Annotated in this window: 52 protein-coding genes, 9 tRNA genes and 1 other RNA gene (1 of these 62 cut by a window edge); 10 read left to right on the forward strand and 52 right to left on the reverse strand. The window is 42.4% G+C overall.

Annotated features, from left to right (window positions below; translation table 11 throughout):
- Together AC1TO9_RS16175 and hsdR are read right to left on the reverse strand one after the other, a co-directional pair.
- Positions 1 to 1,022, reverse strand: the 5' portion of a protein-coding gene (locus tag AC1TO9_RS16175) for a class I SAM-dependent DNA methyltransferase (RefSeq protein WP_482059853.1). 403 nt of this gene lie to the left of the window's left edge; the window shows 1,022 of its 1,425 coding nt (coding positions 1–1,022); the start codon lies at positions 1,020 to 1,022; its stop codon lies off the left edge, out of view.
- On the reverse strand, positions 1,019 to 4,279 hold the full coding sequence (gene hsdR, locus AC1TO9_RS16180; protein WP_482059854.1) for a type I restriction-modification system endonuclease: 3,261 nt from the start codon (positions 4,277 to 4,279) through the stop codon (positions 1,019 to 1,021). The genes AC1TO9_RS16175 and hsdR overlap by 4 nt, the downstream gene beginning before the upstream one ends.
- Positions 4,280 to 4,914: 635 nt before the next feature.
- Between hsdR and AC1TO9_RS16185 the strand changes: the two genes are divergently transcribed.
- The 4 genes from AC1TO9_RS16185 (at position 4,915) to AC1TO9_RS16200 (ending at position 7,624) form a co-directional block, all read left to right on the forward strand.
- Entirely contained in the window at positions 4,915 to 5,895 is a 981-nt protein-coding gene (locus tag AC1TO9_RS16185) for a hypothetical protein (protein ID WP_482059855.1), read from the forward strand.
- A complete protein-coding gene (locus AC1TO9_RS16190) occupies positions 5,888 to 6,013 on the forward strand; it encodes a hypothetical protein (protein WP_482059856.1) in 126 nt (41 codons plus the stop codon). The genes AC1TO9_RS16185 and AC1TO9_RS16190 overlap by 8 nt, the downstream gene beginning before the upstream one ends.
- A gap of 483 nt (positions 6,014 to 6,496) precedes the next feature.
- Complete coding sequence (locus AC1TO9_RS16195; RefSeq protein WP_482059857.1) at positions 6,497 to 7,135, forward strand: hypothetical protein; 639 nt, start codon at positions 6,497 to 6,499, stop codon at positions 7,133 to 7,135.
- Positions 7,136 to 7,228: 93 nt separating this feature from the next.
- Positions 7,229 to 7,624 (forward strand): hypothetical protein, encoded by a 396-nt coding sequence (locus AC1TO9_RS16200; protein ID WP_482059858.1) that lies wholly within the window; start codon positions 7,229 to 7,231, stop codon positions 7,622 to 7,624.
- Between the two features lie 158 nt (positions 7,625 to 7,782).
- Here AC1TO9_RS16200 and ssrA read toward each other — a convergent pair.
- The 10 genes from ssrA to AC1TO9_RS16250 all read right to left on the reverse strand — a co-directional run bounded on the left by ssrA (position 7,783) and on the right by AC1TO9_RS16250 (position 19,926).
- Positions 7,783 to 8,147, reverse strand: a transfer-messenger RNA (tmRNA) gene (gene ssrA / locus AC1TO9_RS16205).
- A gap of 243 nt (positions 8,148 to 8,390) precedes the next feature.
- Entirely contained in the window at positions 8,391 to 8,873 is a 483-nt protein-coding gene (gene smpB, locus AC1TO9_RS16210; RefSeq protein ID WP_482056311.1) for an SsrA-binding protein SmpB, read from the reverse strand.
- 183 nt (positions 8,874 to 9,056) lie between these two features.
- On the reverse strand, positions 9,057 to 11,984 hold the full coding sequence (gene rnr, locus AC1TO9_RS16215; protein WP_482059859.1) for a ribonuclease R: 2,928 nt from the start codon (positions 11,982 to 11,984) through the stop codon (positions 9,057 to 9,059).
- Positions 11,985 to 12,218: 234 nt separating this feature from the next.
- Positions 12,219 to 12,452 (reverse strand): preprotein translocase subunit SecG, encoded by a 234-nt coding sequence (gene secG / locus AC1TO9_RS16220; protein WP_438348191.1) that lies wholly within the window; start codon positions 12,450 to 12,452, stop codon positions 12,219 to 12,221.
- 191 nt (positions 12,453 to 12,643) lie between these two features.
- A complete protein-coding gene (gene eno / locus AC1TO9_RS16225; protein WP_482056309.1) occupies positions 12,644 to 13,930 on the reverse strand; it encodes a phosphopyruvate hydratase in 1,287 nt (428 codons plus the stop codon).
- 161 nt (positions 13,931 to 14,091) lie between these two features.
- Positions 14,092 to 15,636: a 2,3-bisphosphoglycerate-independent phosphoglycerate mutase gene (gpmI, locus tag AC1TO9_RS16230; protein ID WP_482056308.1), complete on the reverse strand. Its 1,545-nt coding sequence runs from the start codon at positions 15,634 to 15,636 to the stop codon at positions 14,092 to 14,094.
- Position 15,637: 1 nt separating this feature from the next.
- Positions 15,638 to 16,390, reverse strand: coding sequence for a triose-phosphate isomerase (gene tpiA, locus AC1TO9_RS16235; RefSeq protein ID WP_482056307.1), 753 nt, complete (start codon positions 16,388 to 16,390; stop codon positions 15,638 to 15,640).
- A 56-nt stretch (positions 16,391 to 16,446) separates the two neighbouring features.
- The gene (locus AC1TO9_RS16240; protein ID WP_482056306.1) at positions 16,447 to 17,628 is read right to left on the reverse strand and encodes a phosphoglycerate kinase; all 1,182 of its coding nucleotides are present in this window, start codon (positions 17,626 to 17,628) and stop codon (positions 16,447 to 16,449) included.
- A gap of 133 nt (positions 17,629 to 17,761) precedes the next feature.
- Entirely contained in the window at positions 17,762 to 18,772 is a 1,011-nt protein-coding gene (gap, locus tag AC1TO9_RS16245; protein WP_482056305.1) for a type I glyceraldehyde-3-phosphate dehydrogenase, read from the reverse strand.
- 107 nt (positions 18,773 to 18,879) lie between these two features.
- A complete protein-coding gene (locus AC1TO9_RS16250; protein WP_482056304.1) occupies positions 18,880 to 19,926 on the reverse strand; it encodes a sugar-binding transcriptional regulator in 1,047 nt (348 codons plus the stop codon).
- 226 nt (positions 19,927 to 20,152) lie between these two features.
- On the opposite strand from AC1TO9_RS16250, the gene AC1TO9_RS16255 reads away from it, so the two are divergent.
- Positions 20,153 to 20,227 (forward strand) — tRNA-Arg (locus tag AC1TO9_RS16255).
- A 184-nt stretch (positions 20,228 to 20,411) separates the two neighbouring features.
- Positions 20,412 to 21,002 (forward strand): ATP-dependent Clp endopeptidase proteolytic subunit ClpP, encoded by a 591-nt coding sequence (gene clpP / locus AC1TO9_RS16260; RefSeq protein ID WP_482056303.1) that lies wholly within the window; start codon positions 20,412 to 20,414, stop codon positions 21,000 to 21,002.
- 62 nt (positions 21,003 to 21,064) lie between these two features.
- On the opposite strand, the gene AC1TO9_RS16265 is transcribed toward clpP, so the two are convergent.
- The 13 genes from AC1TO9_RS16265 to AC1TO9_RS16325 form a co-directional block, all read right to left on the reverse strand.
- A complete protein-coding gene (locus AC1TO9_RS16265; RefSeq protein WP_482059860.1) occupies positions 21,065 to 22,147 on the reverse strand; it encodes a PdaC/SigV domain-containing protein in 1,083 nt (360 codons plus the stop codon).
- A 144-nt stretch (positions 22,148 to 22,291) separates the two neighbouring features.
- Positions 22,292 to 22,699 (reverse strand): GIY-YIG nuclease family protein, encoded by a 408-nt coding sequence (locus AC1TO9_RS16270; RefSeq protein ID WP_482059861.1) that lies wholly within the window; start codon positions 22,697 to 22,699, stop codon positions 22,292 to 22,294.
- A 23-nt stretch (positions 22,700 to 22,722) separates the two neighbouring features.
- A complete protein-coding gene (locus tag AC1TO9_RS16275) occupies positions 22,723 to 23,499 on the reverse strand; it encodes a DUF2087 domain-containing protein (protein ID WP_482056300.1) in 777 nt (258 codons plus the stop codon).
- A 491-nt stretch (positions 23,500 to 23,990) separates the two neighbouring features.
- Positions 23,991 to 24,992 carry a polyamine ABC transporter substrate-binding protein gene (locus AC1TO9_RS16280; protein WP_482059882.1) on the reverse strand — a complete coding sequence of 334 codons (1,002 nt, stop codon included), beginning with the start codon at positions 24,990 to 24,992 and terminating at the stop codon, positions 23,991 to 23,993.
- A 184-nt stretch (positions 24,993 to 25,176) separates the two neighbouring features.
- Positions 25,177 to 25,983 (reverse strand): ABC transporter permease, encoded by an 807-nt coding sequence (locus AC1TO9_RS16285; RefSeq protein WP_482056299.1) that lies wholly within the window; start codon positions 25,981 to 25,983, stop codon positions 25,177 to 25,179.
- Complete coding sequence (locus AC1TO9_RS16290) at positions 25,980 to 26,831, reverse strand: ABC transporter permease (protein WP_482059862.1); 852 nt, start codon at positions 26,829 to 26,831, stop codon at positions 25,980 to 25,982. The genes AC1TO9_RS16285 and AC1TO9_RS16290 overlap by 4 nt, the downstream gene beginning before the upstream one ends.
- 2 nt (positions 26,832 to 26,833) lie before the next feature.
- The gene (locus AC1TO9_RS16295) at positions 26,834 to 27,808 is read right to left on the reverse strand and encodes an ABC transporter ATP-binding protein (protein ID WP_482059863.1); all 975 of its coding nucleotides are present in this window, start codon (positions 27,806 to 27,808) and stop codon (positions 26,834 to 26,836) included.
- 366 nt (positions 27,809 to 28,174) lie between these two features.
- A complete protein-coding gene (locus AC1TO9_RS16300) occupies positions 28,175 to 28,930 on the reverse strand; it encodes an SIMPL domain-containing protein (protein ID WP_482056296.1) in 756 nt (251 codons plus the stop codon).
- Positions 28,931 to 29,251: 321 nt separating this feature from the next.
- The gene (locus tag AC1TO9_RS16305; protein WP_482056295.1) at positions 29,252 to 29,521 is read right to left on the reverse strand and encodes an HPr family phosphocarrier protein; all 270 of its coding nucleotides are present in this window, start codon (positions 29,519 to 29,521) and stop codon (positions 29,252 to 29,254) included.
- 96 nt (positions 29,522 to 29,617) lie between these two features.
- Positions 29,618 to 30,547 carry a DNA-binding protein WhiA gene (gene whiA / locus AC1TO9_RS16310; RefSeq protein ID WP_482059864.1) on the reverse strand — a complete coding sequence of 310 codons (930 nt, stop codon included), beginning with the start codon at positions 30,545 to 30,547 and terminating at the stop codon, positions 29,618 to 29,620.
- Positions 30,548 to 30,552: 5 nt separating this feature from the next.
- A complete protein-coding gene (locus AC1TO9_RS16315; RefSeq protein WP_482056293.1) occupies positions 30,553 to 31,539 on the reverse strand; it encodes a gluconeogenesis factor YvcK family protein in 987 nt (328 codons plus the stop codon).
- A 14-nt stretch (positions 31,540 to 31,553) separates the two neighbouring features.
- Positions 31,554 to 32,459, reverse strand: a complete 906-nt coding sequence (gene rapZ / locus AC1TO9_RS16320; RefSeq protein ID WP_482059865.1) for an RNase adapter RapZ — start codon at positions 32,457 to 32,459, stop codon at positions 31,554 to 31,556.
- 64 nt (positions 32,460 to 32,523) lie between these two features.
- Complete coding sequence (locus tag AC1TO9_RS16325; protein ID WP_482056291.1) at positions 32,524 to 33,474, reverse strand: ROK family glucokinase; 951 nt, start codon at positions 33,472 to 33,474, stop codon at positions 32,524 to 32,526.
- Positions 33,475 to 33,702: 228 nt separating this feature from the next.
- Between AC1TO9_RS16325 and AC1TO9_RS16330 the strand changes: the two genes are divergently transcribed.
- Genes AC1TO9_RS16330 through AC1TO9_RS16345 form a run of 4 tightly spaced genes read left to right on the forward strand, consistent with a single transcriptional unit; the run spans position 33,703 to position 37,095 of the window.
- Complete coding sequence (locus AC1TO9_RS16330; RefSeq protein ID WP_482056290.1) at positions 33,703 to 34,620, forward strand: ABC transporter ATP-binding protein; 918 nt, start codon at positions 33,703 to 33,705, stop codon at positions 34,618 to 34,620.
- Positions 34,621 to 34,622: 2 nt separating this feature from the next.
- A complete protein-coding gene (locus AC1TO9_RS16335) occupies positions 34,623 to 35,360 on the forward strand; it encodes an ABC transporter permease (RefSeq protein WP_482056289.1) in 738 nt (245 codons plus the stop codon).
- An 8-nt stretch (positions 35,361 to 35,368) separates the two neighbouring features.
- Positions 35,369 to 36,496 carry a sensor histidine kinase gene (locus AC1TO9_RS16340; RefSeq protein ID WP_482056288.1) on the forward strand — a complete coding sequence of 376 codons (1,128 nt, stop codon included), beginning with the start codon at positions 35,369 to 35,371 and terminating at the stop codon, positions 36,494 to 36,496.
- Complete coding sequence (locus AC1TO9_RS16345) at positions 36,493 to 37,095, forward strand: response regulator transcription factor (RefSeq protein WP_482056287.1); 603 nt, start codon at positions 36,493 to 36,495, stop codon at positions 37,093 to 37,095. Before AC1TO9_RS16340 ends, AC1TO9_RS16345 begins: the two co-directional genes overlap by 4 nt.
- A gap of 320 nt (positions 37,096 to 37,415) precedes the next feature.
- Here the strand turns inward: AC1TO9_RS16345 and trxB are convergent, their stop codons facing one another.
- The 27 genes from trxB to AC1TO9_RS16480 form a co-directional block, all read right to left on the reverse strand.
- Positions 37,416 to 38,369 (reverse strand): thioredoxin-disulfide reductase, encoded by a 954-nt coding sequence (gene trxB, locus AC1TO9_RS16350; protein ID WP_482056286.1) that lies wholly within the window; start codon positions 38,367 to 38,369, stop codon positions 37,416 to 37,418.
- Positions 38,370 to 38,455: 86 nt separating this feature from the next.
- On the reverse strand, positions 38,456 to 40,171 hold the full coding sequence (locus tag AC1TO9_RS16355; RefSeq protein ID WP_482056285.1) for a tetratricopeptide repeat protein: 1,716 nt from the start codon (positions 40,169 to 40,171) through the stop codon (positions 38,456 to 38,458).
- 87 nt (positions 40,172 to 40,258) lie between these two features.
- Entirely contained in the window at positions 40,259 to 41,206 is a 948-nt protein-coding gene (locus tag AC1TO9_RS16360; RefSeq protein WP_482056284.1) for a ribose-phosphate diphosphokinase, read from the reverse strand.
- Between the two features lie 244 nt (positions 41,207 to 41,450).
- A complete protein-coding gene (gene hisJ, locus AC1TO9_RS16365; RefSeq protein WP_482056283.1) occupies positions 41,451 to 42,275 on the reverse strand; it encodes a histidinol-phosphatase HisJ in 825 nt (274 codons plus the stop codon).
- Positions 42,276 to 42,290: 15 nt separating this feature from the next.
- On the reverse strand, positions 42,291 to 42,977 hold the full coding sequence (gene hisIE, locus AC1TO9_RS16370) for a bifunctional phosphoribosyl-AMP cyclohydrolase/phosphoribosyl-ATP diphosphatase HisIE (RefSeq protein ID WP_482059866.1): 687 nt from the start codon (positions 42,975 to 42,977) through the stop codon (positions 42,291 to 42,293).
- On the reverse strand, positions 42,974 to 43,732 hold the full coding sequence (gene hisF / locus AC1TO9_RS16375) for an imidazole glycerol phosphate synthase subunit HisF (protein ID WP_482056281.1): 759 nt from the start codon (positions 43,730 to 43,732) through the stop codon (positions 42,974 to 42,976). Before hisF ends, hisIE begins: the two co-directional genes overlap by 4 nt.
- A gap of 60 nt (positions 43,733 to 43,792) precedes the next feature.
- Positions 43,793 to 44,533, reverse strand: a complete 741-nt coding sequence (gene hisA / locus AC1TO9_RS16380; RefSeq protein WP_482059867.1) for a 1-(5-phosphoribosyl)-5-[(5-phosphoribosylamino)methylideneamino]imidazole-4-carboxamide isomerase — start codon at positions 44,531 to 44,533, stop codon at positions 43,793 to 43,795.
- A gap of 62 nt (positions 44,534 to 44,595) precedes the next feature.
- Positions 44,596 to 45,231 (reverse strand): imidazole glycerol phosphate synthase subunit HisH, encoded by a 636-nt coding sequence (gene hisH / locus AC1TO9_RS16385; RefSeq protein ID WP_482059868.1) that lies wholly within the window; start codon positions 45,229 to 45,231, stop codon positions 44,596 to 44,598.
- 3 nt (positions 45,232 to 45,234) lie between these two features.
- Positions 45,235 to 45,852: an imidazoleglycerol-phosphate dehydratase HisB gene (hisB, locus tag AC1TO9_RS16390; RefSeq protein ID WP_482059869.1), complete on the reverse strand. Its 618-nt coding sequence runs from the start codon at positions 45,850 to 45,852 to the stop codon at positions 45,235 to 45,237.
- Positions 45,833 to 47,146: a histidinol dehydrogenase gene (gene hisD, locus AC1TO9_RS16395; protein WP_482056277.1), complete on the reverse strand. Its 1,314-nt coding sequence runs from the start codon at positions 47,144 to 47,146 to the stop codon at positions 45,833 to 45,835. The genes hisB and hisD overlap by 20 nt, the downstream gene beginning before the upstream one ends.
- Positions 47,147 to 47,240: 94 nt before the next feature.
- The gene (gene hisG / locus AC1TO9_RS16400) at positions 47,241 to 47,885 is read right to left on the reverse strand and encodes an ATP phosphoribosyltransferase (protein ID WP_482056276.1); all 645 of its coding nucleotides are present in this window, start codon (positions 47,883 to 47,885) and stop codon (positions 47,241 to 47,243) included.
- 4 nt (positions 47,886 to 47,889) lie between these two features.
- Complete coding sequence (locus AC1TO9_RS16405; protein WP_482059870.1) at positions 47,890 to 49,047, reverse strand: ATP phosphoribosyltransferase regulatory subunit; 1,158 nt, start codon at positions 49,045 to 49,047, stop codon at positions 47,890 to 47,892.
- Positions 49,048 to 49,189: 142 nt separating this feature from the next.
- Positions 49,190 to 50,389: an acyltransferase gene (locus AC1TO9_RS16410; protein ID WP_482056274.1), complete on the reverse strand. Its 1,200-nt coding sequence runs from the start codon at positions 50,387 to 50,389 to the stop codon at positions 49,190 to 49,192.
- Between the two features lie 278 nt (positions 50,390 to 50,667).
- On the reverse strand, positions 50,668 to 51,153 hold the full coding sequence (locus AC1TO9_RS16415; RefSeq protein WP_482056273.1) for an acyltransferase: 486 nt from the start codon (positions 51,151 to 51,153) through the stop codon (positions 50,668 to 50,670).
- Between the two features lie 6 nt (positions 51,154 to 51,159).
- Positions 51,160 to 51,801 carry a pyrophosphatase PpaX gene (gene ppaX, locus AC1TO9_RS16420; RefSeq protein WP_482056272.1) on the reverse strand — a complete coding sequence of 214 codons (642 nt, stop codon included), beginning with the start codon at positions 51,799 to 51,801 and terminating at the stop codon, positions 51,160 to 51,162.
- A gap of 7 nt (positions 51,802 to 51,808) precedes the next feature.
- The gene (gene lgt / locus AC1TO9_RS16425) at positions 51,809 to 52,840 is read right to left on the reverse strand and encodes a prolipoprotein diacylglyceryl transferase (RefSeq protein WP_482059871.1); all 1,032 of its coding nucleotides are present in this window, start codon (positions 52,838 to 52,840) and stop codon (positions 51,809 to 51,811) included.
- 10 nt (positions 52,841 to 52,850) lie between these two features.
- Positions 52,851 to 53,789: an HPr(Ser) kinase/phosphatase gene (hprK, locus tag AC1TO9_RS16430; RefSeq protein WP_482056270.1), complete on the reverse strand. Its 939-nt coding sequence runs from the start codon at positions 53,787 to 53,789 to the stop codon at positions 52,851 to 52,853.
- Positions 53,790 to 53,971: 182 nt separating this feature from the next.
- Complete coding sequence (locus AC1TO9_RS16435; RefSeq protein WP_482056269.1) at positions 53,972 to 55,096, reverse strand: ABC transporter ATP-binding protein; 1,125 nt, start codon at positions 55,094 to 55,096, stop codon at positions 53,972 to 53,974.
- A gap of 102 nt (positions 55,097 to 55,198) precedes the next feature.
- Positions 55,199 to 56,302, reverse strand: a complete 1,104-nt coding sequence (locus AC1TO9_RS16440) for a helix-turn-helix domain-containing protein (RefSeq protein ID WP_482059872.1) — start codon at positions 56,300 to 56,302, stop codon at positions 55,199 to 55,201.
- 123 nt (positions 56,303 to 56,425) lie between these two features.
- Positions 56,426 to 56,498: transfer RNA gene (locus AC1TO9_RS16445), tRNA-Lys, on the reverse strand.
- 10 nt (positions 56,499 to 56,508) lie between these two features.
- Positions 56,509 to 56,590: transfer RNA gene (locus tag AC1TO9_RS16450), tRNA-Tyr, on the reverse strand.
- Positions 56,591 to 56,602: 12 nt separating this feature from the next.
- Positions 56,603 to 56,675, reverse strand: a tRNA-Phe gene (locus AC1TO9_RS16455).
- A gap of 25 nt (positions 56,676 to 56,700) precedes the next feature.
- Positions 56,701 to 56,778 (reverse strand) — tRNA-Asp (locus AC1TO9_RS16460).
- Positions 56,779 to 56,795: 17 nt separating this feature from the next.
- A tRNA-Thr gene (locus AC1TO9_RS16465) sits at positions 56,796 to 56,871 on the reverse strand.
- A gap of 42 nt (positions 56,872 to 56,913) precedes the next feature.
- Positions 56,914 to 56,989, reverse strand: a tRNA-Val gene (locus AC1TO9_RS16470).
- Between the two features lie 10 nt (positions 56,990 to 56,999).
- Positions 57,000 to 57,076: transfer RNA gene (locus AC1TO9_RS16475), tRNA-Met, on the reverse strand.
- 35 nt (positions 57,077 to 57,111) lie between these two features.
- Positions 57,112 to 57,203: transfer RNA gene (locus AC1TO9_RS16480), tRNA-Ser, on the reverse strand.
- Positions 57,204 to 57,338: the final 135 nt, after the last annotated feature.

A 57,338-nucleotide genomic window follows, 5' to 3' on the forward strand; every position in this document is an offset into this window, starting at 1 on the left:
TGTGCATAGAAAATACCAGTGGGCAGACGTAATATGGTATGCAGATTGCATTTATCCATTAAGTCATTGCGGATAGAAGCACCGTCGCCATCAGCAAACAAGACATTATCTGGTAGAACCACAGCTGCGCGAGATTTTCCATTTGATTTTAAGCTTCGATATATATGCTGTACAAAGTTTAACTGCTTATTTGATGTAGGGTAGGTGAAGTCGTCACGGGTAACACGCTCCCCACCTTTCTTCGTTCCGAATGGAGGATTGGTTAACACCACATCAAAATTTTTCATTGTCTTTCCTTGATTGGAAAGGGTATCGGCAAGCATGATTTGCCCTTTGATGTCATGAAGCATCGCATTCATTAGCGCTAGACGGTGGGTTTCATGCACCAGTTCACTACCTGTGAAGGCCTTATTCCTCTGAAATTCCTGCTGTTCGGCAGAAATTTCAAATAAATCGTCGGTATGGTCTTTCACATAACGGTCAGCAGCTATCATAAAACCGAATGTACCGCAGGCAGGGTCATTGCAAAGCTCACCAGCTTGAGGAGCTATCAGCTTTGTCATGACATCAATTAGCACACGGGGTGTGAAATATTGCCCTGCACCCGATTTCTTCTCATTAGCGTTCTTCTGAAGCAATCCTTCATACAGGTTCCCGAGTCCTTCTTCCTTTGCAGAATACCAGTCTAGAGCATCAATAGAAGTAATGATTTTTTCAAGGTTTTTCGGCTCCTCAATATTCGAGGATGCTCCTGCATAAATCTCGCGCACTCTGCCTGTGCAGTTTTCCCCTAGATGGTTAAGTAGCTCTTTATAATAGCGTTTTAGCTCCACACCTTTGGGCTTCATCAGCTTGTCCCAACGATAATCCTCTGGAATTTGTTCTTCTGATCCTGTTTCTTTGGCCATCTTCAGAAAGAGAATATAGGTTAACTCGGTCACATACTGATGATATGTGATACCGTCATCACGAAGCACATTACATAAGTTCCAAAGCTTGGATACGATCTCCTGATTGTTCATGCTGTTTTTCCTCCGTCATCATACAGATACTCGTTTAGTTCGGTTATGATGCTTTCTAATTGATTTTTGAATATCTTGTTGATGCGCGTATAACCACCAAAATTCTTAAATGCACCGCTATCAAAAGCTTCCTTATCCAGAATGGTTTCGTGAAGCAAATAGGTTTCAATGCGATTTAACCAGTCAAGTTCCATTTTACTAAAGGAATGATTCTGTTTCAGCTTCTGCACCGCATTTATGATGCGCTGTTCATGGCTGATGAGTGCAGAGCCTATCGCTTCTTTACGGATAAAGCTAATAATATCGGCGGCAATATCCTCGTCTTTGAGTTGTTTCCATGCCGTATTAAGTTGCATCTCAGTATAACCTTCACGGTCTAGCTCTAGCTTGAGACTCTTGAGACTTTCTCTTGTTAATTCCTTCGGTCGGGTACATACCACGTTGAGTGCAGCAATGATATTCATATTGTTTATGATAAAAGATTTAAATTCATCTAAGTAGTCCTCAGGCTTCATCCCTTTTCCATAATCTCGGGTATGACTTACTAATTCATCTTCTTTATCAGAGATAATTATAGCACGCCCAGGGTTCATCCCGCCTTCATTAAGCATTTCGAACAGTTTACGGTTTCTAAGAAGCAGTTCTTTGGCTTCCCCTACAGGCATCGACCTAACTTTTTCAATAAACTGCGTTGGATTCTGCCCACCCGTCAAGTCCTCAAAATGTGTAATTGATTTTTCACTCATATTACGTTTCTTCCGCTGGAGCTTAGCTATAATCAGATCGATCTGATTCTGTGTTTGAGCTTCGGTAGGAAGCGTATCCAGTCCATTTAATAGGTCATCAAATGTCGCCGTTGGATTAGCAACGACTGGCTTCATCGTATTCACATCCTGTAAAGTCTCATAAACACCTACAGGGTCATATATCTCAAAATGAGTTTTGCCGATCTCGGGGCAAAGACGGGTAGCCCGCCCCATCATTTGTTCAAACAAAATACGGGATTTAACTCGTCGCATAAAAACCAGTGTTGTGATTTCGGGCACATCAATACCTGTGGTTAGCAGGTCAACAGTGACTGCAATATTAGGATACTTTTCGTTTTTAAATCTCTTAATGGCTTCAAGAACCTTTTTCTTGTTCCCTCCGCCGACACTTCCTGTGATTTTCATGATAGCTTCATTATCTACACCGAAAGATTCGTAAATCTCCTTCAAAATTTTCACGATTAAGTCTGCATGGCTATCATCCACTGCATAGATCAACGCTTTGCCTTCACCCTCAGGGTTGAGGTCTTTAGCGATTTCTTCTAACACAGTGCGATTAAAGTTCTCGGTGATCACTTTTCGATTGAATTTTTCAACGTCGAATTTCAACTCATCTTCCAATTCACTACTATTGGTGATCTCACCAGTGATAGGGTCATAGACGGCTACTGTCTCACCCTTATTGTAGTTAATACCCCCTTTACTCAGCTTGGTAACAATACTGTGGGGAGCGTCATGGTCGACTAAGAACCCTTCAATGACTGCTTTTCGATACGTATAGTTGAACACGGGTTTCCCAAAGATCTCTGAAGTATGTAATGCGGGTGTAGCTGTGATAGCGATCTTTGCCGAATTAAAATATTCGATGACTGTACGATACTTGCTTATATAATCATCCTGATTACGGTAAAGAAGCTCGTCGTCCCCCATTGCTTTATCAAGGATATATCCTCGATGCGCTTCGTCAACTACAATGAGGTCATAATCGGTCACCGAAGGCATGGTTCCAGATTCATTATATAAAATCCGCTTAACAAGACTCTGTACCGTTGCTACATGAATTTTTGTTTCTTTATCAATCTCTTTATCATCAAGATTTTTGACGTCATAAATTTCATCTAAAGTCATTAGGTCTTCGATTCTGACTTCTTTAAACACATCCTGCGCTTGCTCACCCAGTGCTGATCGATCAACAAGGAACAAGACCCGTAGAAACCGCTTAGTTTTCAGAAAGCGATAAATCATGCCTAGTATGGTTCTTGTTTTACCTGTGCCTGTTGCCATTGAAAGAAGGACTGTTTGCTTGCCTTCAATAATTGCATTTTCGGCAGCTTCAATCGCTTCTATTTGATATTCACGAAGATTTAGTCCATCCTTATCCCGTAGAAGATCATAAGGCGTTTCCCCTAAAGTCTGGTTAGCAGATGCAATATCCTTTTCCAATAGTTCCATCATACCATCGGGACTCATCCATCCCTGCAAGGCTTTAGGTATATTAGAGCTTTGGCGAGCATCCAAAAACCAGATACCTGACTTTGTTTCAAGTTGCTTAAAATATTTCCTTCCATTTGTCGCGAACAGGAATGGAACTTTGTATTCGTTCCAAGACCCTACCTGGTACGATGCATGTGTTTCTTTAATTTCTTTTGCATAATCTTTACACTGATAATCGATCACCGATGGGATGTCTGTAAAGGCTCTCTTTGCTTCGACAATGCCAACAAGTTGCAATCCTACAAATAGTGCATAATCCGCATATCCTCTATTACTCACTGTAGAATCAGTTGGCCATTCAGAAATGGCTATATTTTTACCCTTTTGAGGTCTCGTCCCTTTGGAATAACGCAAATTGATCGTATCTACTTCCCAACCTACTTTGCGAAGCTGCTCATCTATGAGATAACGTGTCTCTTTTTCTGATAGATTGATGTGCTCAGCCGCAGTACTTGCTTTCTTTGCTCTTTCTTCCACAGTTATGGTTTTTCCAATCGCCGCTTTTTCTGCCTGTTCAGTTAGCTTCTTAATAAGCTCTTCTTTTTCTTTTATAATGGCTTCATAATCCACTTGCTTACTATTATCTTCTGGTAATACAAACCCTGTAGGCTGATATTCCCAATCACCATACGTCTGCATAAACCAAACTGCTAGATTATATGCCATTTCAAGTAGGATTTTGCAATCTTCAAAGGAATCGTAATTTATATGAACCGCCTTATTGCGTGTCATTCTTAACGAGTAAAGGATGTCGCCAATATCTTTTGGAAGTAACCCATTTTTCTTCAGCAACTTTATTCGGTTTGCATGCGTATTATCGTAAGATGGTGGAGCGATACTATCTAGCTTTAGCATCAAATTAACTATTGTTTCACCCAATAGTCCCAGCTTAAATAGACAGGAATTCGTGTCAGAATAGAGGTACTCTTCAGCTGTGCTTCCAATTTGCGTTAGGACAGGGAAGGATTTTTCTAAAGATATAAAATTTGATTTCATTTCTTTACCTCCTGTTTATGTACATTCTCTTAAATACTACTGCTAGTATCTGTTGCATAACTATATAATTAGTTCTATGCTATTCGACAATTCCCCTGCTATTTAAGCATCATGATGAGCCAACAGACTTGGTTTAATCAAGCTTCAACACATAATTCCTCAGCGGTGTTTTCATTCATAACTACCTCCAACAACCTTAACCGTTGATAACTCATCATATTTAAACTTTAAGTCTTCTCATTAAGTATACACCAGAGTCAGCTTAGCAAGTTCATAAAAGGTATTGTTGTATCGCACTTTCAATCTGCGGGGATAGTAGATTTCCCCAATTCCACCAAAATGAAAAAGAACCCTATAGGAGAGCCCGTTAAGACGCTGCCTTAACTATCGCACTCGACGTGTGCCGTCCCTGGGCTATTCAGCCAAAGGGGATGGATAAGTTTCAATTGATGATCTATGTCAAGGTCAAAACACCGTTTCACGACCTTGACTCGCTACCTCATGAGTTATCCCTCCGCTGATTTGGTATTCTGATCATACGGTTCGATTCCTTTCGGGGTTAAATTCATTTCCGCATTCATCACCCGTTGTTTTCATATTTTCGTAAGGCTACAATCGGTTATGAGGTGAGAGAAATGCTGAAAGAGGAACTGCTACAGCTAGCTAAGAAACATGGAATTACGCTTAGCAGTGGCATGTTTGAGAGGTATGTCGAATACGGACTTATTGTATGTAGCAAGGTCAGTCAAGGATATTCAAAAGGGGTATCCACCCATTATCACAAGAGGACATGGGATGCAATTCTACTTATTAATGAGCTTAAATCAAGTAAAATGTTTAAGCGTCAAAAAGATTATATCTTCATTCTGTTTTGGAAAGGTTATCCCATAGATTGGTACAAGCTTAGAACAAGGCTCCTAGATTTCCACTCAGGCATTATGGACTCATTCAAAGTAATCGCCGACTTCACCGACAATCCTGATTACAAAGATTATATTGACGAGATTGCAGCCGATGAAGTAAACACAATCAAACCAATCGGGCGACCCTCTAAGCACTCGATTGAAGCTCAGAAGAAAGAAGCGCGTGAAAGCGCTACGCGAATTACTCTAATGAGTACCATGATCTCTGGCATATTCTATAAAGGAGCCATCTCCCTTGATGTATTTCATGACTTTAACCAACAAGCCAAAATCGATCCCGAGTATCTTGATGAATCCATTCTTGATCATGCAAACAACTGGCTCCTAATGAAGACTTGGAGAAATGCGGTCAAGCAATCTGATGAGCAGGATTATCTTGAAACCTATGAACTAATAGCAATCCTTAAAGAATATTGGTCAGACTTAATACCAGCAAACGGAAGCATATATGATATTCCACTTATAGGAGGCTTCGCTTATTCACTGGAGGAAGCATTTAATATTAATATCTTCTCTGATCGACCATGGTTCTATAGATTTATAGTTCTCATCCTATTAAGTGGTGGATTCCGCGAGATTCTTATGAAGTTCTTGTCCAATCCTGATAGAAGAAATACTTGGAAAAAATTCGTCGCAGATATACCTCATTTCTTAGAGAACATCCAGAGAGAGGAGGTGAAACTCGATGGATAACATTGGAATTTTACTAGGCGGCGGGAAAGCATTCTCAGCACCTGCCTGGTTTATTCTACTGGTCATCGGCTTTACTGTAATCGGAGTAGACCATTTTATTAAGAAAATAAAAAACTAATAATTCAAAGCATGATAAGGGCACCTCTCTCAGGCTAGAGAAGGTGCCCTTTTATGTCTACTTATGTTTCTAACATTCTGTACATCTAAACAACTCGCTACCTTGACTAGCTTACTGTTTCCAAAATATTAGCACTGGACCCGAATCCTTGATTGGTTCGGGATTTTTGCGTTTCTAAAGGCTCAACAGGTGAACAATCAGAGATTAAACGCACTACAAATTGAAAGGAGGTGAATTCCATACACTAGTTTTTCAGCATATGTACATCTAAATTTGAACAAAGGAGTAACCCAAATGCACGTAGCTATTTACCTTGGAGTATCATCCGAAGAGCAAACTGAATTCTAATCAAGAAGGCAATAATGTGATTCACATGTGTTATTATTATAAACACATTTGACATTCATTTATTAAACATGGTATATTTTAATTGTGAAACACATCTGAACACATGAGTAACACAAAAAAAGGAGAGTGCTGTAATTGATCAAAGTATGGTTGCTTCGTCCAATGCCTCATGGTACAAATCAAATGAAGTACTTCTTGGACAACGATAGAATAGCAATTGGCTACCCTGTAGGAGGCTCATTAGCTAATCTATCTAACGATGAACTCCGAGAACGACTTAGAAATGCACCTAATAATAAAAACTGGGAGTCGGGTATTGGCAATGTCGATAGGTTAGTGCGATTTATGAAATCTGGTGACCTCGTTGTTGTTCCAGATGAAAATGCTCGGGATGTCTACCTTGCGGAAATCGTCAACGACTATATTTACGAACCACATCTAGACTTAGATCAAGAGGGTACTGGGTTCCCGCATCAGCGTGAGGTAAGGTGGTTCTTCGATAAGCAACCTATCGTACGAAATGAATTGCCTGAATCATTACTAAAATCCCTTCGTTTCCCAGGAGCTACTGCCGAAATCACGAAGCATCTGCCTCTGATTGCTGAGATTACAGGTAATGTAGATTTGATCGAACCTGAACAGCAGCCTGACCCTAACATTGAACACTTAATTGATAAAGCTATTCAAGTGTTGGATGATGCCCTTAATAGTCCCGATGTAACCATCTCACTTCAAGCTGCCAATATAATATTGCGGTACTCGAAACTAAAATAGATATTCTTACAGGTATACCCAAGCGGTGTATCTGTTTTTTTATGCCTAAAAACCACTATACGAGGAGTTGTCCATCAATGAAAGTAGCCATCGATGTCCGTGTATCATCTGATCGTTCTGCTTAAACGAATCCAACTCATTGAGGCAGATATGTTAACGGGCAAAGCAAAGCCTTACCATCAAGACATGCTTGCTGAATTGAAGAATGAACTAAAGGAGAAATCAGAGGAGTACTCGAAGTTAACCGCTAACTGGTCAGAATATAATATGCCAGAAGAGTTCATCACCGCAACGAAGTATGATATCCAAGCATTTCACGGTCTGCTAGATCAGGAGGTTCCAAGCCCTCAATTACTTCATACCATCGCCAGTAAGTATATCTCCAAGCTCTACATCAACAGGGATACTGGAAAGGTCTATTTAACGCTCCAACTGACCCACGAAGACAAGCTTATGCATGAAAAAACTATGGTATCTGAGTGGCAATAAGGTATGATTCATTGCGGTACCACACCCTGAGTTGACTAAACTTCTTCTGATACACTTAGTCAAAGCTCAGAAAACCAGTAATATTAGGGCTTCAGTAACCACCATGTATACAGAACAAACAAAAGAGACACCCCTCAAGGTGTCTCTTCTGGTAATACATATGGAGGCGAGGGGAGTCGAACCCCTGTCCGAAAATATCGACACATAAGATTCTACGGGTGTAGTTACAGATTTGATGTCACCCTAGTGTCGTCCTGTAACCGACTACTCTTCGGGTCAGCCTGATTATCTTCTTCAGCTCACCCCAGGCGGAGATGAGACAGCGTATTCCACTACTGGTTAGCCCCTAATCTAGTCACATGGACGATGCTAGGTAGGAGCACGCTCACAGTTTCTTAGGCTGCGAAAGCGTAGTTGTTTTGAGTTTTGCCATTTAATAGGCTTTAGCGTTGATAAAGCGGACGCGTCCCCACTACCCGCTACCCATGCTCAAACTATCCCCGTCGAATCCATAAACGCCCCCTTAATATAAAGGGCTTCTAGGATAGAATCTTGAGTTAGTCAAGACATGATGTTCTATTCAGTATCCTTTTCCTCCATGAAAAAGGACCACTAGAAGGTAATCATTACACAAGATCTAATGATCTCGTATAACTTAGTATATCACATTTCTACTGCACTATGATACTTAGTTCAAGGAAATCAAGGTTATGATTTCCAATATCGATCATTCGGGCATCTTAACCTAGCTATTCCCATTCCTTTATTACCTAGCAACCTTCTGCTTCTCACGCAGTGCACGTTGAATGTCACGTTGTGCATCACGCTTAGCCGCTGTACCGCGCTTGTCATACTCCTTCTTCCCTCTACCAAGACCTAGTAGGAGCTTCGCATATCCATTGCGGATATAAATCTTCAGCGGGACGATCGTATAACCTGCTTGCTTCGAAACCCCAAGTAACTTCTTAATTTGCACCTTGTGCATAAGTAGCTTACGTGTTCGCGTTGGATCAACCGGATTACTTCGATTCCCTTGTTCAAAAGCACTAATATGCATATTATGAATCTGAATCTCACCATTACGAATCGTTGCAAAAGCATCCCCGATGTTCGATCTGCCAAGACGTAGTGACTTAATCTCTGTGCCCGTCAATACCATACCCGCTTCATACGTTTCTTCTATGAAATAATCATGGGAAGCTTTCTTGTTCTGGGCCAAGACTTTCCCGTCACTATTATTCTTACCCATGTCCTCACTCCTTAGATCATTATAAAAAATGGATTCCAGTATTCATTCCTAGTCCGACGACGAGGAATGTACCAGAAATCCATTGTATCAACTGCATCATTCAAAATCAAGATGAAGCGAGTAGAAACGGCGATGCCGTCCCCTTTCAAGGAGTTTATCCTTCGCTGAAACTAAAGGCTTCCCTTACTTCTCCTCACGCGAAGTTTCATTCGCCTTGCTCTTGCCCTCACGGGCTTCACGGCCTTCTCGCTCTGGACGTTTAGCGGTACCATTACCCGGTGTTGCATCTCCGCTAATAAAAATACCACCTCTACCTGAGGATTTACGACCAATCCCATCTGAATTAGAGCTATCGGAACGTACAGATTCGCTAGTTGCAGCCGCACCGTATCCTCCCTTGCCTGAACCGAAAGCAAACCCAGGTCCTCGTGTTGACTGCAATGCATCATAACGTCCTGCTGGAGCCCCTGGTCCACGATCCCGCTTACGTCCGGCACCCTTATCCTTATTGCCACCACTTCTGCCCTCACGCTTCGGTGCTACGCTGCTAGGACTAGTCGATTTGCCATTCTCATTCGGCTTCGAAACAACTCCTGCGTTTCTGTCGCCGGTCACTGTGTTTCCCTTACTCTTGAATCCGCCATTCTTCCCTTTGCCTCTCGGGCCCTTGCCATCAGGTCTTTTAACTTCGCCCTCTGTAGCTGTAGGCTTAGGTGCATTATTCTCAACCGTACTATTTTCAATAATATTCATTGATTTCTTCTTACCTCCGCCACTTGCACCAGGCGCCTTAACGCCTCCGCTGTTTGCTCCAAATACTTTACTTCCTCTAGCTGATTTACCCTTACTTCCATCAGCCTTACCGCTACGACTTCCTGCCTTACCTCCGCGTCCTGCACCTTTATCCTTATTGAACCCACCACCTGCACCTGAAGGACGACCACCTCGTCCACCACGATTACCTTCGCTACGAGGTTTCATATCAATCAGTTCGAAATCAATCGTATGATCATCCATATTAACGCGAGCTACACGAATTTTCAAATCGTCACCGATACGGAATATCTTCGAAGTACGCTCTCCGATTAACGACATCGCTTGTTCGTTGAAATGATAGTAATCATCCGTTAATGCACTCAGGCGAATAAGACCTTCAACCGTATTCTCAAGTTCGATGAACATACCAAAACTTGTTACGCTACTGATCATACCATCGAATTCTTCGCCAACCTTATCCAGCATATACTCTGCTTTCTTAAGATCATCTGTGTCTCTCTCCGCTTCTACGGCAACACGCTCCCGCTCAGAAGACTGTTGTGCAACATCAGGCATACGGGAAGCTAAGTATTCTTGTCGTTTCTCTGACAATACGCCCTTGCTCGCAATGACCTCACGAATGACACGATGTATCGCAAGATCCGGATACCGACGAATAGGCGATGTAAAGTGGGAATAGTAATCTGCCGCTAATCCGAAATGACCCGACGTCTCAGCATCGTATTTAGCCTGCTTCATAGAACGAAGCATCATCGTACTAATAACCGTCTGCTCCTTCGTTCCTTGAATATCTTCAAGGAGCCCTTGTAGTGCTCGCGGATGGATGGAGTTTCCTCGACCTTTGACATGATACCCAAAGTTCTCAGCAAACGCCAGAAAGTTCTGTAGTTTCTCCTGATCCGGATTTTCATGAATACGGTATATGAACGGAACCTTCAACCAGTGAAAATGCTCAGCTACCGTCTCATTTGCGGCAAGCATGAACTCCTCGATCATTTGTTCCGCTATGGAACGCTCTCTTTTGACAATATCTATAGCCTTGCCATTCTCATCTACGATAACTTTAGACTCCACGAAATCGAAATCCACTGCGCCCCTGCGCATCCTATTCCCCCGCAATCTTAGAGCAAGATCCTTCATGAGTCGGAAATTACCAACCAAATCACTGTAGCGCTCCATTAACTCAGGATCTTCATCCTCGATAATTTTGCGTACATCTGTATAAGTCATGCGTTCTGTAGTTCTAATCACACTCGTAAAGACATCATGATTGACCACTTTCATTTGTTCATCAAATTCCATTTCACAGGATAAAGTAAGCCTGTCCACCTGCGGATTAAGACTACATATCCCGTTAGAAAGACGGCGAGGTAACATCGGAATAACCCGATCTACCAAATACACACTACAGCCACGAGCATATGCTTCTTTATCCAGCTCGGAACCTTCGCGCACATAGTAACCGACATCGGCAATATGCACACCTAGAAGATAATTACCATTCGGTAAAAGTTCCACATTCACCGCATCATCTAGATCCTTTGCATCTTCTCCATCAATCGTCACAATCGTCTTATGGCGTAGATCACGTCGGCCCTGCTCCATGATCTCTTCCTCTGTAATGGCATCAGGAGCAAGCTCCGCTTCTGCCATTACTTCATCAGAGAATGCCTCTGGCAATTGATGCTTACGAATAATAGAAATAATATCTACGCCCGGATCATCCTTATGTCCTAGAACCTCTGCCACTTCGCCTTCAGCAGCTGACCGTCCTTCAGGATAATTCACAATGCGTACAACGACCTTCTCACCGTGAACAGCACCATTAAAGGCATCCTTCGGTATAAAAATATCTCGATTAATTCGTTTGTCATCCGGAAGTACGAAACCATACGATTCATTGTTCTGGAATACGCCCACTACTTGCGTGACCGACCGTTTCACAATACGTACAACTTCTCCTTCAAGCTTACCTCCGGCTGTACTCTTCGATGTCACCCGGATCAGTACGATATCACCATTCATAGCGCCTTTGAGGTCATTGGCGTTAATATATACATCTACGTGTTCCCGATCATCAGGAATAAGAAATGCAAATCCTTTCGCATGTGCCTGTAAACGACCGCGTATAAGATCCATCCGCTCAGGTACGCCATAACGATTCGTACGAGTCAGAATAACTTTACCATCTTGTTCAAGAGCTGTTAATACCTTTACAAACTCCTTGAAGTCTTGCGCTTTATCAATACTGAAATGTTCTTCTAGTTCTTGATAAGTCATTGGTTTATAGGCGGTCTCCCGCATGAAATTAAGGATCTCTTCTTCTGTTATCATGATTATCACCTCAGATGACTTGCATATTGTGACTGCAAGCTCTTATGTATCCTTTGCTTCATATTGTTTATTTACTATTTTTTACCTCACTAATACTCTTACCCTAGTATACACGATTTCAATCCCAAACATCCCTTAAATCTCTTGGAATTTCATGATCATCAACAAATTCACAAAAAAAACCCTCTCTCCACATAGAGTTATGTAAGAGCGAGGATTTCCTGTAAATTCATATTATTTAATAGCGACAGCTACAGCAATAGCCAAAATAAAGAATCCAATAGCCATTCCAACGGTTAGACGCTCAAGAACCAAGTCCATACCGCGAGCTTTCGTTTTACCAAAAAGATGTTCTGCTCCGCCGGAGATGGCGCCGGAAAGACCTGCACTTTTCCCCTTTTGCAAAAGAACCACCGCAATCAAACCAATGGAGAAAACAGCTAGCAACACTTGTAAAAAGATTTCCATTCATTCCACCTCCTAAACGTGTTAAAACATTCTCGTGTATTCCAAGTTAATTTCACATATCATTATACATAAAACAGCATTCTTATTGTAGCACATCCAACCTATATTTGACAAGATGGTTGTGGTCGGTCTATATGAAATGAAAAAGCCAGTTCGGTGTACACCCGAACTGGCTTTATCTCTAAATATTATTATTTCTTCAAGTTGTAGAAAGACTTCATTCCGTCGTATCGAGCCAATTCACCCAATTGATCTTCGATACGAAGCAATTGATTGTATTTAGCAACACGGTCTGTACGGGAAGGAGCACCTGTTTTGATCTGACCAGCATTTGTTGCAACAGCGATGTCAGCAATTGTGCTATCTTCAGATTCACCTGAACGGTGAGAGATAACAGCTGTATAACCAGCGCGTTTAGCCATTTCAACCGCATCAAATGTTTCAGTCAATGTACCAATTTGGTTAACCTTGATCAAGATAGAGTTACCAATACCTTCTTCAATTCCTCTGCCAAGACGCTCAGTGTTCGTTACGAACAAGTCATCTCCAACAAGTTGGACTTTATCGCCCAATTTTTCAGTAAGCAATTTCCAACCATCCCAGTCATCTTCGGACATACCGTCTTCGATTGTAATGATAGGGTATTTATCAACCCATGAAGCAAGAAGGTCAACATACTCTGCGGAAGTGTAAGATTTACCTTCACCAGTAAGTGTGTATTTACCGTCTTTATAGAACTCAGTAGAAGCAACATCCATTCCAAGGAATACGTCAACGCCTGGTTTGTAACCAGCTTTTTCGATAGCTTCGATGATTGTAGTGATTGCTTCTTCATTCGAACCAAGGTTTGGCGCGAAACCACCTTCGTCACCTACAGCTGTGTTCAGACCCTTGGAACTCAATACAGATTTCAAGTTATGGAAGATTTCTGCACCAATACGAAGAGCTTCTTTGAAGCTTGGAGCTCCTACAGGAAGAACCATGAACTCTTGAACATCGATGTTGTTGTCAGCATGCTCACCGCCGTTGATGATGTTCATCATTGGAACTGGAAGAGTTTTCGCATTGAATCCACCAAGGTACACATACAATGGTACGTCTAGCGCTTCAGCAGCAGCACGAGCTACAGCCATGGATACCGCTAGAATAGCGTTCGCGCCCAATTTAGCTTTGTTCGGTGTTCCGTCAAGAGCGATCATCAATTTATCGATTCCCAATTGGTCCAACGCGTCCATACCGATCACTTCTGGAGAAATGATTTCGTTCACGTTCTTCACTGCTTGCAATACCCCTTTACCAAGGTAACGGGATTTGTCTCCATCACGAAGTTCAACTGCTTCATAAGCACCTGTAGATGCACCAGAAGGTACGATCGCACGGCCAAGAGCACCTGATTCCAAATAAACTTCAACCTCAACTGTTGGGTTACCACGAGAGTCTAGGACTTCGCGAGCATATACGTCTGAAATAATAGTCATGTTTTTGTTCTCCTTTTGTTTTATATATTATTTGGCAAGTAGAAACGGCTATGCCGTCTTTTTCAAAGACGGTACCCGTTTCAGCGGAAATATAAGAAATAGAGTATCAAGTGAAACTTATACTTTCTTATATTTTGAAATAGTAATCGTCTTACTTAAACTTACTTACGGCTGGCAATCATAGATTGGCCAGTCATCTCAGCAGGCTGTGACAATTGCATCAAATCTAGAATGGTCGGCGCTACATCCGCCAGAATCCCACCATCACGCAAAACGATATCAGAAGCCGTTACAATAAATGGAACGGGATTCGTTGTATGTGCAGTGAATGGACGTCCTTGCTCATCAAATACCATATCAGCGTTTCCGTGGTCAGCCATAATAATCGCTACCCCGCCTTTGGCAATGACAGCATCTACCACTCTACCCATACATTCATCCGTTACTTCCACCGCTTTGATTGTTGGCTCAAGCATCCCTGAGTGCCCTACCATATCCGGGTTAGCGAAATTAAGAATAATCGTATCGTGATTCTCTGCTTCGATCTCTTTCACACAAGCATCTGCTACTTCATAGGCACTCATCTCTGGCTGCAAATCATAAGTAGCTACTTTGGGTGAATTAATGAGAATACGCGTCTCACCTGGTAGTTCAACATCACGTCCGCCACTGAAGAAGAAGGTGACATGCGGATATTTCTCTGTTTCGGCAATACGCAGTTGTTTCTTGTTGTTCTGAACCAATACTTCACCGAGCGTGTTATCTAGGTTCTTTGGTTCATACGCAACATAACCTTCAACTGTCTCGCTAAATATAGTCATGCATACAAAGTGCAAGTTCTCCGGGAACTTCGGCCCACGATCGAAACCGCGGAAGTCCTTATTGGTGAATACTTGCGATAATTGAATGGCACGATCTGGACGGAAGTTCAAAAATACGACAGAGTCCCCACTCTCAAGCGTAGACAACGGCTGTCCCTGTTCGTCTACAATAACTGTAGGCTCTACAAATTCATCAAAAACAGACTTCTCGTAAGATTCGACTACTGCCTTAAGCGCATCCGTATATTTAGGTCCTTCTCCGTAAACGATGGCACGATATGACTTCTCAACACGTTCCCAACGTTTATCACGATCCATCGCATAATAACGTCCTTGCACAGTTGCAATCGTACCGACACCGACCTCAGCAATCTTAGCATTCAATTGCTCAATGAACTGTTTGCCTGAATCAGGAGAGACATCTCGCCCATCCAGAAATGCGTGGATATACACTTCATCCAAGCCTTCCTTCTTAGCTAGATCCAACATCGCAAATACGTGATCAATATGACTGTGTACGCCACCGTCAGATAGAAGGCCATACAAATGTAACTTTTTCTTATTATCCTTGGCATGACGAACAGCGTCAACCAATGTAGGATTCTCAAAGAAGTCACCATCACGAATCGATTTGGAGATGCGGGTCAGGTTCTGATAGACGATACGGCCTGCACCAATATTAAGATGACCAACCTCGGAGTTACCCATTTGCCCTACTGGCAATCCCACCTCTTCACCGCAAGCAATCAGAGTGGAGTTAGGATATTGGCTCATCAAACGATCATAGTTCGGCTTCTTCGCTTGTGCTACCGCATTACCTTCTGCAGTATTACGCAATCCGAAACCATCCATAATAATTAAGGCTACCGGTCTTGGTGCTGGCATCTTACTTCGCCCCCTCAACAAGTTGAACATATGAAGTTGGTTGTAAGCTTGCACCGCCGACTAATGCACCGTCAATGTCGCTTTGACCCATATATTCTACGACATTCTCAGGCTTAACACTACCGCCATATTGAATACGTACAGCATTTGCTACATTTTCTCCATACAAACCTTTCACAAGCTCACGAATATAAGCAATCACTTCATTCGCATCTTGTGCTGTTGAAGATTTCCCTGTTCCAATCGCCCAAATCGGCTCATAGGCAATAACTACTTGTGCTGCTTGTTCCGCAGTTAATCCTTTCAAGGCACCTTCAGTTTGAACTTTACATACCGCTTTCGTCTGATCAGCTTCACGCTCTTCCAATTTCTCGCCGACACATACGATAGGAGTAATGCCATGTTTGAAAGCAGCAAACACCTTTTTGTTTACAATTTCATCGGACTCAGCGAAGTAAGCACGACGCTCTGAGTGTCCAATAATGACATAGTGCACGCCTAGATCTTTCAACATTACACCGCTAATTTCGCCAGTGTAAGCTCCATCATCCTCAAAATGTAGGTTTTGTGCTCCAATCTTAATGGAAGTACCTTTAACAGCCTCCATCAATGCTGGAAGATTAGTGAACGGAGCGCAAATAACACTCTCCACACCTGCTACTTCTGCCTTACCTTTAATTTCTTCAATAAACGCTTTAGCTTCTGGAACGGTCTTGAACATCTTCCAGTTTCCCGCGATAATAGGTGTTCTCATAGCTATCCACTCCTTTTTATTCCCTTACATTCCTATACATAAACCAATAATGGGAATTATTTATCGTTCAATGCCTCTACACCAGGAAGTTTCTTACCTTCCATGAACTCAAGCGAAGCTCCACCACCAGTAGAAATATGGTTCATTTGATCTGCTAGTTTGAATTTCTCAGCCGCTGCAGCTGAATCACCGCCACCGATAATCGTGTAAGCGCTAGTGTCCGCACAAGCCTGTGCTACTTCAAGTGTACCCCCTGCGAAAGGCTCCATTTCAAATACTCCCATAGGTCCATTCCATACAACCAACTTGGAGTTTTTGATCACATCAGCATAAAGAGCACGTGTCTTCGGTCCGATGTCTACGCCTTCCCAACCTGCAGGAATGCTATCAATATCAACAATTTGAACATTGGCATCTGCGCTGAAATCATCAGCAATGACAATATCGACCGGAAGCATGAAGTTTTTACCTAACTCTTTAGCCTTCTCGATAAATCCTAGTGCAGTTTCAAGCTTAGAATCATCACATAGGGATAGACCAATTTCATGACCTTGTGCTTTATAGAAAGTGTACGCTAGTCCACCACCGATAAGCACGTTGTCAGCAAGGTTGAGCAAGTTATTAATAACGTCAATTTTATCCTTTACCTTGGATCCCCCAACGATTGCCGTGAAAGGACGCTCAGGTGTAGAGAACGCCTTGCCTAGTACAGACAGTTCTTTCTCCATTAATAGTCCAGATACCGCTGGCAAATGGTGTGCAATACCTTCTGTAGAAGCATGAGCACGATGAGCTGCACCAAAAGCATCATTTACGAATAGATCCGCAAGTTCAGCGAATTGCTTCGCAAGTTCAGCATCATTCTTCTCTTCGCCAGGATAGAACCGTACGTTCTCAAGTAACAATACATCACCATTAGCCATATCAGCAATTTGGGATTTAACAGCTTCGCCTACAGATTCATTGGCTTTAGCTACCTTCTTACCAAGTAATTCTGAAAGACGCTCAGCAGCAGGTGTTAAACGTAAAGATTCCACCACTTGACCATTCGGACGTCCCATGTGACTTGCTAGAATAACCTTTGCTCCGCGTTCCACCAAGTAATTAATAGTTGGTAGCGTTTCACGAATACGTGTATCATCAGTAATTTTACCATCTTCGAGCGGTACATTGAAATCGACACGAACAAAGACCCGTAATCCGTCTACTTGCACATCACTTATACTCTTCTTATTCATCTCTGCGTTCCTCCACACCCATAGATTTTAATACTCTGCAAATCCAAGGAATAACATCTCTATAATTTTACAAAGAGCGGAAACATTGAACACCTGTTTCCGCTCTTTAAATGTTTATGAATTCTAGCTAATATTACTTAGCCAATTTAGCGAAATATTCCAACGTGCGAATAAGTTGTGCTGCGTAGGACATTTCATTGTCATACCAAGCTACTGTTTTAACCAATTGTTGGTCGCCAACAGTTAATACTTTTGTTTGAGTTGCGTCAAACAATGATCCAAATGTAATACCATTAATGTCAGATGACACGATTTCGTCTTCTGTGTATCCGAAAGAATCTGCATCAGAAGCTGCTTTCATAGCTGCGTTAACTTCATCAACAGTTACCTTTTTGTCAAGAACAGTGATCAATTCAGTCAATGAACCTGTTGCAACTGGAACACGTTGAGCTGCACCGTCCAATTTACCTTTAAGTTCAGGAATAACTAGGCCGATTGCTTTAGCAGCACCGGTAGTGTTAGGGATGATGTTCTCAGCTGCTGCACGAGCACGACGGAAATCTCCTTTAGAGTGTGGAGCATCCAAAGTGTTTTGGTCGCCAGTGTACGCATGAATTGTAGTCATCAAACCTGAAACAATTCCGAATTGATCTTGTAACGTTTTAGCCATTGGTGCAAGGCAGTTCGTTGTGCAAGAAGCACCAGAAATAACTGTTTCAGTACCATCAAGAGTTTCATGGTTTACGTTGTAAACGATCGTCTTCACATCGCCTGTTGCTGGAGCAGAGATAACGACTTTTTTAGCGCCGCCTTTCAAATGCTTCTCAGCTGCTTCTTGAGATACGAAGAATCCTGTACATTCTAGAACGATGTCTACACCAAGCTCGCCCCAAGGCAATTCTTCAGGGTTACGGTTAGCAAGAACCTTAACTTCTTTACCATTTACTTTGAAGAATCCGTCATGAACTTCAACGTCTCCGTCAAAACGTCCTTGTGTTGTATCATATTTTAACAAATGAGCTAACATTTTCGCGTCTGTCAAGTCATTAATAGCAACTACTTCGATTCCTTCCACAGCTTGAATACGGCGGAATGCAAGGCGACCAATACGTCCAAATCCATTAATACCAACTTTTACAGTCATTGATTAGTTCCTCCCAAAGTTTCGTTTTATTTATTCAAAAAAGGCTGTTACACCTTTCATGACAACAAGGTCATCAGATTTCGCAAGATGCTAATCGTTTTTCTTAATTAGTTAAGAGGATATTCTTCCATTTCCCTCTCAATCTCTAATGCGGCCGCCTCATCCGTGACCAATATATCTTCCTGACCGAATCGGAGAACAGCATGTATCGCACTAGCCTTACTCTTTCCACCTGCAATCCCTATCACAATTTCAGTATTCATAATATCTTCCAGCCGAAGACCCAAGGTCATCATTCTGTGAACCATAGCACCATGCTCGTTGAAATAATAACCGAATGACTCTGCAATCGCGCCTTCATCTTGGATGCCCTGAATAGTCGCAAGGTCCAATCTTCTACGGCGTGTCATTTCCAGCGCATTACCGATGCCGTGCACTATAATTCGCGACTGTCTGATCGTCTGAACAATTTCCTGAATATTAAGATCTTGGACTAGCGATTGATAGGCATCATCACTAAGTAGATCTGGTATATGTAACAGCCTATATTGGGCTCCTACACTCTTAGCCATCGTGGAAGCTATAGTATTCGCTTGAAATTCCACGCTCTCCCCTAAGCCCCCACGAGCGGGTACAAACCAGGTCCCCTTCAAATTAACAGACGAAGGTTGTGTTAGTTGTTCAGCAACTGCAGCGAGTGTTGAACCTCCCGTTACAGCGATGATGTCTTCATTACCCATGACGCTCAACAGAGCCTTCGCTCCTGCACGTCCCAGTTCTTTCTTAGCGACCGGCGACGACTCACAATCACCAGGTACAATCACTACTTTACGCAGTCCATAGGCTAGGCGGATTTTATCTTCCAAATCTGTTAGTCCAAAAAGGTTCTTGGCGATGGGCTCAAGTGAATCCAGTAGTCTCCTACCCGAGTCACTAATCTTCATTCCCATACTTTCAATCTCAATGAGACCTTGAGATTTCAGAAGATCCGTTTCGGCACGCAACACGCGTTCCGTCATATGAAGTGACGCTGCTAGCGTTCTGCGACCGACAATATCAAGTAATAAAATTCGGTGAAGAATAGTGTACCTTGTCTTGAGAGTTTCCATGAGATCAGGCAGAAGCTGCTTTTGTATTTCTATTAAATTGCGCATGCTTTCCACTCCTGCATCGTTCTACATGGTCTTAAAATGTCCCGGGTAAACTTTTTAAGTCCCACTACTATTCTAACCAATATTCGCTTCTCTTGCAAGTATTCATTGTAGTATAATTTACTACTGCCGATTTTCTTATACATCATGATGTATGATGATTATAAATGTAACAATTCCTTGCTATTCTAACGTATATATCATATAATCATTTTTGCTATCTCTTTTTGCGCCCGTGGTCAAATGGATATGACGTAGGCCTCCGAAGCCTGAGATCGAGGTTCAATTCCTCGCGGGCGCGCCATTAATTATTATGATAGCTATATATAACTTTAACCAACTCAGATCAAAGCCAATCATGGCTCTTTTTTTTATCAATAGTTTGACTTTCCCTGACTTTATGATTTAAAATGTTTATCAAGTGGTAAATACGGCAATCGTATTTATAATGAACAACTAATTTAGTTAGTATAAGGGAGGCTTTCCACATGGGTTATATTCCTATGGTCGTTGAACAAAGTAGCCGCGGCGAACGCGCATATGACATCTATTCTAGACTTTTGAAGGATCGCATTATTTTCTTAGGTTCTGAAGTTAATGACATGGTTGCCAATTCCATTATTGCACAAATGCTATTTCTAGCTGCTGAAGATCCGGAGAAAGATATCTCCTTATATGTAAACAGCCCTGGTGGATCCATTACAGCCGGAATGGCGATATTCGATACAATGCAATATATTAAACCAGATGTATCTACAATCTGTGTAGGTATGGCCGCTTCTATGGGGGCATTCCTTTTGACTGCTGGCACGATCGGTAAGCGTTACGCGCTTCCAAATAGCGAGATCATGATTCACCAACCTCTAGGTGGTGCACAAGGTCAAGCATCAGACATTGAGATTCGCGCTCGTCGTATCCTCAAGCTCCGCGATAAGTTAAATCATATTTTAGCTGAACGTAGTGGACAGCCGCTGGAACGCATTGAGAAAGATACGGACCGCGACTACTTCATGAGTGCTTCAGATGCTCTCACATACGGTTTGATCGACAAAGTCTTAGAGAAACCATTAGCACTTTAATTAAAGACAAAAAGCCCTCACTTCCGTATATTACAGGAGTGAGGGCTTTTACAATAACAGAATTACTTAAACATTCTCGTACCTTCAGGTAGAATCTGATGAAAAGGAATGACGAACGTTGGAATGCCCGTAGCATAATCCGTATATTCATATTGTTGGAAGAACAATGCTATTCCCTCTGATTTCACAAAATAATTCACGTCACCAGTCAATCCTTTAAATTCACCAAAATAACCATCATTGTCTTGTAGTCCTTTGAGAACAAGCTTGTCCAATCTCTCATTATAATCAGGACTCTTTCCTTTTAATAGATCATTCAGTGATAGTATCTTTCCATCGTCTAACGAGAAGGTCAACCCTATACGAACTGTACCACCATGAGCCCCACCAATATAACCGTACTGATCTATGATAAGACTTAACACACCATTCTCATTGTATGACACGATATAGTTCTGAAAGAATTGATAGGTTTGCTCAACAGAACTATCTCTTTTAGAGGCCTGCTCTTTCGACGCTTCAACGAATTCATCCTTAAGGTTATCCAGCACCGTATTGATTGATTTCTCTACCTTGGCATCCGCAAGGTCACTAATGGTAGGATAGCGAACAATAAATAATGCATCCTTTGTCTTTGTTTCTAGCTTATTTGTTGTAACCGATAGGTCATTCTCTACCCTAGGAGTAATATTCAATGATTTAAGAGATGGATTCCACACCCCTTGATAGCCCAAATAATCACTTATTAATCGAAATGGAACATATAAATTACCTTTGATATTCTTTACCTCATATTCATTGACATAGAAGTTATTAATATTTGTATTTACTCGATTCTCAGCTAAATCCATGTTCAACTGTCTATACCCACTACCAATACTATATGTTCTCGTACCCGGATTATAATGTAATGACAGTCCCAGTTGATCCCGCAATGCAGTCACAGGGATGAGGGTGTTCCCGTTACTTATCACACCACGTTGAGAGAGTGTAGTACCTTTCCATTCTAAAATGACAGTTGGTTGTTCGACAGTATTCTTCGTATTTCCAACAGCAAAGACCGTTACTTGTCCTGTATAACCCACACTTGTCAATAGAACTCCTGCCACTATAGCTGCAGCGCCCCATCTCATAGCCTTATTCATCTCAAAATTCCCTCCACAATGATTCATATTCTTCGTACTTTTTGAGCTCGTATCCACAGTATATCGAAGTAATGAATCATTATGGTAACAGCGGGGTAACATCTACGTAACAACTGCGTAACACTATTGAATCGTCAACACATACTATACCTGTTCATGATAACCATTATCTCCGTATGGCTGTAGCTTATCCAACCATTTCAGTTCTAGCTTCCGTAACTCATCCCTATGTTGTCTGTTCGTTGGATGATTTACAGGTACGCTCACCGGAATCATCCCTATAAGGGACTCTCCCTCTTCAAGCTTCAATTGTTCCAATATTTCCATTTCAAACTGCTGTTCACCATAGGTATTCCATTCCTTCTGCAATGACACGCAAGCATGATTACCCATATTCAGTATGAATACATCCTTGTTAAATGCCCCATATAGATTCAGACTACTCCCAATCCATATCTTATTATTCACCAAGTTACGTATTTGGTAAACACCAATTTTGCGGGGCAGTTGTTGATATTCTGCCACGAGTTCCTTACGTCTTTGATGATTCATTATATACCCTTCTTTCTCTATCATTAGTCATTCCGTTTACTTTTCACCCAATATTTACTGCCATCTGGTTCTCGGTCCATAAACCCGTATTCAATTAAATACCGTCGCAATGTCACGTAATCATCTAAACGTTCCTTCAGAATGGCATTGACTTCCTTCTCTGAATAAGACTTTTGAACATCAAATAATTGAGTGAGTTGTCGCAAAATAACAATTTTACGTTTTTCCTTCTTCGGGAACTCCGTTAACGGCCCTTGTAGACCTTCCTTAAAATAGGTGTTTAAAATCTCCTCATTCTCCTGCACCGTGATGGAATGCCGCTCATCTAGCAATGAAGGTGAATCATGAATGTGAATATACCGGCTTTTGCTATGAGACTTCTCCTCGACAAGTTCCATAATGGACAGGAATGCCTTGGCCTGCTTCATCTTCTCACGTAAAGTAAAGCGATGATTGCGAATAGTAGAGGTACTACCTCCATCCAATTGTTTGACGATCTCTTGATCGCTTAGCCCCATCTGGAAGAAGTTCAAAAGTGTCCGCTGCAAATCCGTTAATCCGGTCCATTTCTTATCTAATCCTAATAAGAAATCTAACATCGACGTATGATCATTCGCAATATGCCGCCGAACATACTTCTCCGCCTCGTAGTACACCTCTTCTTCCTTATAAATAATGCCCTTCTCATAACGTTTACCGCAGATTAAACATACATAAGCTTCACACTCTTGTTCGAACATATAGCCTTGCTTGATTTCTTCCATACTTGCATTCCAGAACAGATCAGATAAATAGTCCATTATTGTAAACACCTTTCAGTTTCGTTTGCTATTTTATAGACATTATATAATATTGTTTAGTTTTTATCAAGTCATGAGCATTAATTGCAACACGATCACCAATAATCGCCTTCCACCTTCACCATTCACGCAAGTGCAATAAGTACATCTAAATTCAACCCAATCCATCTGAAGTTAACTTTAGTTGCATGGAGTACATCTAAATTACTGGAAATTCCACTTTTCAGCGTTATCGCCATTTTTAACTGTAGGTTGTACAACTAGTTCTCTCTTCCCCTACTTTTCCTGCTATTTAAGTGTGCTTTCTGCATCTATTCTAGCCTGACCTTAAAGGGCACAGCGGGAAGACCTCCACAAAACTTATAGAGGTTGTTCAAAAAGTCATCTTTTGAACTCGCACTTATAGTTTCTTATATTTAAAGAAAGAGTCCGTCCTAAACTAATTTTCTAGTTTAGGACGGACTCTTCAACTCACATATGCATTCAAAATATTATTCTCTTCCACTTTTCAGCTCGGACCAGTATCGATCGTAGACTTGTACATTTTCACCTACTTCACCCAGCCATTCCGTACGACTTAATTCATCTTCAGATAGGTTAATCATCGTGTTATTACGATAGGTCTCAGAATGGAATTCCATCGCCTTCGTATTCGGATCACTATAACCAATCGTTTCATAATTCTTCGCGCTCACTTGCGGATCTAACATATAGTTAATAAATTTCTCAGCCAACTCTTTATTCTTAGCCCCTAGTGGTATAGCGTAGTTATCAGAGAAAATCGTAGCACCTTCCTTAGGTACAACATAGGCGATATCCGGATTATCAGCTACGATAAAAGCTGCGTCTCCAGACCACACTGTGCTAATCCAACCTTCTTCTTGGATCATCTTCTGTTTGATAGTGTCCGTATCGAATGCTAGCACGCTTGGGAGCAAGCCCTTCAGATCATCTACTGCTGTTTTGATCTCTGTTGCATCTGTAGAACTGTTGGAATAACCATTCTTCTTGAGCGCCATTCCAATCACTTCACGATTATCGTCTAATAGTATCACTTTACCCTTATAAGCCGGATTCCATAGATCTTCCCAACTATCAATCGCTTCTTTAATATATTTCTTATTATATGCAATTCCAGTTACACCGGAAGTATAGACAATAGAATATTGATTCCCTGGATCAAATATTGGATCTTTGAACGTATCCGCAATATGAATGAAATTCGGGATATTGTTCTTATCCAACGGTTCGAGTAGATTATTCTTGACCATCGTATCTACCATGTAGTCAGAGGGTTGGATGAGATCATATCCCCCGCCTCCAGCCCTTATCTTAGCTAGTAGGTCCTCGTTATTTGCGTAAATATCATACGTGATACTCACATTGAATTCTTTCTCGAAATCGGCTAGTACGGATTCATCAAAATTGTCTGCCCAACTGTAAATATGCAACTTTTCCTTAGAAGAACAACCACTTAATAAAGATATTGCCATAACACCCGCCACCAGCAGGCTTATCAATCCAGTTCTTTTCACAGTTACGTATCTCCTCTCTTTCATCCAACCATTTTTTATTTTTTCAAGTAGAAACGGCTATGCCGTCTTTTTCAAGACGGTACCCGTTTCAGCGGAAATATAAGGAATAGAGTATTAAGTAAAACTTATGCTTTCTTATATTTTAAAAAGGCAACAACTTGTGCTTCTTCTGTCCTTTGCCTCGGTTCAATACGTATTGCGCTAACAATATCAAGATGATGCTTACTACAATGAGCAACGTACAGAGCGCATTAATCTCTGGTGAAATGCCTCGTTTCACTTGCCCATAAATGTAGATAGGCAGCGTCGTTGATCCTGGTCCAGCAACAAAGAAACTAATCATGAAATCATCGAGAGAAAGCGTGAACGCAATCAACGCACCCGAGATTACACCCGGTGTAATCTGTGGCAATGTAATATAACGAAAGGTTTCCCAATACGTAGCGCCCAAATCTTGAGCAGCTTCTTCAAGCTGTCTACCCATTCCCGCAAATCTTGCACTTACCATGACATATACATACGACACACTGAATGTAATATGGGCGATCATGACCGTAGACTTCCCTAAAGGAATCTGGAACTGACTAAACAGAACTAACAGCGATAATCCCATAATAATATCTGGAATGATAATGGGCATATACAACAACCCACTCATTGGAACCTTCAACCTTTTACCTAAATCCCGCATGGATAAAGCTGCAAATGTTCCTAACACCGTAGCAACTACAGTAGAAACAACAGCAACAATGAGACTGTTCATCAAAGCATCCATCACGTGGCGATCCTTCAATAGCGAGAGATACCAATCAAAGGTGAACCCTTTCCAATCCCCACTAAGTCGTGTGTTATTGAATGAATATACAATTACGAGCAGTATAGGTACATAAATAAATATCATCATAATGGCCGAATGAATGCCTAGAAGGGGATGTCCTTTCTTCTTCATCGGTTCCCCCCCTTTACTACTTCGCTACGCGATTTAATCACTCGGTTTAACAATACAATCAGCACAAGCGACGTCAGAATAAAGATGACAGAGAGTGCTGAACCGAAAGGCCAATTACGTGCCCCGAGGAACTGAGATTGAATAATGTTACTAATCATCGAGGATTTAGAACCCCCTAGAATATCCGTTACGACGAACATCCCTGCTGTTGATACGAATACGAGGACAGATCCCGTCATAATGCCGGTCTTACTCTGAGGTAATGTAATATGCCAGAATGCCTTCCAACGACTGGCCCCTAGATCACTTGCAGCGTCTAACAATCGACGATCAATCTGCTCGATAGCTACGTATAGTGGCAACACCATAAAGGGAATAAAGTTATACACCATACCAAGCAATACCGCCCCCTTGGTATAGAGCATCTGCAATGGTTCATCAATCCATCCCCAATGGATTAGAATACTGTTCACCACACCCTGTGTTCGAAGCAGCAACACCCAAGCATAGGTCCGAATAAGGAAGTTAATCCAGAACGGAATCGTAATCAAGATCAGCCCCCAATTCTGCATGCGGGGGGATGAACTTGCTATATAATAAGCTAGCGGATAACTAACGATGAGACAGATTAATACCGTCACGATCGACAATACAATCGTATCCCAATAAATTCCTAGATATAGAGAATCCCAGAATGTCTTATAGCCTTCCCAGCTAAATTGATAAACAACGTTACCCAGCGTATCGCGTTGCATAAATGACATGGCCACAACGATGATCATCGGCACGACTAGGAATAAACCTAACCAGATCAATACGGGGGTAAGGAACCATTTGGACTTGTTCATGGCTAGATCACCACCTCATCCTTCGTATTCCAGTTCACCCCAATTCGCTCACCTGCTTGCCACGATTCTTCATCTGCCAAATCAAGTGCAATCGTGACCTTCATAGCGGTCTGCGTATCCACTTGGTCAAGTTCAACGATTAATTTATGCACATTTCCCATATACAGGACATCCTGAATGACACCTGTCTTCATCGCATCTTCGACGTTACGATGTGGGCGTAATTTCTCTGGTCTCACAGCAAATAAACCTTCGGAAGAAGTGAAAATATTATTCTCTCCGATAAAGGTCGCGGCAAAAAGAGTTCGCGGTGAGGCATATACCTCTTTAGGGGTACCAATCTGCTCTACCCGCCCATTATTCATAATAACGATACGATCGGACATCATCATTGCTTCCTCTTGATCATGAGTAACATACACAAAGGTAATTCCTAGTGTCCGCTGCAGATGCTTTAGCTCCGTTTGCAAGTTTTTACGCAACTGTAAATCTAACGCACCCAAAGGTTCATCAAGTAATAATACTTTAGGTTTATTCACTATAGCTCGAGCTATAGCTACGCGCTGCTGTTGACCCCCTGAGAGCTGGTGAGGATACCGCGATGTCAGAGCCGTTAGCTGTGTCATGTGGACAGCTTCCGCAATCCGCTCTTTCTGTTGCTCCTTCGGTATCTTCTTCATCTTTAGACCGAATGCAATGTTCTCTTCGACTGTCAGATGCGGAAATAAAGCATAGTGCTGAAACACCAAATTCAAATCCCTTAGATTAGGAGGGTCGTCTGTCACATTCTTCCCAGCAAGTATAATATCACCATTAGAAGGTTGTTCGAAACCTGCAATCATGCGGAGAATAGTCGTCTTTCCACATCCGCTCGGCCCAAGTAAAGTGAGGAATTCACCTTCCTTTATGATCAAAGACAATGGATGTACTACTGCTTGCCCTTCAAATTGTTTCTCTATTTCAACGAGTTCAATCATAATAAACACCAACCCCTTTTATTCTACGATTTCAACATGGTACCAAGTCGACTATATATCATCTAACACTTCTAATAAGCCATATCATATGTATGGCTTACTTATATTCAAACTATTCATTTAGTCATATGACAGATCATCACTTATTGAAGAAATGTCCGATTTCGCATATTCAATATAACGTTTTTCAACCTAAGGTACAACCACTTTTTTATAAATCACTACGTAAAGCTGTCTACTTCTGTCACAATTTAGTGATGATTATAACATATTCTCCGAAAAGACAATAAAGAATCGCCTTTCTCACGACATGGAATGGTCGGAGAAAGGCGATTTAATCAAACATAATTAGCATTTATCGTTCATTTACTTAAGCTCGTATTGAACACTAAGCTGTGTAGATACTTTCACTTCTCCCGCTTCAACAGCACTTGAAGCTGATGAATCCATCGTTGCCTTCGACATCATCATTTCATTTTGCGCGTATACGATCGGGTTACTACTTTCTCCTTGACTAACAACGAGAACTGCACCTAACTGACGATTCGCTGCTTTCGCGATAGCTCCCGCTTTCAGAGTAGCGTTCGCCATAGCCTTCTCAATCACTTGTGTTTCGAACTGGTCACGGTTCTCAATCGAGAAGCGAACATTCTCAATGTTATTCGCACCTGCAGTTGATGCCGCATCTAGCAATTGACCCACTTTAGCAAGATCGCGATACGTTACTTCGATCGTATGATTTGCAGTGTAACCTTTAACCTTCTGACCTTCTTTTTCTGTGTAGGTATAGTTAGGTTGCACATAGAACTGCGTACTCTTAATATCTTTATCAGCAATCTTCCATGTATCCTTCAGTAAATCATTCAGCTTCTTCATCTTAGCTGCATTCGCTTTCTGAGCAGATTGAGCTGTTTCCGCTTGTGATGTTACACCGATGGATAAATATGCAATATCGGGTGTAATTGATAATTCACCTTTACCTACGACATTAATCACATTACGTTGAACCTCAGCAGCATAGATCTCGGATGAACCTCCTATCGTGTTGCTAATTCCAGATACCCCTACAATAAATGCACTCGCAACTAAGATCAATCCTGTCTTCTTTACCCATTTCTTCATAACCGTCGCCTCCTTAGAGCTTTACGAAGTAAAGCTTACTCCGTAAGCATAAACATTAGAGCTTTACGAAGTAAAGCTTACCCCGTAAGCATAAACATTAGAACTTTACAGAGTAAAGTTTACTCCGTAAGCGATTACCTTTATTTACCCTTTAGACGTACAAAATTGGTAAATGTTGCACTTGTCACAAAGAACTTCAGTTTTATTTTTCACAATCATGAACATGCCCTATTCAACGAGTATAAATCCGCATAAACAAATAGTAGCCAATCCTCAAAGCGGATTAGCTACTATTTGTTTTAAGTACCAATATCAGTACTTTTATTGGTTCTCTAATTCCTCTTTACTTACTAAAGCAACTAAAGCGGTTACAGCCTGCTCAGCGTCCGCGCCATCCGCGCTAATGTTAACTTCTGTTCCCGAACTGATTGCAAGGCTCATAATCCCCATTATGCTTTTTGCATTCACCTTTTTATCATCTTTTTCCACGAAAATTTCAGACGAGTACTTATTCGCTTCTTGGACGAACAATGCTGCCGGTCTGGCATGGAGACCCGTCTTCAGACGGACAACTACCGGGTGCTTTGTCATGGAAACTTACCCCCTATTTATAAATCTATTCACATTACTCTCATTTCATATACATTCATTATAGCATTATACCATGAAGGACACTAGAATAAAAACTCATGCATTACGAATCTTATCCGCCATCTCATCAATCTTGCGCAGACGATGATTAACGCCCGATTTACTGACGGTGCCCTTGAGCATCTCGCCAACCTCTTTCAAATTCATATCTGGATGAATTAACCGCACTTCCGCTACTTCCCGTAGCTTCTCAGGTAATTGTTCTAAGCCAATCTCACGCTGTAGTAGCTTAATATTATCAATTTGCCGAACTGCTGCGCTGATCGTTTTATTCAAATTTGCCGTCTCGCAGTTGACGATACGGTTCACAGAATTTCTCATGTCTCGCATAATACGAACATCCTCGAACTTGAACAGAGATTGATGTGCACCAATTAAGCTAAGAAACTCAATAATCTTCTCGCCTTCCTTGATGTAGAGTACAAATCCCTTCTTGCGTTCAATAAAGCGTGCATTCAACTTGAATTCGTTAGCTAACTTTACCAATGCCTTACAATGATCTTCATACATCGAATAAATCTCGAGATGATACGATGAACCCTCAGGATTATTCACAGAGCCACCCGCCATAAAGGCACCTCGTAAATATGCTCGCTTACAACATTTCTTACGGATAAGTTCAGAATAGATCTCTTGTGTGAATAGAAATCCTTCAGAAACAATATGTAGTTCCATTAGAATTTCCTGCACACGAGCAGGTATCCGCACGATATAGACATTATTCTTCTTTAATCTCATCTTTTTACGCACGAGTAGCTCTGTATGTGCCTGAAAATACTTTTTGATTAAGGTATAAATCCGCCTTGCTATCGCGGCATTTTCTGTCGAGATATCCAAAATGACTTTTTTGTTCGATAGTTGGACGGAACCATTCATGCGAATAAGCGCAGATAATTCAGCCTTCTCGCAACAAGCATGTCCTTCTACCCTAGTCAATTCTTTCTTTGTCTCTGCCGCAAACGACAAGTGACTCACCTCTCTCGTAAAGTCCAATTTTGTACGAGCTGGTATATATGCTGGCTTAGCTTTTCAGCATCATGCCTTAGGTATGTCCGGAACAGAACGAGTGTGTCAGCAATGACCTTATAACCATGTCCCGTCACTGCATCCATGTCCAAATGGACAGGTTTTGCTCCCTTTTCAGCATACTTATCTTGAACTCGGGTCGGAATTTCACCATTATTTACAATGACATAATCAAAAAGATGTACTCCGACATGATCATAAATCGCATTAAGATGATCACTCACGCTATAATTATCGGTCTCCCCTGGCTGAGTCATGACATTGCAAACAAAAATCTTAATCGCTTCTGAAGCACAGACCGCTTCCACAAGCTTAGGAACGAGTAAATTAGGGAGTATACTAGTATACAGGCTTCCCGGCCCAATTAAGATAGCATCTGCTTGCTGAATCGCTTCAACAGCCTCTGGCAATGGCTCGACCTCAGCCGGATCAAGAAAAACACGTTTAATCCTTCTCCCAGCTTCGGGGATTTTGGATTCTCCACTAACGACGCTGCCATCTTCCATCTCGGCATGTAGTGTAACGGCGACACCCGCAGCAGGCAACACACGACCACGAACAGCAAACACCCTACTTAACTCCCGTACAGCGGATACGAAGTCACCCGTAATATCTGTCATTCCTGCTAATATTAGATTACCTAAACTATGTCCAGCCAGTCCCGAACCAGTCCCGAAGCGGTAGCTTAACATTTGTGAAAGTAGTGGTTCAACGTCAGCAAGCGCCGTCAATACGTTACGAACATCTCCCGGCGGGGGCATCTGTAATTCATTTCGAAGAATGCCTGAACTTCCACCATCGTCGGCTACCGTGACAATAGCCGTAATATCAAGCGGCTTCTCTTTCAATCCCCGAAGCATGACGGATAATCCAGTGCCTCCACCCATCACAACAATTCGAGGACGCGCACTTGTCTGTCCTGCTACTTCCATTACACTTCACCCCATTAATGCCAATCACGGTCTCGATCAGAGTCGCGATGGATAACTGAGACGTTCTCTGTCTCACTGGTACCCAGCATCTTCCCTAAATACTCAGAAATAGCAACAGAGCGATGCTTGCCACCTGTGCATCCGATGCCGATAACGATTTGGCTCTTACCTTCTTTATGATATTGCGGAATTAAGAAATGGAGCATATCCAACAGCTTACTAATAAATAATTGGGTTTCAGCCCACTTCATCACATAATCATACACTTCATTGTCTTGTCCCGTACGTGGACGCAAGTGATCAACATAATGCGGATTCGGCAAAAACCTAACATCGAATACCAAATCTGCATCAATCGGAATACCATATTTAAATCCAAAAGATGTAATATTGACAGACAACGTATTAGGTTCCAGGTGAGAGAAACGAGAAATAATCTTCTCTTTCAATTTCCCAGGCTTTATACTACTCGTGTCGATCAACTGTGTTGCCGAATTCTTTAGTTCCTCTAACAGCTTACGTTCCAGTCGGATTCCATCAAGTGGCATCCCCTCTGGAGCCAATGGATGGCGCCTCCGACTCTCTTTATATCGCTGCACTAGGACAGAATCCATCGCATCTAGGAAGAGAATCTCGCATCCCATCGTGAAATGCTCTTTAATATAAGCCAATGATTCAGATAGAGCGGTAAAAAATTCACGTCCACGTAGATCAATCACTAAAGCAACCTTAGCTATCTTCCCATTGGATTGCTCAATAAGTTCTGCAAACTTCGGGATCAATACGGGTGGCAAATTATCCACGCAGAAGAAACCAAGATCCTCCAAGCTTTGTACAGCAAGTGTCTTTCCCGCACCGGACATCCCTGTAATAATAATCAGAGTTGCCGTCGCCGGTGCAGTTATGTCCTTCTCCAGCATCAGCTTTCCCTCCCTTGTCTATGAGTTTAACAAGCTTATGACTGGTAATAAAACAAGACAATGCCTATGAACGAAGAAGCAGACCTGCAGCCCCAACGACGCCCGCATTATTGCCTAGTAGAGCTGGTAGGATGGACACACCCCGTTGTAACGGATCCGGTGTTAACTTGGCATATACCTCACGTATCTCATTGAAGAGGATATCCCCTGCATAAGCAACGCCTCCACCCACAATAAACACTTCTGGATTTAATACTGCCGCAACAATTGCCATCGATTTCCCTAAATAAAAGGCTGCACGTTTCACAATACGAACAGCGACTTCATCCCCTGCCTTGGCTGCATCGAACACTTCCTTTGCAGTCATATGTTCTACAGTAGCTAGTGTGGTACGATCCCCACGTGCTACCGCATCGTTAGCCATACGAATAATTCCTGTTGCCGATGATACTGTCTCTAAACAACCCTTTTTGCCGCATCCACATTGAATAGCTTCCAGATCAGGCACTACTGAAATATGTCCAATCTCTCCTGCCATCCCAGAGAATCCCTGATAAATATTTCCGTTCAGAATAATGCCTCCGCCCACTCCAGTACCAAGTGTATAACAGATACAGTTATCTACCCCACGTCCCGCACCGCTCCATACTTCTCCTAATGCTGCGACGTTAGCGTCATTATCTATTTTGACTGGCTTGCCTAGACGCTCCTCTAGAAGAGAACGTATTGGAACATCTCTAAAGCCTATGTTGGGTGCAAGGATAATAATTCCTTCAACGACATTCGTGAAGCCAGCAACCCCTGCTCCCACACCTACAAGCTGATCCCAATCATATGGAGATTTCTCTACAATTTCGTGCACATACTTTACAATATTGTCAACGACGATATGAACACCTTTTTCAGTCTCCGTGGGTCCTTCATGTGTTAGTAGAAGCTGCCCCTCTTGATTACAAATGCCCACTTTAATCGACGTACCGCCTAAATCCACACCAACATAGATACTTTCAGACATGTTACAAGCCACCTTTATCAATCTACAATATTTTTGAGCCTACGTACCCACTATAATAGATGCCTTCTATCTGGTCAAGAGAAGTAAGCTACTATCGAAACGCTTGTTGGTAGGTTATTCATGACAATTGTCATCTTCAATAGGTGACAGTTTTTACTAACCAGAGCTCGAATAATTCCCTATCATTAAATAAAGCGCAATTCTGAATGCCAATGGAGGGATATCAAGATGGATATTATTATGGAAATGAATCATGTCATCAAGTTATTTGGAAATAAGAAAGCCGTGGATAATGTATCCCTTACTATTGAGAAGGGTTCCATCGTTGCCATTCTCGGTCCTAATGGGGCAGGTAAGACAACCGTTCTATCTATGATGTTGGGACTGATTAAACCCAGCCAAGGATCCATACGTGTGATGGGTAAGAACCCTAAAGATATAGAGGTGCGTAAGAGAATTGGGGCTATGCTTCAAGAAGTTAGTGTTATGGATGGCCTGAAGGTGCGCGAACTTATTACATTAATTCGTAGTTATTATCCAGATCCTCTTGATATGAGCCAATTGACACCATTAACCGGTCTGAAAGAGGAAGACTTAAATCGATTCGCAACGAAGTTATCTGGTGGTCAGAAGCGAAAACTCGGCTTCGCCCTCGCTCTTGCTGGAAATCCTGATCTAATCTTCTTCGATGAACCCACCGTAGGTCTAGATGTTACCGCTCGTCGCTTGTTCTGGGATAAAGTTCATACACTGACTACACTAGGAAAAACCATCTTATTTACTACCCATTACCTACAAGAAGCTGAGGACTTTGCAGATCGAGTCATTTTATTTAATCAAGGTGTGATCATTGCTGACGGCAGCCCTGACGAGATCAAATCCAAATTGACGACATGCTCTGTCTCTTTTAAATCAGATGATCCTCATCTACGTGAAGCACTCCTCAATTTGCCTCATGTTAGTGATGTTTATGAAAAAGAGGGTCGGATATATACAGTTACTGAGGATACAGATAGCGTTCTAGCATCCATCTTTGAACACAAGTACGCGGTTAAAAATATTCGTGTCGAGCAAGGTCGCCTTGACGATGCCTTCGAACAGTTAACGTCACAACCTGAATTTGATATTAAAGGGGAGGCTAATTAATTATGTACATGATCATCATGCAGTGTAAGGCTGAAATGAGAAGAATTCTGCGTAATCCCTATTTTGTAGGATGGTCTTTAATCATGCCTATTTTGTTCTATTTCATCTTTACTCGGCTTGTAAACACCAACACCGATGATAATCAGCTATGGCAAGCTCATTACTTGATGTCTATGACCACATTTAGTGTGATGGGCTCATCTATCATGACTTTAGGGATTCGAATCGTTCAGGAACGAGTTCATGGTTGGTCCACCTTTATGCGAATTACTCCACTACCCGAGGGCGTCTATTTCTTCGGTAAAATGTTCGGGCAATCCGTTATGCATTTACTCTCTATTGTCGTTATCTTTGGTGCAGGATATTTGATCAATGGCGTGTCCTTATCTCCGTCACAGTGGATTTACAGTGGACTATGGATATTAGTAGCTTGTGCGCCATTCCTAGCGCTAGGGACATTAATCGGGACAATGAAACGAGTGGACACAGCTAGTGGCGTTAGTAATGCGACCTATATGATACTGGCTATCGTAGGGGGAATGTGGTTTCCTATGGATTCTTTCCCGCAATTATTACAAACGATTAGTCATTGGCTCCCTGCCTATAGCTTTGGGAATGGAGCTTGGGAGATTATACGTGGACATCATCCTTCGTTAGAAAACATACTCATTCTGCTAGGATACCTCATATTCTTTATGGTACTATCGACATATATTCGTAAAAAACAGGAAGTGGTGTAGACTTTATTATGCAAGAGAAATTTCAGCTATTTCCTAAAAAACTAGGATTCTATCCATACGTCTGGCTGATCTACATCTTCCTACCTATCATCAATACCGCACAGGAGCATGGGTTAAAGATGATACTGGGCTATTTGATGATTGGAGTGTTTGCACTCTCCTATCGACAACTCTATTTCGCTTCAGAGCATGGCTCCTTTTCATATTGGATTGCCTTACAGATGGTTATTATCTTTATTCTCAGCTCCCTTTATAACCCTTACAACTTATTCATGGGTTTCTTCACCGCTAATTTTATTGGATATTACACCAATTCGGTCAAGTTTAAGATATCCTTAATTTCTTTGGCGATTATCGAAATTGTACCGATAATATTAAATATAGGTGAACGTCACCCTAGGGAATACTTATTCCTTTTCCCTTTTATTGTCATTATGATCATGTCTCCTTTTGGAATAAGGTCGATGAATAAGCACCAGCAACTTGAGTTGAAGCTAGATGAAGCTAATGAACATATTAAAGAACTCGTTAAGCGTGAAGAACGCATGCGTATTGCTAGAGATCTACATGACACATTAGGTCATACGTTGTCTTTGATTACATTGAAAAGTCAGTTAGTCGACCGGCTAATTACCAAAGATCCTCATCGTGCACAATTTGAGGCCAAGGAGATTGAGCGAACAGCAAGAGCGGCTCTCCGACAAGTTCGCGAACTTGTGTCGGATATGCGCGCAGTTACAGTCGCCGAGGAACTACTGGAGGTACAGGTCATCCTAGAGCATGCCGATATCATCTCTTATTTCGAAGGGGACGCTAAGCTTGCTGGGGTACCAGATCTAACTCAGAACATTCTCAGCCTATGCCTTCGTGAAGCAATAACCAATATTGTAAAACATAGCCGAGCAAAAAACTGTACAGTACGTATTGAACAAGAGGTGGCTTACGTCACACTCATCATTAGTGATGATGGAATAGGTTTACGCGAAGATCATCATGATGGAAACGGATTGAATGGGATGGCTGAGCGGCTATCTTTAATTGAGGGTTCGTTAGAAGTATCTTCTGTGAAAGGCACTACTTTGACCATCACTATTCCTATTATAATCAAGGATCAACAAGAGGAGGGGAGCGCATGATACGAATTCTTCTAGCCGAAGATCAACAGATGCTCCGCGGTGCATTAGCCTTACTATTAGATTTAGAAGACGATATCGAAGTAGTAGGCCAAGCTTCCGATGGGAAAGAGGCACTGTCACTCATCGTCTCTCTTCAACCAGATATCTGTCTGCTTGACATAGAAATGCCATTGATGACCGGTTTGGACGTTGCTGAACAGTTGAAGGGGCAGGGTTCGCCCTGTAAAGTTATCATTCTGACTACCTTTGCACGTCCCGGTTACTTCGAGCGCGCAGTAAAGGCAGATGTTCAAGGTTATCTATTAAAGGATGGACCTATCGATAAACTGGCAGAGTCCATTCGTCGTGTCATGGTCGGTCATCGGGAGATTTCCCCGGAACTTATATTCGGAACGATAAAGGACAAGAACCCTCTTAATGCTCGTGAACGAGAGATTCTATCGCTGTCTGCCCAAGGGAAGTCTGCCCATGAGATATCATCTATGCTTCATCTTTCCTATGGAACGGTACGCAATTATATCTCCGAATCCTTGAATAAACTTGATGCTAGAAATCGGATCGAGGCCATTCGGTTAGCAGAGGAAAAGGGCTGGTTGTAGATTAACATCAGCCTTCTCCGTTCACTACAGTAGTTGCACAGAGTACACTTATATCCGATTTATCTTCGTTAGTGTTGGGTTTAGTTGTACAGAGTACATCTATTTACTTGAAAACCTTCTCTTTTCATCATATCCCCACTTTTAACTGTCCTTTTTGCAACTATTCTCCTTTCAGATCACTTTTCCCTCTAAATAAGTGCAGTTTATGCAGCTATTTCTCCCTCAGCCCTTCCCTCTCATGAGTGAAGCGCTTGCCAACTTAACACAAATAACCCGACGGTGAAATCCCTCCGTCGGGTCATTGCTGTCGAATATACTATTTACTTACTTAGAGACTCGCTCCAGTCATGAACCATATTACCTTCTATGAATTTCTCTGCATCCATCGCTGCCATACAGCCTGTACCCGCTGCAGAAATGGCTTGACGATAACGAACATCCTGAACGTCACCACATGCGAATACACCCGGTATATTCGTCTCTGTCGTACCTGGCTTAACGATGATATAACCTACGTCATCTGTCGTGATCTGATTGTCCAGAAATTGTGTGTTCGGTGTATGTCCAATCGCTACAAACACTCCGTCTGCTTCAATTAATTCTTCCTGATTGGTCTCATTGTTAAGAACTTTCAGTCCTTTAACACCCATACCTTCAGTAACTACTTCCAGTGGCGTACGGTTCAATGCCCATAGAACCTTCTCGTTCTCACGTGCACGATCTTGCATAATCTTCGAAGCACGCATCTCTTCACGACGGTGTACCAGCGTTACGCTCGAACCGAAACGAGTCAAGAAGTTCGCTTCTTCCATAGCAGAATCACCGCCACCAATGACAATAATCTTCTTCCCACGGAAGAAGAATCCGTCACATGTTGCACATGTGCTGACACCGCGTCCGATGTTCTCCTGTTCACCTGGAATACCCAAATACTTCGCTGAAGCTCCTGTGGAAATAATGACAGTCTCAGCCAATAACTCTCCCATTCCATCAACTTGAACTTTGAACGGACGTTTAGACAGATCTACCTTCTCTACCCAACCTGACTTAAACTCGGCTCCGAAACGCTCTGCTTGCTTCCGCATATTGTCCATCAATTCAGGTCCCATAATTCCATCTGGAAATCCTGGGAAGTTCTCAATTTCAGTTGTTGTTGTCAATTGACCCCCTGGTTGCATCCCTTCAATAACCAGTGGTTTCATATTCGCGCGAGCAAGATAAATAGCTGCTGTTAATCCAGCAGGACCTGTTCCAATAACGATTGATTTATACATTTATATAACCTCCTATAAAATAATATATGACGAATGATCAGGCTCTATCGCCCTAGGATTTGATGATACATCATCCAAATAGTCCTCTATCCGTTCCTACCTTTCATATGACAAATGCTATCCATACGACGTGCATACCGACTAACGGTAGAAGCGGAAAGACCGTAGCGTCGAGCAACTTCCTGATATGAGGTAGGATGCCCCAACATTTTGGATGCCCAATATTCAAGCGCCGCTGACCAAGCTTCCGTATGATCAAGTTCCGGCGTATCGGGATAACTTTTATGCAAGAACTCCGTCCATAAGCTCTGAACATCCTGCTGCTGAGCTAAATCCCCTACATAATCCATCATTTCGAGCGTTCGATCAACAACCGTACTTGAAGGATCATTCCAGTCCGAAGAAGAAAGCTCTCTTACAATGTGTAGAGATGGCATTAACCCCTCTATAGCAGAAGATGAATCTATTACAGTCTCTTCATTCATCCCTTGAAGAACAAGCTTAGCTGCCTCTTTTATAACGATATCTTCATCCGGCTCTAGCAACAGAGCTTCCAATACCTGCTTTACCTCTTCATCAGCGATCAAAGCGAAAGATTGAATAACTTGCAGTTTAGTCGCTGTGTCGCCATGTCGGAGTGCCCAGAAGAAGGATGATCGAATCAATGGATTCTGTATAATTTCTTCCGTTATTCCTTCATCGTTCTGTTCCCATTGCTTCATCTGCTCCTCAAAAGGGAGATGATAATGGTAACTAATTTTCGGTTGTTTCGTTATTCCTTCTTGAAACTCTTGCAACTGGGATAAATAAAACTCTGGAACCTCAGAAAGAGGATCTATCTTGATAGCATGTCTCCAATATCTCTCTGCATCCACATATCTTCCACAGTTAAAAGCAGCTGTAGCCGAGTAGTGGTACAAGCTTGGGTCCCAGTTCAATTCCTCATCCTTCAACAAACGACGAAAGTGTCTATAGGCTTGCTCATGTTGACCTAATATACCCATCGTTGTGGCAAGTTTAAACAAATGCTCCTGATGGAAGGGAACCGTGACCGACAGCATATGCAAAAGTGGAAGCAACTGCGTCATATCGTTCTCATGCTGGTAGAAAATAGCCAAATTACAAAGCCCATGTAGATTCCCTGGGTCTTGTTCTAACACTTCTTGGATCGTTATCTTAGCTTTCTCAAACAGGCCTACATAATAATAGGACAATGCTAAATTATTACGAGCTGCGAGGAAATCCGTATTGCTCTCCACTATTTGCTCTAATAATTCTACAGCTTGAGCGAACTTACCTTCTTCCAGAAGAGTACGAGCATGTTCATGCTCCACCATTCCTTCACGACTCTTGATCCGGGTCAACTTCGTAGGACGATCTAATTCATGAAAAAGCAGATCCATCATTTCTTCTGCTTCCTCCAGAAATTGACCAACACCATCTTCCTCTAGATAGCTAACTATTGCTTTCTCGGCTTCTTCGAAATTTTCCATATTGGCAAAGTTGTTGGCCATATAGAAGTAGCATTCCGTCATATTTGGATCAATATTCTCAATAATTTGAGATAATACGATATTAGATCCCGCATAATCACCCATTTCCGACATGACTCCGGCTACATTGCAATGATTTACTGGATTATCTGGTTCATACTCTACTGCTTTTCCGAAATATCTCAATGCCTTGTCATAATGATTGCGATCTAACGAACGTACAGCCCTTTCGAAGAAAAAGTTCGCATCCAGATGGACAGGTATTATTTTATTGTATAGGACTTTAGCCCGTTGTTTATCCTCATTCATTGAACCAAGGCACCTCCTTTTCCTTCTAACCTTTTACCTATCATATTATACCATAAGTTGATAAAACGAAGAAAAGACACCGCATATTTAAATGCCGGAGTCTTTAAACAACGTAGCGATGGATCCACCTTCTATAATAATACGAGTCGCCTGAGAAAGCATAGGTGCCACAGATAGAACCTTTATCCGATCTACGTATTGTTCCGGAAGTGCTATGGAGTCTGTCACGACAACCTCCTTAATATTAGGATGCATCAAACGTTCTAGCGCATTACCTGAGAAAAGACCGTGCGTAGCACAGACATACACATCTTCTGCCCCACGTTCCTTCAATCCTTCTACCACATTAATAATCGTTGTGCCTGTATCAATTAAGTCTTCGATAATGATCGGTGTTTTCCCCTTAACATCACCTATCACATGTGTGATCACAGATTCATTGTGTGAAGGGCGCTTCTTAATCATAATAGCAAACGGAGAATCTAATTGATTCGCTAATTTCTCTGCCATGGAAGCACGTCCAGCATCTGGAGATACAATAACCGGGTTAACAATATTCTTCGTTCTCAAGTACTGGCTAATTAGATCTAGTGCAGTTAAATGATCTACTGGTATATTGAAAAATCCCTGAATAGCTGGGGCATGTAAATCTATCGTGATGACTCGATTAGCTCCAACTGTTGTTAGCACATCCGCCAGCATCTTAGCAGATATCGGTTCACGAGGAGCCGATTTGCGTTCCTGTCGTGCATATCCGTAATAAGGTATTATTATGTTAATCGTACGAGCCGAGGCTCTCTTCGCTGCATCTATCATGACAAGCAATTCCACAAACATATCGTTGATCGGATGTGAAAGCGATTGGACTAAGAATACATCACAGTTACGAATGCTTTCCTCATAGTTGACATAAATCTCGCCACTTTGAAAGCGCGAACGCTTGACACTTCCCAATTCCACGCCTAATTTACTACAAATATCCTTTGCTAATTTCGGATTCGATGATCCAGTAAACACAAGCATCTTATGCTGCATAGTATCCTCCCGATTTCAAGCCACTTATAATGAGCGTCAAGCAGAAACGGCTATGCCGTCCTTTTGAAGGACGGTATCCGTCTCTGCCGAAATATAAGAAATAGAGTATCAAGTGAAACTTATACTTTCTTATATTTTCAAAAAGCCAGCTTTTCAACACCGGCGTGATCAAAAGATGACTTTTTTGAATGACCTCTTATAGACTTGAGTTAATCAATATGTATATGTAGTATACAGGATTATGCTAGATTTCAAAAGGTACCTCTTTCCGTCTCCTCTTATCGAACACAGATAATTGTCGGTATCCGACATCCCATAGTAAAGCACGAGCCTGATCTAGATGCTCGCCAAGTCGCAACGGATCATGTGCATCAGAACCGATCGTTAGTGGAATCCCAAGCCTAAAGGCCTCCGTCACCATCCGTTTACTTGGGAACATCTCCTCGCAAGCTTTAGATAAGCCAGAGGCATTCAGTTCCATCACCATCCCACTGTTCAACACCGCCGTAAGTGCCGAATTCTCCAACGCTTCTACCTCACTTTGTTTATCCAGTGCAGGGCGATAGCCGAATCGCTTAATGACATCTATATGCCCCATAATGTCATATAATCCGGTTGCTGCTGCTTTCTTCACAGCATCATAGTATTGTTCATAGACAGTAATAATATTCTTTCCTTCCCAATGATGGGTTTGGCGATAGTCACTAATATCCCATTCTCCGAGGAAATGGACAGAACCAATCACATAATCCCATGGATAGGATGTAATGATATGTTCGATCTCTGCTTCATATCCTTCGATATAGTCACCCTCAATGCCGATGCGAATATCGATCTGATCCTTATAACGTTCCTTCAGGGCAAGACACTCTTCTACGTAGCGTGGGAGTTCGTCCATAGGCATTGCCATCTCTGGATAATACGTGGCAGGATCAACATGAATCAGCGGCATATGATCGGATAGACCAAGCTGAGATAGACCCATCTTGATCCCTCTCAGAACGTATTCTTCCAGTTCTCCGATCGCGTGTCCGCAACGGGCATGGTGTGTATGATAATCGATCAACATGATCGAATCCCTCCTCTAGTCACGTCTTGGCCGCTCATGGCGCAGGCTAAGCTCGGTCATGATGTCATCTAACGGCAGCTTACGTTCTTCAAGAAGTACAAGCAGATGATAGATCAGATCACTTACTTCAAGGCGTAGTTCATCATTATCTTTATTTTTCGCAGCAATGATCGCCTCTGCAGTTTCTTCTCCTACTTTTTTAAGGATTTTATCGACACCCTTTTCAAATAAATACGTAGTGTATGCACCCTCTGGACGTTCTTTCTCACGATCCGAAATAATCTGTTCCAACTCTGCCAGTACAGCGAAACGATCAGAAGTTTGATTAGCACTTGTTGATGGAAGATCTTCCTTCTTCTCCAATGGTACTTCATTGAAGAAACAAGTTACTTTGCCTGTGTGGCAAGCAGGACCTTCAGGCTTCACTAGAATCAGTAAAGTATCACCATCACAATCGTAGCTTAACGAGGTAATACGTTGTGTATTTCCTGAAGTTGCCCCTTTATGCCATAGTTCCTGTCTAGAACGACTCCAGAACCATGTCTCTCCACTTTCAACTGAAAGCTTAAGCGATTCAAGATTCATATAGGCCATCATTAGCACTTCTTTGGTCGTTACATCTTGTATAATAGCAGGTACTAGACCCGCTTCGTCGAAGCGAATATCATTCTTTATTTGCTCCCAGTTTAGGCTATTACTCATCGAATCTCCACCCCTTTTTGCTTTAAATCCATTTTTAAATCATGAATCGTCATTTCTTTATAGTGAAAAATAGTCGCTGCCAATCCCGCATCAGCTTTGCCCGTTGTAAATACGTCATAGAAGTGATCTGTCGTACCCGCTCCACCTGAAGCAATCACAGGAATTCCTACAATTCCAGATACAGCTGACGTGAGAGGAAGATCGAATCCATCCTTGGTACCATCAGCATCCATACTCGTGAGTAGTATCTCACCTGCACCCAAAGATTCCGCTTCTTTAACCCATGATAAAGCCCGAATACCCGAAGCTGTACGCCCACCGTGCGTGTATACTTCCCATTCGCCCCAAGACTCATTGTACTTGGCATCGACCGCTACAACGATACATTGAGATCCGAAACGACGTGCCCCTTCAGAGATCAATTGTGGATTGAGCACCGCGGCCGTATTAATTCCGATCTTGTCCGCTCCAGCACGTAGAATTCTTTTCATATCATCCACATGTGAGATTCCTCCACCTACTGTGAATGGAATTGAAATTTCACCTGCAGTCTGCCTAACGACTTCGACCATCGTTGCGCGACCTTCCACTGAGGCTGAAATATCCAAGAATACAAGTTCATCTGCTCCCTCACGGTCATACAGCGCCGCCAGTTCCACCGGATCACCCGCATCACGCAAGTTGACAAAGTTAACACCCTTCACTACCCGACCGTCCTTCACATCCAGACACGGAATGATACGTTTAGCTAGCATATTTCTCTTCCCCTCTACCTATAAATTCACTGTATCCCATGCCCTTAATCTCTTTACTCACTAGCCCTGCTTCTTAACTGCTCGCACCGCTTCTTCTAGATCAATATTGCCCGTGTAAAGTGCCTTACCTACGATAGCTCCGCCAATTCCTTCATGATAATAGGCACTTAGACTAAGAAGATCGTCCAACACCGTAACGCCTCCTGAAGCAATCACCGTACGACCGCTGCTCACAGCTAAAGAACGAATCGCCTCAACGTTTGGCCCCTGCATCATGCCATCCCGCGAAATGTCTGTGAAGATAAATGTCTCTGCACCTTTAGATGCTAATTCCTTAGCCAATTCCTCAGCTTTCACTTCGGATGTTTCTAGCCAACCCCGAGTAGCTACATACCCATCTCGCGCATCAATTCCGATAGCTACTTTATCACCGTACGTACCTAGAACAGCTTCTGTAAAAGGACGATCCTCAATCGCTGCGGTTCCAATAATGACCCGACTCACACCAAGCGCTAACAACCTTTTCACGTCATCAAGAGTACGTAATCCGCCTCCAACTTGAACAGGCACATTCACTCCCTTGACGATAGCGCCAATGATCGCGTCATTAACAGGATGACCCGCCTTCGCTCCATCCAGATCCACTAGATGTATGTACGTTCCGCCTTGTTCCTCCCATGCCTTGGCTACCTTCAATGGGTTATCATTATAGACCGTTTCTTGATTGTAATCCCCTTGTATCAGCCGCACACATTTCCCATCACGTATATCAATCGCTGGATAGATAATAAAAGATGACATCTTTCGTGACCCCCATTTTTCTCTTGTAATCTATATTGGTGAAACTTATACTTTCTTATATTTCAAAGAATAGATCCCTTCAAAGGGCTCCCCGTAATCTTAAGGAAATTCTGCAATAAGTTCATTCCAAAGTCTCCGCTCTTCTCTGGGTGAAACTGCATGCCAAAGACCGAATCGCGGCCTACAATAGCCGTTACTGACTGATTATAATCCGTTGTTGCTAATAGATCGCTCTTCACTTCCGGAAGAACATGATAGGAATGTACGAAGTAGACATAACCTTCATCAAGTCCCGTGAAAAGCGGATTATTCTGATCCTTATACTGAATCTTATTCCAACCCATATGTGGTACTTTATAATCGCCCCCTGCGAACCTCACCACAGAGCCAGGCAGAATACCCAGACCCCCGTGGATGCCATGCTCTTCACTTGTGCTGAACAGCAGCTGCATGCCTAGGCAGATGCCTAGTAGCGGTTGTTTGCTTGCTGCAACCTTCTGCACCGTCGCATCGAGCGAGCTCTCTTGCAGATGCTCCATAGCGTCAGCGAAGGCACCGACACCAGGCAAGATCACGCCATCTGCAGCTAGAATCTCACCTTCATCACCGCTAATGAGCGCCTCATAACCGAGACGCTCAACAGCCTTGCTCACACTGTGGAGGTTGCCCATCCCGTAATCCACAATCGCGATGGCCACGGATTACAGCACACCTTTCGTGGAAGGTACACCCTTAACCCGCGGATCAATGCTCGTCGCTTCATCAAGCGCACGTCCTAGCGCTTTGAACACCGCTTCGATCATATGATGCGTGTTCTGTCCATAATGAACAATGACGTGCAAGGTTATGCGAGCTTCAAGCGCTAACTTCCATAGAAATTCATGCACTAACTCTGTCGTGAAGCTACCCACCTGTGTCGAAGGATACTCCGCGCGGTATTCGAAATGGGGACGATTGCTAATATCAATAACCACTTGTGCCAAAGCCTCATCCATCGGTACGAACACGCTAGCATAGCGCTTAATGCCCCGCTTATCACCCAACGCTTCCCGAAGCGTCTGACCTAAGCAAATGCCAATGTCCTCCACGGTGTGGTGATCATCAATCTCAATATCTCCCAGCGCTTTCACCGAGAGATCGAATTGTCCATGCTGCGCGAATAAATCTAACATATGATTCAAGAACGGAACATCCGTCTCTAACTCCGAAACCCCACTACCATCTACCGAGAAAGAAAGCTTGATATCCGTCTCATTCGTCTTTCTACTGACACTTGCCTCACGTAAGCTCTCACTCATATTACTGTTCGTCATGTTCATTAACTCCTACCTTTCCTTCCTTCTCAAGCCGTACTTCGATCGCTCGTGCATGGCCTTCAAACCCTTCATGTCGTGCCAGTTCCATAATCATGGCACCGTTCTTTAGCAATGCTTCCTTACTATAATAAATCATGCTTGATTTCTTAATGAAGTCATCGACATCCACAGGTGAAGAGAATCTAGCTGTCCCATTCGTCGGTATAATATGGTTAGGCCCTGCGAAATAGTCACCCACTGGCTCGGAGCTGTAAGGACCTAGAAAGATAGCCCCTGCATTCTCAATACGACCTACATAAGCCATCGGATCCGGCACAACGATCTCCAAATGTTCAGGAGCCAAACGGTTCACAACAGAGATCCCCTCGTCTATAGATTCCACCACAAGGATCGCCCCATTGTTCTCAATCGATGCACCTGCGATATCTCGACGAGGCAACAAAGCTAATTGCCGTGTTACTTCTGCTGACGTCGCTTCCGCAAATGCCTGTGATGGCGTCACAAGAATGGCTGAAGCCATCTCATCGTGCTCTGCCTGCGATAACAGATCAGCGGCAACATAGACAGGGTCAGCCGTCTCATCGGCTAATACGACGATCTCACTCGGTCCTGCGATGCTGTCTATATCGACTACGCCGTACACTTCACGTTTCGCAAGAGCAACATATATATTGCCGGGCCCACATATTTTATCAACTGGAGCAATCGTTTCCGTTCCGTAAGCTAAAGCAGCAATCGCTTGCGCCCCTCCCACACGGTAAATCTCATTCACACCCGCTTCAGCAGCAGCAACAAGGATATGAGGATCGATTCCCTCTTGACCATTCGTTCCCGGTGGAGTAACCATAACAATCTCCGGCACGCCAGCCACTTGAGCTGGAATCACATTCATAAGTACAGATGATGGATAAGCTGCCTTACCACCCGGCACATAGACACCTACACGTTTGAGAGGACGGATAATTTGACCCAATATGCTTCCGTCTGGTTGAAGGTCCATCCATGAATTTCTCTTCTCTCTCATATGAAAGGCCCGGATATTCGCCGCCGCAGCTGCAATGGCTTCCACAAAGGATGGCTCCACACGTTCATATGCCGCGGTAAGTTCCTCTTGCGTCACTCTAAGCTGTTCAGTAGATAATACAGTCCGATCATGCAGCTCCGTATAACGTAGTAACGCGGTATCTCCTTCATCCTTGATATCGCTCACGATTTGCTTGACTGCTGCATTCTGTTCCTCGGTACCGTAATCTACTTCCCGCTTTAAATTAAACTCCTGAATCGGTACAATTCTCATCCCAAGTCTTCCCTCCCCACCACTAACACACGATTTATTCATTTCTCACAAAGGAAGTTTAAAAAGTCATTTTTTGAACTCGAACTTACATCAGTTACTTTATCTTTAATTCTGGCACAGGGATCACTTTCTCGAGCAGATCGCACAATGCTTGAATTTGCGTGTTCTTCATCCGATAACTCACACGGTTAGCGATGAGTCGACTCGTAATTTCAAAAATACTCACCATCTCCACCAGGCCATTATCCTTTAAGGTCTGTCCCGTTTCTACCATATCCACGATCCGGTCAGCCAATCCAATCAAAGGTGCTAGCTCAATCGATCCATTCAGCTTAATAACCTCAACTTGTTGCCCCTGTTCACGGAAATATTGCGAAGCAACATTAGGATACTTCGTAGCTACACGTTGCTGTATACCTGGTTGCCAATTCGGTAGGCCAATAACGGACATGCGACAACGCGCGATACCTAGGTCGAGTAACTCATATACATCCCTGCTATCTTCAAGCAGAACATCCTTACCTACAATACCAATATCGGCCACACCGTATTCAACATAGGTAGGCACATCCACTGGCTTGGCTAATATAAACTCCATCCCGAACTCAGGAAGTGGAACTACCAATTTTCGTGATTCATCCACTTCTAGCGGAATAGCTAATCCAGCTTGGCGAAAGAGCGTAGCTGCCTTCGTATAGATGCGCCCTTTCGGCATCGCGACTTTTAACGTTTCTCCCACATGCTCACCTCCCGTTATCCTCAGCTATGTTAGACTCATCTTCAGAACGCTGTCCGAGTTGTACTAACTTCGTAATGACGGTATGTCCCGCATTGCGAAGTCTAGTCGCTTCCTGTAACCCTTCTTGACGTCCAGATGCTTCATATTCAATAATGATAGGTTCTATCTCTGGTTCTTGAAGGCCATGTACACCATCTAAGATTCGATTCGTTTTGAGGGCAAAGCCCGTTGCAGGAATCGACCGACCGAATTGTTGCAACAGATTATCATAACGCCCACCGTTACACACAGGGAAGCCCAGCTCAGATGCATAGCCCTCAAAGGTCATGCCCGTGTAATACGAAAAATCACCAATCATAGTTAAATCAATCAGTACATGCTCCGAGACACCATAGGCTTCCAGCACCTCCCACACCTTAAGCAAATGATCAATAGATGCTCTAGCTTGTGGATGGTCACTTAATTGTAACGCTTGCTCACAGGTCTCTTTACCACCACGTAGTCGAACGAGCCCATCCAGTACATCTCTTTCTGAATCAGACAAGTCCAGCTGAGTAATCGTATTGCGAAAGCCCACATAATCACGAAGCAGTAGTCCTTCTTTCAGTAACTCCTGTGCATCGGTACGATCCGGAACAACTTCTTCGAACAATCCATGCAAGAACCCAACATGACCCATTGCGATTTTAAATGAGGACACCCCTGCCGATTTCAATGATTCAATCGCAAGCGCCACAACCTCTGCATCAGCCTCAGCTGAGTCGTCTCCAAGTAATTCAACACCTGTCTGGAAGAACTCTGCCTCTCTGCCCGCTTCCTCTTCAATCGAGCGAAATACATTCGCATGATACGATAATCGAATAGGTAGCGATTGTCCCTTCAACAGAGAAGAGGCAACCCTTGCAATGGGGGCAGTCATATCCGAACGGAGCACCAACGTAGTCCCCCGATTATTGAGCAACTTAAATAATTTCTGATCTGATGTGGAACTCGCTACGCCTACAGTATCGTAATATTCCATTGTAGGTGTCATAATCTGCTGATATCCCCAACGATCCATACAATCTAGCACATTCCGTTCGATCTTACGTAATTTCTTAACTGCATACGGTAGATAATCCCGAACGCCAGTCGGTTTCTCAAAGCCTTTTGGCTTAAACATTCACATTCACCTCTACTTAAACATTACTATGGATTCACATCCAATTACTTTAATACATTAAAGTTATACCGTGCTAATAAGATAAAGAATTTCTGCTATTATAGCATGAGTAAAGGTTGATCGTCAACGAGAGAATGACACTTTAAGATTTCAATCCATTGCTTCGCTTCACTTCATGTACATCGGGTTTTTTAGCTTTGAGCGATACCAAATCTGGATTTTTTCCAAGAAAAACCCACGACCAAGATATTCTTTTGAAACAAACATGTACCATCGCCCAACTCAGAAATAACGCAACGAGTAAACCACCGACGATAAATAAGAGATACCCTATCGACTCTGGCTGTACATAGTAACGGAATCGACGATACAGCACGAGAATAATAGGATGTAGAAGATATATGCCAAAGGAAAGCGCACCCATTCTAGTTAGAATGGCCACCACTTTTCGAGATGCCTTTCGATAAATTAGAAATGTAGCGTGCAACAGAACTAATGCTGATAACATGGTGTGTATATTCCACACAAGTTCATACCATAAAGTGTTAACGTAATTGCCCGTTGATCTCAATTCATGCCATAACTGTACATGAATACAGGCTATAACAAACCATACAATCCATAGTGTAATCGTCCATCGTCTTTGTCCCTGCGTCAGTCGATCCCAAGTATTCAATAACCATGGCTTTATTCTGGTGAAATTTATAGCTATATAAGCACCCATCATATAATAAGCTAAATACGAAATAGAGTAGCTCCCCTTGTTCGATAGCTGAAGACTATACTTATTAATGAATACAAAACCCCACTGTATGGCCAAACCTAGCGGTATAGCCCATTTCACGATCCACTGCTTCGATTGCAACAGTCTGAGGATCCATGGAAATAGGATGTAGAATTGAACACTAATAAACACAAAGTATAAATGTGTATGCGCTGTCCCCGTCAACCAAGTATAGCCGAATCTTATCCCAAGTTCACCGAAAGGAACACCTATTAATTTTTGATTTATGTATTGATTCACTATAAAGTAGCAGAGCGAGACAATCGTGTATGGAAGTACTATGTATTTCAGCCTTTGCCGATAAAATCTAGAAATAAGTCCGATATTTACAGAGCGGTCATAATAATTGTAGAACAGCACAAAACTACTTAAAAAGATAAATGAAGGCGTCCCATATTTGAAAAATATATTCATGAAGTTATATACATAATAAATTGGTGAATCCATAGCCTGTACACCAGCGGCATAAGAAGATGCGTGAACATTAAGAACTCCCCATATAGCTATCGCTCGAAACACATCAAGTTGAGGTAACCGTTCCCTTTTGTTTATTTTCAAAAAGATTCCCCTTTACATTGAAGTATATATGTATAAGTTCGAGTTCAAAAAGTTAGCTTTTCAGCACCGAGAAGATTGGATGAAGGTAGGGAGCGAGGAGCGGAGCGTAGGCAGTACCTACGTGAGCACCGGAAGGACCGGCTGAATTCAATATTCGATGTCGAATACGCCCCCTGCTAACCTTCGTGATCAAAAGATGACTTTTTGAACAACCTCTACAAGGAAGGGACCTAACGGAGTAATCACCATCAGATCCCTTCTGTCACAGCAGCAATTCTCTACCCTTTAGATTTCAACTCACGCAATGGATTCCCACCTACGAAAGTTCCTGCAGCTACATCCTTATGTACAACAGACCCCGCTGCAATAACCGCTCCATCCCCGATCGTTACACCAGGTAATATCGTCGTATTCGCCCCGACCATGACATGATTCCCAATCGTAACGTCACCTAGTCGATATTCCTGAATCAAATACTCATGAGCTAAGATCGTTGTATTGTAGCCAATAATTGTGTTATCTCCGACAGATATTTTCTCCGGGAAAAACACATCTACCATAACCATCAATCCAAATGCCGTGTGACGGCCAACCTTCATTCCTAATAGATTTCTATAAATCCAGTTCTTCACTTGAAGAACTGGACAGTAACGAGCAATTTGAATACATATAAAATTTTTGATCCCTTTCCAGGGACTAACGGTTCGATAAATCTGCCACAGCGCATTGGGACCTTCCACTGGATATCGGGTAACCTTTCTCACTGTATCTTACCCCTGTTCTAACACAAGATATAAATCCTTCATCGTATGCAACATATATTCTGGATTGTACACTCTAAGTGCTTGCTCACCTTTCAGCGACCAAGAGACACCCGCAGATAACACTCCTGCCGCTTGAGCAGCCTGAATATCAGCTGGGCTATCCCCTATCATTAGCGTCTTACTGGGATCCGATCCAAGCTCCTTCACTGCCTTAAGCACAGGTTCTGGATGGGGCTTCGCATGCTCGACATCGTTAACAGTCACAATCGAATCCATATACTTCATAAGTCCGAACATCTCAAGTACTTTTAAAGTACCTGGTCGATTCTTTGTCGTTACAACACCCATAGCGATTCCCCGTGCATGTAATTCTTCAATCACTTCCAACACCTGTGGAAAGGGACCTACATTCCCATCATGATTACTATCATAGTAACTTCTATAGTCCTTTACAAAAGGAGTTACATCCTCCGTACCTGTGAAATGAACAATTTGCTGTTCTAATGTCATTCCCATCCGCGGAATAATCTGGTCTCTCGAGAACGGAGCAGGGGCATGGTCTTGTAATGCATGTATGAAAGAATTAATAATATGTTCGTTAGTGTCAATAATCGTTCCATCAAGATCAAATAAAACGGTGTTAATCATGTAGTAGTTACTCCTTTTTAGTATCCTTTGAACCTTCTTCTTCCTGTGCTATACGTTCTGAAGATGGTGTCTTCTTCGGTTGCCTATCGTTTAATGATGCTTCTGGCATCGTATCTACAGTTACCTTTGTACATATAATGGGATCGAGATATCTCTCTTCCGCTCTGCTAGTTACACGTCGATAGATAATAAAAGCTACGGCACCAATAATAATCAAGATCGGCAATAGCTGTGATATTCTCACATTTCCATAATCAACATCCAGATGTCCATAATCGAACCCCAACCCTTTCATAGGGCTCCATAGACCATTGATCATAGACGCTAACCATTCTGGGCCTTGAAAAGCTAGACTATCCGTACGCAAACCTTCAATGAAGAACCTGCCAATCGAATACCAAATGAAATAAGAAAGAAACAACTCAGCTGCACGCAGAAATTTCTGCCGACGTAGAATGAGTAGTAGCCCTAGACCTACAAGATTCCATAGCGACTCATATAGAAATGTTGGATGGTGAAATACCCCTTGAACATTCATTTGATTCACGATAAAATCCGGTAAATGTAAGTTATTTTGCAAAAATGACTGTTCCACTGGTCCACCATAGGCTTCTTGGTTAACGAAATTCCCCCATCGCCCAATGATTTGTCCAATAAGTAATCCAGGCGCACAAATATCAACGATCCGCCAAAATTTATATCCTTTATAACGTGTAAAGAAGATGGCAAATATGATCGCAGCTATTAAAGCTCCGTAGATAGCGATACCACCATTCCATATTTTAAATACATCCCAAAGGTTTCCTCTATAATCTTCCCATTTAAAAGCAACATAATAAATGCGTGCACCAATAAGCGCCGAAGGAACACCTATCAACAACAGATCCATGAAGAACTCTGAAGAAATACCATATCTCCGACCTTCACGAATCGCAAGCAAAATCCCAGCCAACGCACCCAATCCAAGAATTAGGCCATACCAATGAACCTGTAGCGCTCCAATCGATATTGCGATTGGATTAAGTAATAAAGTAGCCATCTGATCACTCCTAATCCATATCATCGCTTTCTTCCGCAATCGTTGCTGTCAATTTATTTGTGAATTGAAGAGCCGCATTCAGACCCATTTGTTTCAGTCTATAATTCATTGCAGCCACTTCAATAATAACAGCAAGGTTCCGTCCTGGTCGCACAGGAATCGTCACCAATGGAATATCCGTGTCAATGATCCGTGTCGTTTCCTCATCTAATCCCAGTCGATCATATTGTTTATCCTGTTGCCAATTCTCTAGCTTAACGACTAACGTGATCCGTTTATTGTTACGTACGGCGCCTGCGCCAAAGAGAGTCATCGCATTAATAATACCTACGCCACGAATTTCAAGTAAATGTCTAATCAACTCAGGTGCTGAACCATGAAGCTGGTTGTCCGATGTTTGGCGAATTTCCACCGCATCATCTGCCACAAGGCGATGCCCTCTTTTGACCAGTTCTAATGCAGTCTCACTTTTACCAATACCACTAGAACCTGTAATAAGCATTCCTACTCCATAGACATCACACAGTACACCATGAATAGTTGTTGTAGGTGCTAATTTCTGCTCAAGGAATCCGGTGATCTTACTAGACAGAATCGTCGTAGCCATACTACTACGTAGCACAGGTAGATTCCTCTCATTACTAATATCAATTAGCTCTTGTGGTACTTCTAGAGACCTTGTCACTACGATACAAGGAGTCTCATCCGTACAGATTTTCTGCATACGGTCTACTTTTTCCTCATCGGTCAACATTTCGAAGAACGCTAATTCCGTTTTCCCAAGGAGCTGCACTCGCTCTTGAGGATGATATTCAAAATATCCTGCCATTTCAAGACCAGGCCGATTTAAATCATCTACCGTAATGGTTCGTTTAAGACCTTCTTCACCTGCGATGACTTCCATGTGGAATTGTTGAACTAGTTCTGAAACTTTAACACGTTTAGCCATGTCTTATCTTCCTCTCATCAAGTGTATCTATGTACCTACAATAGTTGAGTTCATGTTCAAAACAATTAAACCCTTTTTCACTATATCTATCGTAAATGAAATTGCTATTGAATGCAATCACTGCCAGAATTTCAAAAAGACCACCCTTTCGGGCGGTCTCTGTATGCATTAATGATATTGTATTACTCTGCAACTAGAACGTTAAGTTCAGTTTCTTTATCAAAGATATGAACTTTGTTCATATCAACTGCCAAGCGAACTGTACTACCATCACGAGTTGTAGAACGGCCATCTACACGAGCAATAACGGTATCTTCACCTAAACCACTCAAGTAAAGTAACATTTCATGTCCAAGGTTCTCAGTAACATCAACATTTGATGTAAAGATCGTGTTCGGTGATGCTTCTAAGAATACAGGCTCTTCATGAATATCTTCAGGGCGAACGCCCATAATTACTTCTTTACCAATCAAACCTCTACTCTTCAAGATTTGAGCCTTACCACCAGGAACTTCTACATCTAGACCACTTGATTTGAAGCGAACATTACCATTGGATTCACTTAGTGTACCATGGATAAAGTTCATTGTTGGTGATCCGATGAAACCAGCTACAAATAGATTAGTTGGGCTGTTATACAGCTCTTCTGGAGAAGCAGCTTGTTGAATGATACCATCTTGCATAACAACGATACGATCACCCATCGTCATAGCTTCTGTTTGGTCATGCGTTACATAGATAACAGTTGTTTCTAGACGTTTAGCCAATTTAGTAATTTCCGCACGCATTTGACCACGTAGTTTCGCATCCAAGTTGGAAAGAGGCTCATCCATCAAGAAGACTTGCGGATCACGTACAATCGCACGACCCAAGGCAACACGTTGACGTTGACCACCAGAAAGTGCTTTTGGTTTACGATCAAGCAAATGCTCAATATCTAGAATTTTTGCTGCGTTACGTACTTTCTTTTCGATTTCGTCTTTTTTCACTTTACGCAATTTTAGACCGAAAGCCATATTCTGATATACGTTCATATGAGGATACAAGGCATAAGATTGGAATACCATCGCAATATCACGGTCTTTAGGCGCTACATCATTTACAACACGATCTCCGATATAAAGTTTACCTTCTGAAATCTCTTCCAAGCCAGCGATCATCCGAAGTGTTGTAGATTTACCACAACCAGATGGTCCAACGAGGACCAAAAATTCCTTATCTTTAATATCAAGATTGATATCGATAACTGTTGCTTTGTCTGCACCCGCGTATTTCTTGTAGATATGCTCTAAGCGTACACCTGCCATTATATTTTCCCCCTAAGTAATATGTTTGTAATCGTAACCATTTGATATTCTTATTCTACCTAACATCATCAAGACTGGCTATCCACAAACTGCACAAAAAAACTATTTCCTTTTCGTCACTTTATACAATAGCATTGTGAGTTTAATCAGAACGGCATCTCCAAAGTTCCGAACATCAAGACCTGTCTCATTCTTGATCTTATCGAGCCGATAAATGAGTGTATTCCTATGAATATACATTCTCTTTGCTGTCTCACTGACATTACAATCTAATTCAAAAAAAGTCTCCAACGTCAAAAGTGTTTCTGTATCTGTCAATAGAATCGAGTGATCTCCCACATGTTGTAGGAACTGAGTCCGTTGACTACTAGGTATACTAAAAACAAGTTGTTCTAATACCAAATCCCAGGGAAGGTGAATATAATCCGTAATGTGAAAAGTCTTTCCAAGAAGTATCGTCTCTCTCAACATAACTACGATTGCAGGTAACCCATTCCTTATATCTAATGGAAGTGCAACCGACAAGTGAAATACTCCTACCCATTCATTGGCAACTAGCTCATGTAAACCAAGGCAAAATGCAGATAGTATCTCTTCTACCGTCTCCTCCTGCTCGTCCTCTCGCTCATCCAAGCTCCCCAAGATTAGTTCTTGACGTGCTAAGATTAACCATTCATGATTCTTTAGTGGAATTAATATGATCTCCCCATCGAAATAGCTAATGAGTAGTTTCTTTAATTGTATGTACGATATGTTCGGCAAATGAGTGCCCTCACTACTTAGTACAAAAGGTACCATTTCCGATATCATTTGTTTCTGGACTAAAAGATGTTCTGGAATACGTACCTCTAGCTGTCCTAATTCAATCTGTTCCTGAATCCACAGGCTCAGATTATGAATATCTCTCTTCTCTTCCTCTTGAGGGGTTATTGATACTTGTGATTGATCCCTCATGTTAGCCAGAATAAGTTCCATGAATTGAACTTCCTCTAAACTTAACGCATTTAATTCACCTGCTAGGACCGACATTTTACCATCTTTGTTATACAGAGGAAACCATACTTCGCCCTCGTTCACAACTGAATCCATCAGCGTACTGTTTTTATAATTGAAAAAAGAGTCAGAGTCCTGCTTATTTAGTTCTTTAATCGTGAGGGGTATACCTACAATTTGTTGTAACTTCTGCCGTAATGATTCCATCTTCATTATCAAGTTAACCCACCTACCACTTCACCTATTTATTAATATACTAACATATCTAGTCCCAAAAGAAGAGTAAACAAAAAGTCATCAACCTCTAGAGGTTGATGACTTTATCGTATTATGAGATGAGCCATGAAGGATTCGAACCTTCGACACCCTGATTAAAAGTCAGGTGCTCTACCAACTGAGCTAATGGCTCATAGTAAGAATGGAGGATGATGGATTCGAACCACCGAACTCGATGAGAGCAGATTTACAGTCTGCCGTGTTTAGCCACTTCACTAATCCTCCGCAGAAAAAAGGTGGCTTGGAACGGAATCGAACCGCCGACACAAGGATTTTCAGTCCTTTGCTCTACCGACTGAGCTACCAAGCCACAATATATTATTTAAACAAAAAAATGGCGGAACCGACGGGATTCGAACCCGCGATCTCCTGCGTGACAGGCAGGCATGTTAGGCCAACTACACCACGGTTCCACACTTTTTAGTAAAAATGGTGCCGTCGAGAGGACTTGAACCCCCAACCTACTGATTACAAGTCAGTTGCTCTACCAGTTGAGCTACAACGGCAAGTGTATGAGTACACTATATAAGTGCATCCATCAAAAATGATGGTGGAGGCTGAGGGGATCGAACCCCCGACCCTCTGCTTGTAAGGCAGATGCTCTCCCAGCTGAGCTAAGCCTCCTGGGTATGTATGGTAGCGGCGAAGGGGATCGAACCCCCGACCTCACGGGTATGAACCGTACGCTCTAGCCAGCTGAGCTACACCGCCACATATATATTCCTTACTTATTCATGATAGATCAATGGCGGAGAGAGTGGGATTCGAACCCACGCACCGTTTACACAGTCTAACCCCTTAGCAGAGGGTCCCCTTATAGCCACTTGGGTATCTCTCCAAATGAATCATGAATCAGAGATTGATTCCCTGAAAACTAGATACGAACGAATTTGTGTTAGAATTATTAGGATAAGCCCTCGACCGATTAGTATTGGTCAGCTCCGCACATTGCTGCGCTTCCACCTCCAACCTA

It is taken from the genome of Paenibacillus sp. Y916, from assembly GCF_056786435.1.

What these genes read in the sequence shown, in the direction of transcription:
- hsdR (WP_482059854.1), bottom strand. Translation starts at nt 4,279, where the DNA reads ATGAAATCAAATTTTATATCTTTAGAAAAATCCTTCCCTGTCCTAACG.
- AC1TO9_RS16185 (WP_482059855.1), top strand. Translation starts at nt 4,915, where the DNA reads ATGCTGAAAGAGGAACTGCTACAGCTAGCTAAGAAACATGGAATTACG.
- AC1TO9_RS16190 (WP_482059856.1), top strand. Translation starts at nt 5,888, where the DNA reads ATGGATAACATTGGAATTTTACTAGGCGGCGGGAAAGCATTCTCAGCA.
- AC1TO9_RS16200 (WP_482059858.1), top strand. Translation starts at nt 7,229, where the DNA reads ATGTCCGTGTATCATCTGATCGTTCTGCTTAAACGAATCCAACTCATT.
- smpB (WP_482056311.1), bottom strand. Translation starts at nt 8,873, where the DNA reads ATGGGTAAGAATAATAGTGACGGGAAAGTCTTGGCCCAGAACAAGAAA.
- rnr (WP_482059859.1), bottom strand. Translation starts at nt 11,984, where the DNA reads ATGATAACAGAAGAAGAGATCCTTAATTTCATGCGGGAGACCGCCTAT.
- secG (WP_438348191.1), bottom strand. Translation starts at nt 12,452, where the DNA reads ATGGAAATCTTTTTACAAGTGTTGCTAGCTGTTTTCTCCATTGGTTTG.
- eno (WP_482056309.1), bottom strand. Translation starts at nt 13,930, where the DNA reads ATGACTATTATTTCAGACGTATATGCTCGCGAAGTCCTAGACTCTCGT.
- gpmI (WP_482056308.1), bottom strand. Translation starts at nt 15,636, where the DNA reads ATGCCAGCACCAAGACCGGTAGCCTTAATTATTATGGATGGTTTCGGA.
- tpiA (WP_482056307.1), bottom strand. Translation starts at nt 16,390, where the DNA reads ATGAGAACACCTATTATCGCGGGAAACTGGAAGATGTTCAAGACCGTT.
- AC1TO9_RS16240 (WP_482056306.1), bottom strand. Translation starts at nt 17,628, where the DNA reads ATGAATAAGAAGAGTATAAGTGATGTGCAAGTAGACGGATTACGGGTC.
- gap (WP_482056305.1), bottom strand. Translation starts at nt 18,772, where the DNA reads ATGACTGTAAAAGTTGGTATTAATGGATTTGGACGTATTGGTCGCCTT.
- AC1TO9_RS16250 (WP_482056304.1), bottom strand. Translation starts at nt 19,926, where the DNA reads ATGCGCAATTTAATAGAAATACAAAAGCAGCTTCTGCCTGATCTCATG.
- clpP (WP_482056303.1), top strand. Translation starts at nt 20,412, where the DNA reads ATGGGTTATATTCCTATGGTCGTTGAACAAAGTAGCCGCGGCGAACGC.
- AC1TO9_RS16265 (WP_482059860.1), bottom strand. Translation starts at nt 22,147, where the DNA reads ATGAATAAGGCTATGAGATGGGGCGCTGCAGCTATAGTGGCAGGAGTT.
- AC1TO9_RS16270 (WP_482059861.1), bottom strand. Translation starts at nt 22,699, where the DNA reads ATGAATCATCAAAGACGTAAGGAACTCGTGGCAGAATATCAACAACTG.
- AC1TO9_RS16275 (WP_482056300.1), bottom strand. Translation starts at nt 23,499, where the DNA reads ATGGACTATTTATCTGATCTGTTCTGGAATGCAAGTATGGAAGAAATC.
- AC1TO9_RS16280 (WP_482059882.1), bottom strand. Translation starts at nt 24,992, where the DNA reads ATGGCAATATCTTTATTAAGTGGTTGTTCTTCTAAGGAAAAGTTGCAT.
- AC1TO9_RS16285 (WP_482056299.1), bottom strand. Translation starts at nt 25,983, where the DNA reads ATGAAGAAGAAAGGACATCCCCTTCTAGGCATTCATTCGGCCATTATG.
- AC1TO9_RS16290 (WP_482059862.1), bottom strand. Translation starts at nt 26,831, where the DNA reads ATGAACAAGTCCAAATGGTTCCTTACCCCCGTATTGATCTGGTTAGGT.
- AC1TO9_RS16295 (WP_482059863.1), bottom strand. Translation starts at nt 27,808, where the DNA reads ATGATTGAACTCGTTGAAATAGAGAAACAATTTGAAGGGCAAGCAGTA.
- AC1TO9_RS16300 (WP_482056296.1), bottom strand. Translation starts at nt 28,930, where the DNA reads ATGAAGAAATGGGTAAAGAAGACAGGATTGATCTTAGTTGCGAGTGCA.
- AC1TO9_RS16305 (WP_482056295.1), bottom strand. Translation starts at nt 29,521, where the DNA reads ATGACAAAGCACCCGGTAGTTGTCCGTCTGAAGACGGGTCTCCATGCC.
- AC1TO9_RS16315 (WP_482056293.1), bottom strand. Translation starts at nt 31,539, where the DNA reads ATGGAAGTAGCAGGACAGACAAGTGCGCGTCCTCGAATTGTTGTGATG.
- rapZ (WP_482059865.1), bottom strand. Translation starts at nt 32,459, where the DNA reads ATGCTGGAGAAGGACATAACTGCACCGGCGACGGCAACTCTGATTATT.
- AC1TO9_RS16325 (WP_482056291.1), bottom strand. Translation starts at nt 33,474, where the DNA reads ATGTCTGAAAGTATCTATGTTGGTGTGGATTTAGGCGGTACGTCGATT.
- AC1TO9_RS16330 (WP_482056290.1), top strand. Translation starts at nt 33,703, where the DNA reads ATGGATATTATTATGGAAATGAATCATGTCATCAAGTTATTTGGAAAT.
- AC1TO9_RS16335 (WP_482056289.1), top strand. Translation starts at nt 34,623, where the DNA reads ATGTACATGATCATCATGCAGTGTAAGGCTGAAATGAGAAGAATTCTG.
- AC1TO9_RS16340 (WP_482056288.1), top strand. Translation starts at nt 35,369, where the DNA reads ATGCAAGAGAAATTTCAGCTATTTCCTAAAAAACTAGGATTCTATCCA.
- AC1TO9_RS16345 (WP_482056287.1), top strand. Translation starts at nt 36,493, where the DNA reads ATGATACGAATTCTTCTAGCCGAAGATCAACAGATGCTCCGCGGTGCA.
- trxB (WP_482056286.1), bottom strand. Translation starts at nt 38,369, where the DNA reads ATGTATAAATCAATCGTTATTGGAACAGGTCCTGCTGGATTAACAGCA.
- AC1TO9_RS16355 (WP_482056285.1), bottom strand. Translation starts at nt 40,171, where the DNA reads ATGAATGAGGATAAACAACGGGCTAAAGTCCTATACAATAAAATAATA.
- AC1TO9_RS16360 (WP_482056284.1), bottom strand. Translation starts at nt 41,206, where the DNA reads ATGCAGCATAAGATGCTTGTGTTTACTGGATCATCGAATCCGAAATTA.
- hisJ (WP_482056283.1), bottom strand. Translation starts at nt 42,275, where the DNA reads ATGTTGATCGATTATCATACACACCATGCCCGTTGCGGACACGCGATC.
- hisIE (WP_482059866.1), bottom strand. Translation starts at nt 42,977, where the DNA reads ATGAGTAATAGCCTAAACTGGGAGCAAATAAAGAATGATATTCGCTTC.
- hisF (WP_482056281.1), bottom strand. Translation starts at nt 43,732, where the DNA reads ATGCTAGCTAAACGTATCATTCCGTGTCTGGATGTGAAGGACGGTCGG.
- hisA (WP_482059867.1), bottom strand. Translation starts at nt 44,533, where the DNA reads ATGTCATCTTTTATTATCTATCCAGCGATTGATATACGTGATGGGAAA.
- hisB (WP_482059869.1), bottom strand. Translation starts at nt 45,852, where the DNA reads ATGAACATGACGAACAGTAATATGAGTGAGAGCTTACGTGAGGCAAGT.
- hisD (WP_482056277.1), bottom strand. Translation starts at nt 47,146, where the DNA reads ATGAGAATTGTACCGATTCAGGAGTTTAATTTAAAGCGGGAAGTAGAT.
- AC1TO9_RS16405 (WP_482059870.1), bottom strand. Translation starts at nt 49,047, where the DNA reads ATGTTTAAGCCAAAAGGCTTTGAGAAACCGACTGGCGTTCGGGATTAT.
- ppaX (WP_482056272.1), bottom strand. Translation starts at nt 51,801, where the DNA reads ATGATTAACACCGTTTTATTTGATCTTGATGGAACGATTATTGACACT.
- lgt (WP_482059871.1), bottom strand. Translation starts at nt 52,840, where the DNA reads ATGGCTACTTTATTACTTAATCCAATCGCAATATCGATTGGAGCGCTA.
- hprK (WP_482056270.1), bottom strand. Translation starts at nt 53,789, where the DNA reads ATGGCTAAACGTGTTAAAGTTTCAGAACTAGTTCAACAATTCCACATG.
- AC1TO9_RS16435 (WP_482056269.1), bottom strand. Translation starts at nt 55,096, where the DNA reads ATGGCAGGTGTACGCTTAGAGCATATCTACAAGAAATACGCGGGTGCA.
- AC1TO9_RS16440 (WP_482059872.1), bottom strand. Translation starts at nt 56,302, where the DNA reads ATGAAGATGGAATCATTACGGCAGAAGTTACAACAAATTGTAGGTATA.